Source organism: Flavobacterium sp. (genome assembly GCF_032153895.1).
Lineage (GTDB): Bacteria > Bacteroidota > Bacteroidia > Flavobacteriales > Flavobacteriaceae > Flavobacterium.
The window spans coordinates 1-42,180 of sequence record NZ_JALDYN010000018.1 but is presented as its reverse complement, the minus strand read 5'-3'; the positions used below and the strand labels follow the sequence as shown (position 1 = coordinate 42,180).

At 36.9% G+C, this 42,180-nt stretch carries 43 protein-coding genes and 1 tRNA gene; 19 read left to right on the top strand and 25 right to left on the bottom strand.

Annotated elements, in window-relative coordinates; translation table 11 throughout:
• On the top strand, positions 1-279 hold a 279-nt coding region (locus tag RUH60_RS07830), incomplete at its 5' end, for a hypothetical protein (RefSeq protein ID WP_313807100.1).
• A 279-nt stretch (positions 280-558) separates the two neighbouring features.
• Positions 559-1,095 carry a hypothetical protein gene (locus tag RUH60_RS07825; RefSeq protein WP_313807098.1) on the top strand — a complete coding sequence of 179 codons (537 nt, stop codon included), beginning with the start codon at positions 559-561 and terminating at the stop codon, positions 1,093-1,095.
• A gap of 28 nt (positions 1,096-1,123) precedes the next feature.
• Here RUH60_RS07825 and RUH60_RS07820 read toward each other — a convergent pair whose 3' ends face one another.
• Both RUH60_RS07820 and clpB read right to left on the bottom strand, forming a co-directional pair.
• Positions 1,124-2,368: an MFS transporter gene (locus RUH60_RS07820; protein ID WP_313807096.1), complete on the bottom strand. Its 1,245-nt coding sequence runs from the start codon at positions 2,366-2,368 to the stop codon at positions 1,124-1,126.
• A 248-nt stretch (positions 2,369-2,616) separates the two neighbouring features.
• Positions 2,617-5,217, bottom strand: a complete 2,601-nt coding sequence (gene clpB / locus RUH60_RS07815; protein WP_313807094.1) for an ATP-dependent chaperone ClpB — start codon at positions 5,215-5,217, stop codon at positions 2,617-2,619.
• 151 nt (positions 5,218-5,368) lie between these two features.
• On the opposite strand from clpB, the gene ytxJ reads away from it, so the two are divergent.
• The gene (gene ytxJ / locus RUH60_RS07810; RefSeq protein WP_313807092.1) at positions 5,369-5,755 is read left to right on the top strand and encodes a bacillithiol system redox-active protein YtxJ; all 387 of its coding nucleotides are present in this window, start codon (positions 5,369-5,371) and stop codon (positions 5,753-5,755) included.
• A 33-nt stretch (positions 5,756-5,788) separates the two neighbouring features.
• Here ytxJ and RUH60_RS07805 read toward each other — a convergent pair whose 3' ends face one another.
• The 4 genes from RUH60_RS07805 to fahA all read right to left on the bottom strand — a co-directional run bounded on the left by RUH60_RS07805 (position 5,789) and on the right by fahA (position 10,863).
• Entirely contained in the window at positions 5,789-7,264 is a 1,476-nt protein-coding gene (locus RUH60_RS07805) for an N-acetylmuramoyl-L-alanine amidase (RefSeq protein WP_313807090.1), read from the bottom strand.
• Between the two features lie 3 nt (positions 7,265-7,267).
• Positions 7,268-8,110: a hypothetical protein gene (locus RUH60_RS07800; protein WP_313807088.1), complete on the bottom strand. Its 843-nt coding sequence runs from the start codon at positions 8,108-8,110 to the stop codon at positions 7,268-7,270.
• A gap of 103 nt (positions 8,111-8,213) precedes the next feature.
• Complete coding sequence (locus RUH60_RS07795; protein WP_313807086.1) at positions 8,214-9,398, bottom strand: hypothetical protein; 1,185 nt, start codon at positions 9,396-9,398, stop codon at positions 8,214-8,216.
• Between the two features lie 181 nt (positions 9,399-9,579).
• Positions 9,580-10,863 (bottom strand): fumarylacetoacetase, encoded by a 1,284-nt coding sequence (gene fahA, locus RUH60_RS07790; RefSeq protein WP_313807084.1) that lies wholly within the window; start codon positions 10,861-10,863, stop codon positions 9,580-9,582.
• A 112-nt stretch (positions 10,864-10,975) separates the two neighbouring features.
• On the opposite strand from fahA, the gene glyA reads away from it, so the two are divergent.
• Together glyA and RUH60_RS07780 are read left to right on the top strand one after the other, a co-directional pair.
• Positions 10,976-12,250 carry a serine hydroxymethyltransferase gene (glyA, locus tag RUH60_RS07785; RefSeq protein ID WP_313807082.1) on the top strand — a complete coding sequence of 425 codons (1,275 nt, stop codon included), beginning with the start codon at positions 10,976-10,978 and terminating at the stop codon, positions 12,248-12,250.
• Positions 12,251-12,399: 149 nt separating this feature from the next.
• Positions 12,400-13,080 (top strand): hypothetical protein, encoded by a 681-nt coding sequence (locus tag RUH60_RS07780; RefSeq protein WP_313807080.1) that lies wholly within the window; start codon positions 12,400-12,402, stop codon positions 13,078-13,080.
• Here RUH60_RS07780 and RUH60_RS07775 read toward each other — a convergent pair whose 3' ends face one another.
• The 5 genes from RUH60_RS07775 to RUH60_RS07755 form a co-directional block, all read right to left on the bottom strand.
• Complete coding sequence (locus tag RUH60_RS07775; RefSeq protein WP_313807078.1) at positions 13,081-13,521, bottom strand: GNAT family N-acetyltransferase; 441 nt, start codon at positions 13,519-13,521, stop codon at positions 13,081-13,083.
• A gap of 1 nt (position 13,522) precedes the next feature.
• Positions 13,523-14,098, bottom strand: coding sequence for a pentapeptide repeat-containing protein (locus RUH60_RS07770; RefSeq protein ID WP_313807076.1), 576 nt, complete (start codon positions 14,096-14,098; stop codon positions 13,523-13,525).
• A 21-nt stretch (positions 14,099-14,119) separates the two neighbouring features.
• The gene (locus tag RUH60_RS07765) at positions 14,120-14,503 is read right to left on the bottom strand and encodes a response regulator (protein WP_313807074.1); all 384 of its coding nucleotides are present in this window, start codon (positions 14,501-14,503) and stop codon (positions 14,120-14,122) included.
• A complete protein-coding gene (locus RUH60_RS07760; protein WP_313807072.1) occupies positions 14,500-16,707 on the bottom strand; it encodes a PAS domain S-box protein in 2,208 nt (735 codons plus the stop codon). The genes RUH60_RS07765 and RUH60_RS07760 overlap by 4 nt, the downstream gene beginning before the upstream one ends.
• Positions 16,708-16,972: 265 nt before the next feature.
• A tRNA-Arg gene (locus tag RUH60_RS07755) sits at positions 16,973-17,046 on the bottom strand.
• A 74-nt stretch (positions 17,047-17,120) separates the two neighbouring features.
• Here RUH60_RS07755 and RUH60_RS07750 point away from each other — a divergent pair.
• Positions 17,121-17,633, top strand: a complete 513-nt coding sequence (locus RUH60_RS07750) for an adenine phosphoribosyltransferase (RefSeq protein ID WP_313807070.1) — start codon at positions 17,121-17,123, stop codon at positions 17,631-17,633.
• Here the strand turns inward: RUH60_RS07750 and RUH60_RS07745 are convergent.
• The 4 genes from RUH60_RS07745 to RUH60_RS07730 all read right to left on the bottom strand — a co-directional run bounded on the left by RUH60_RS07745 (position 17,630) and on the right by RUH60_RS07730 (position 21,634).
• On the bottom strand, positions 17,630-17,770 hold the full coding sequence (locus RUH60_RS07745; RefSeq protein ID WP_313807068.1) for an SsrA-binding protein: 141 nt from the start codon (positions 17,768-17,770) through the stop codon (positions 17,630-17,632). The two genes, RUH60_RS07750 and RUH60_RS07745, sit on opposite strands and share 4 nt — an antisense overlap.
• A gap of 59 nt (positions 17,771-17,829) precedes the next feature.
• The gene (locus tag RUH60_RS07740) at positions 17,830-19,719 is read right to left on the bottom strand and encodes a M56 family metallopeptidase (RefSeq protein ID WP_313807066.1); all 1,890 of its coding nucleotides are present in this window, start codon (positions 19,717-19,719) and stop codon (positions 17,830-17,832) included.
• Positions 19,720-19,724: 5 nt separating this feature from the next.
• Positions 19,725-20,084: a BlaI/MecI/CopY family transcriptional regulator gene (locus tag RUH60_RS07735; protein ID WP_313807064.1), complete on the bottom strand. Its 360-nt coding sequence runs from the start codon at positions 20,082-20,084 to the stop codon at positions 19,725-19,727.
• A gap of 335 nt (positions 20,085-20,419) precedes the next feature.
• Complete coding sequence (locus RUH60_RS07730) at positions 20,420-21,634, bottom strand: MFS transporter (protein ID WP_313807062.1); 1,215 nt, start codon at positions 21,632-21,634, stop codon at positions 20,420-20,422.
• 133 nt (positions 21,635-21,767) lie between these two features.
• Between RUH60_RS07730 and RUH60_RS07725 the strand changes: the two genes are divergently transcribed.
• From RUH60_RS07725 to RUH60_RS07715, 3 genes are read left to right on the top strand one after another with little or no spacing between them, the layout of a single operon-like run.
• Positions 21,768-22,358, top strand: coding sequence for a DUF1684 domain-containing protein (locus tag RUH60_RS07725; RefSeq protein ID WP_313807060.1), 591 nt, complete (start codon positions 21,768-21,770; stop codon positions 22,356-22,358).
• A gap of 12 nt (positions 22,359-22,370) precedes the next feature.
• The gene (locus RUH60_RS07720; protein ID WP_313807058.1) at positions 22,371-23,006 is read left to right on the top strand and encodes a TatD family hydrolase; all 636 of its coding nucleotides are present in this window, start codon (positions 22,371-22,373) and stop codon (positions 23,004-23,006) included.
• Between the two features lie 48 nt (positions 23,007-23,054).
• Positions 23,055-23,774, top strand: coding sequence for a tRNA threonylcarbamoyladenosine dehydratase (locus RUH60_RS07715; protein ID WP_313807056.1), 720 nt, complete (start codon positions 23,055-23,057; stop codon positions 23,772-23,774).
• A gap of 53 nt (positions 23,775-23,827) precedes the next feature.
• Here the strand turns inward: RUH60_RS07715 and RUH60_RS07710 are convergent, their stop codons facing one another.
• Positions 23,828-24,913 (bottom strand): SRPBCC family protein, encoded by a 1,086-nt coding sequence (locus RUH60_RS07710; RefSeq protein WP_313807054.1) that lies wholly within the window; start codon positions 24,911-24,913, stop codon positions 23,828-23,830.
• Between the two features lie 300 nt (positions 24,914-25,213).
• Here RUH60_RS07710 and RUH60_RS07705 point away from each other — a divergent pair, with 300 nt between their 5' ends.
• Positions 25,214-25,597: a nucleoside triphosphate pyrophosphohydrolase family protein gene (locus RUH60_RS07705; RefSeq protein ID WP_313807052.1), complete on the top strand. Its 384-nt coding sequence runs from the start codon at positions 25,214-25,216 to the stop codon at positions 25,595-25,597.
• Positions 25,598-25,626: 29 nt separating this feature from the next.
• On the opposite strand, the gene RUH60_RS07700 is transcribed toward RUH60_RS07705, so the two are convergent.
• Complete coding sequence (locus tag RUH60_RS07700) at positions 25,627-26,694, bottom strand: branched-chain amino acid aminotransferase (RefSeq protein ID WP_313807051.1); 1,068 nt, start codon at positions 26,692-26,694, stop codon at positions 25,627-25,629.
• Between the two features lie 302 nt (positions 26,695-26,996).
• Here RUH60_RS07700 and RUH60_RS07695 point away from each other — a divergent pair, with 302 nt between their 5' ends.
• The 5 genes from RUH60_RS07695 to RUH60_RS07675 all read left to right on the top strand — a co-directional run bounded on the left by RUH60_RS07695 (position 26,997) and on the right by RUH60_RS07675 (position 29,340).
• Entirely contained in the window at positions 26,997-27,503 is a 507-nt protein-coding gene (locus RUH60_RS07695) for a DUF4920 domain-containing protein (protein ID WP_313807049.1), read from the top strand.
• Positions 27,503-27,955, top strand: coding sequence for a hypothetical protein (locus tag RUH60_RS07690; RefSeq protein WP_313807047.1), 453 nt, complete (start codon positions 27,503-27,505; stop codon positions 27,953-27,955). Before RUH60_RS07695 ends, RUH60_RS07690 begins: the two co-directional genes overlap by 1 nt.
• Before the next feature lie 2 nt (positions 27,956-27,957).
• Positions 27,958-28,632, top strand: coding sequence for a tRNA (5-methylaminomethyl-2-thiouridine)(34)-methyltransferase MnmD (gene mnmD / locus RUH60_RS07685; RefSeq protein WP_313807045.1), 675 nt, complete (start codon positions 27,958-27,960; stop codon positions 28,630-28,632).
• 119 nt (positions 28,633-28,751) lie between these two features.
• Entirely contained in the window at positions 28,752-28,949 is a 198-nt protein-coding gene (locus RUH60_RS07680; protein WP_313807043.1) for a hypothetical protein, read from the top strand.
• Positions 28,950-29,139: 190 nt separating this feature from the next.
• The gene (locus tag RUH60_RS07675) at positions 29,140-29,340 is read left to right on the top strand and encodes a hypothetical protein (protein ID WP_313807041.1); all 201 of its coding nucleotides are present in this window, start codon (positions 29,140-29,142) and stop codon (positions 29,338-29,340) included.
• A gap of 55 nt (positions 29,341-29,395) precedes the next feature.
• On the opposite strand, the gene RUH60_RS07670 is transcribed toward RUH60_RS07675, so the two are convergent.
• Complete coding sequence (locus tag RUH60_RS07670; protein WP_313807039.1) at positions 29,396-30,337, bottom strand: LysR family transcriptional regulator; 942 nt, start codon at positions 30,335-30,337, stop codon at positions 29,396-29,398.
• Positions 30,338-30,445: 108 nt separating this feature from the next.
• Between RUH60_RS07670 and RUH60_RS07665 the strand changes: the two genes are divergently transcribed.
• From RUH60_RS07665 to RUH60_RS07650, 4 genes are all read left to right on the top strand, one after another.
• Positions 30,446-30,925 carry a DNA starvation/stationary phase protection protein gene (locus RUH60_RS07665; protein ID WP_313807037.1) on the top strand — a complete coding sequence of 160 codons (480 nt, stop codon included), beginning with the start codon at positions 30,446-30,448 and terminating at the stop codon, positions 30,923-30,925.
• An 88-nt stretch (positions 30,926-31,013) separates the two neighbouring features.
• On the top strand, positions 31,014-31,298 hold the full coding sequence (locus RUH60_RS07660) for a hypothetical protein (protein WP_313807035.1): 285 nt from the start codon (positions 31,014-31,016) through the stop codon (positions 31,296-31,298).
• 74 nt (positions 31,299-31,372) lie between these two features.
• Positions 31,373-33,037 carry a SulP family inorganic anion transporter gene (locus tag RUH60_RS07655; protein ID WP_313807034.1) on the top strand — a complete coding sequence of 555 codons (1,665 nt, stop codon included), beginning with the start codon at positions 31,373-31,375 and terminating at the stop codon, positions 33,035-33,037.
• Between the two features lie 34 nt (positions 33,038-33,071).
• Positions 33,072-33,749 carry a carbonic anhydrase family protein gene (locus RUH60_RS07650; protein WP_313807032.1) on the top strand — a complete coding sequence of 226 codons (678 nt, stop codon included), beginning with the start codon at positions 33,072-33,074 and terminating at the stop codon, positions 33,747-33,749.
• A 50-nt stretch (positions 33,750-33,799) separates the two neighbouring features.
• Here the strand turns inward: RUH60_RS07650 and RUH60_RS07645 are convergent, their stop codons facing one another.
• The 7 genes from RUH60_RS07645 to RUH60_RS07615 all read right to left on the bottom strand — a co-directional run.
• Complete coding sequence (locus tag RUH60_RS07645) at positions 33,800-35,005, bottom strand: LETM1-related biofilm-associated protein (RefSeq protein ID WP_313807030.1); 1,206 nt, start codon at positions 35,003-35,005, stop codon at positions 33,800-33,802.
• A 71-nt stretch (positions 35,006-35,076) separates the two neighbouring features.
• The gene (locus tag RUH60_RS07640) at positions 35,077-35,646 is read right to left on the bottom strand and encodes a YdeI/OmpD-associated family protein (RefSeq protein WP_313807028.1); all 570 of its coding nucleotides are present in this window, start codon (positions 35,644-35,646) and stop codon (positions 35,077-35,079) included.
• 6 nt (positions 35,647-35,652) lie between these two features.
• Positions 35,653-36,177, bottom strand: a complete 525-nt coding sequence (locus tag RUH60_RS07635; RefSeq protein WP_313807026.1) for a superoxide dismutase family protein — start codon at positions 36,175-36,177, stop codon at positions 35,653-35,655.
• A gap of 126 nt (positions 36,178-36,303) precedes the next feature.
• Positions 36,304-38,100, bottom strand: a complete 1,797-nt coding sequence (locus RUH60_RS07630) for an acyl-CoA dehydrogenase family protein (protein WP_313807024.1) — start codon at positions 38,098-38,100, stop codon at positions 36,304-36,306.
• A gap of 32 nt (positions 38,101-38,132) precedes the next feature.
• Entirely contained in the window at positions 38,133-39,314 is a 1,182-nt protein-coding gene (locus RUH60_RS07625; protein ID WP_313807022.1) for an acetyl-CoA C-acyltransferase, read from the bottom strand.
• Between the two features lie 3 nt (positions 39,315-39,317).
• Positions 39,318-41,708, bottom strand: coding sequence for a 3-hydroxyacyl-CoA dehydrogenase/enoyl-CoA hydratase family protein (locus RUH60_RS07620; protein WP_313807020.1), 2,391 nt, complete (start codon positions 41,706-41,708; stop codon positions 39,318-39,320).
• Between the two features lie 42 nt (positions 41,709-41,750).
• Positions 41,751-42,180: MarR family transcriptional regulator (locus RUH60_RS07615; RefSeq protein WP_313807018.1), on the bottom strand; the 430-nt coding region annotated here is incomplete at its 5' end.

The following is a 42,180-nucleotide window of genomic DNA, read 5'->3' as shown; positions in this document are numbered from 1 at the left end:
ACTACTTATGAAGTAATTGATAAAGAGCTTATTAGCTCTTTGATTTTTCCTGAAAGCGATGTTTTGGAAGATGACAGAGATGCCATACTACAGCGTCAAAACGACCTAAACCGTGCGTTAGCCTTAGGAAATTTAGAACATTTAAAGATTAAAATATTTTTTGAAGACAGCACTTCCAAAAAAATGGTGGATACAACAATTTGGGGTGTAACCGACGAAAGAATAATTCTGAAGCAAGGTGTCGTCATCCCGATTAAAAGAATATACAAAACAATTTAAGCTGTCAACTGACAGCTTTTTTTATGTTTTTTCCGCATAAAATCTTCATTAAGAAATTATAACATTTTATGTAGATAATTTTAACAAAGAGCTGTTTCTAAAAAAAGTAACTTTAACCTAATGAAACCCATCTACCTACATTTCTTAATAGTTTGTTTCTAAGTTCTTTCTAATGTTTTGGATTTTTGGTAAAACAAATGAATAAAAAGGGGAAGTAATCATAAGCCTTATATGTTTTCCAAATATAGCTCATTTATCAATAATCAAAAATCGAACATTATGAAAACAATTGCAACATTAGTAGTAGCATTAGGGCTTTCGTTTACTATATCAGCCCAGGAAAATGAGAAACAAACTTTAGAAGACGAAGCAATCGACCCAAGGAGTTTACCGGAAATTGTAATTAAAAAAGCAGGTGATGACTTTTCAGTGTATTTGCCAGAATATGAAAGCAAAGATGAAAAAATAAGAGCTTTGCAAGATGCTTTTATTGCTTATGATTTAGGTAAGGATTACGAAGGATACGAAAGTTATTTAGTAACCATGAAAATTGAGGATGGTTCGTTGGTAGCCACATACAATGAAAATGGAAAGTTACTTCGTGTTGTTGAAAAATACGACAATGTAAAATTGCCAATGGCTGTAATTTATGGGGTCTATAAAGAATTTCCTGGGTGGAAAATTGTTAAAGACAAATATCTCTATGCGCAGGCGGATGGAGATGTCTTGAAAAAAGAATACAATTTAAAACTTGAAAAAAACAAAGAAACCAAACGAATAGTGGTTAATTCTAAAGGAAAAATACTCAAAGGATAAAAGAAAAGCTGCCAATTGGCAGCTTTTTTTATTCTGTAAAATCTAAATCCCGATTATGAGTTTCAGCGACTGTTACAGTAGAATAGATTCCTAGTCCAAAAGCAACGAATCCAACGACAGCGGCTGCAAAAATAACTCCGTTATTAATTTTTAAGTTATCAAATGATAAAAGCATCACCGGAACTAAACCGCGTACCATGTTGGGAATTGTAGTTGTGGCAGTACTTCTGATATTGGTTCCGAATTGTTCGGCGCCCACTGTTACAAACATTGCCCAATAGCCAGTTCCCAAACCAAGCCAAGCGCAATAGAAATAATACATATTCTCAGACATCTTTCCAGAGAAAAGTAATAATCCAACTCCAATGATGGTAAAAAGCATCATGTACAAAATCGCTTTTTTTCGGGAATGAAGCCAATGAGAAATAAATCCGCTAGCAAAATCTCCTGCTGAAATTCCAACGTATGCCCACATAATTGCTTTACCGGGAGTAATGTTTGAAATTCCCATAACCGGAGCAAACTGATTGGCCATCATCGCTAAAATCCCGATGCAATACCAAGTTGGTAAACCAATGGCGATACATTTTATATATTTTACGAAGCGTTCCCAATTCGTAAAGAAAGAAAAGAAATTTCCTTTTTGTATGTTTTCTTCGTGTTTGATATCATTATAAATTCCAGATTCGACTACGCTAACTCTAAGAAATAAAAGCAGTAAACCTAAACCACCACCAATAAAATAGGCAATCGTCCAATCTCCAGCTAATTCCACCGTAAGTTGTGCAACGACAGCTCCAAGTAAACCGAAACCAGCAACAATGGAAGTTCCGATGGCGCGTAACTGTTTAGGAAGAGATTCGGAAACTAAAGTGATTCCTGCTCCTAATTCTCCTGCTAAACCGATTCCTGCAATGAAGCGCAAAATGGCATAAACCATTGTTTTGTCTTCAAAAGGCATTTGCGGAAGAAATCCACAGGCAATATTGGCTAACGAATACACCAAAATGGAACCGAAAAGTACTGAAAGTCGTCCTTTTTTGTCGCCTAAAATTCCCCAAAGAATTCCGCCTAATAATAATCCGGTCATTTGATAATTTAGGATAATAGTTCCAGCGGTATCGACATCGAGATTCAAATCTTTTAAACTAGGAACCCGAACAATTCCGAAAAGTAGTAAATCGTAAATATCTACAAAGTAGCCTAATGCGGCTACAATAACAGGGAAGGAGAACAGGTGTTTCAGTTTCTGGTTTAGGGTGAATTCTTCCATTTGGTTTTTGGTTTGGTGTTCAAAAATAGAAAAAAGATTGATTTAGATAAATATCTTATGAAATAAGAATTTAGTTCACGACCATGACTGTCTAGCCCTGATGGAAGCGACACCTTGTAAAGCGTACAGCAGGAAAACGGATTCTAAAAATGCACTGTCCAATCGCTGCAAAAAAATACCCGACTGATTCCTAAAAACCAGTCGGGTATAACCAAAAACCAAATAAAAAATATGAAAAAACTAAAAATTTATTCCTGATGTGATTGGTTTCTGAAAACCAATTGTCCGTCGAAACTGTCCAACAAAATGATGCTGTCCGTTGTTACTTTTCCGGCAAGGATTTCTTTGGAAAGTTCGTTTAAAACTTCCTTCTGAATTACTCGTTTTACCGGTCTAGCTCCGAAAGTTGGGTCATAACCTTTTTCGGATAAGTATGCGATTGCTTCTGGTGTGGCATCCATCGTAATGTGTTGTTGCGCCAGCATTTTAATAACGCTCTTCAACTGTAAACCAACAATTTCTTTGATGTTATCGCTGCTTAATGGCGTAAACATTACAATTTCATCGATGCGGTTGATGAATTCCGGACGAACGGTTTGTTTCAGTAACCCTAAAACTTCCACTTTGGCAGCTTCGGTAGCCGCTTCGATTCCGCCTTTTAGGTTTTCAAACTTTTCTTGTATAATGTGGCTTCCCATGTTGGAAGTCATGATGATAATCGTGTTTTTGAAATCGGCAACGCGACCTTTGTTGTCGGTTAAACGGCCTTCGTCTAAAACTTGTAACAGAATGTTGAACGTGTCCGGATGTGCTTTTTCGATTTCATCCAATAATACTACTGAATATGGTTTTCTTCGAACGGCTTCTGTAAGCTGACCACCTTCGTCATAACCAACGTAGCCCGGAGGTGCACCCACTAAACGGCTTACGCTGTGACGCTCCTGATATTCGCTCATGTCGATTCTTGTCATTGCATTTTCATCGTCGAATAGATATTCTGCCAAAGCTTTTGCCAATTCTGTTTTACCCACACCTGTTGTTCCCAAAAACAGGAAGGAACCGATTGGTTTTTTCGGATCTTGTAATCCGGCGCGGCTTCTGCGAACGGCGTCACTTATGGCTTGAATGGCTTCTTCCTGACCGACTACTCTGCGGTGTAATTCGTCTTCAAGTTTCAGTAACTTTTCGCGTTCGCTTTGCAGCATTTTGGTTACCGGAATTCCAGTCCATTTGGCTACAACTTCAGCGATGTCGTCGTGAGTTACTTCTTCCTTGATTAACGATTTATCCGATTGATTTTCCTGTAACTGTTTTTGTAAAGCGTCCAGTTTTTCCTGAGCATCTTTAATTTTTCCGTAACGGATTTCGGCTACTTTACCGTAATCACCATCGCGTTCGGCACGTTCGGCTTCAGCTTTGAAATCTTCAATTTGTTGCTTTACTGATTGAATATTGTCCACCAAATCTTTCTCCGATTTCCAACGGGTGTAGACTTCGTTGCGTTCTTCTTTTAAGTTGGCTAAATCTAATCCTAACGATTTCAGTTTTAGTTCATCGTTTTCGCGTTTAATGGCTTCGATTTCGATTTCCAACTGCATGATTTTACGATCCAAAACGTCTAATTCTTCCGGTTTTGAATTAATCTCCATGCGTAATTTGGAAGCGGCTTCGTCCATTAAATCGATGGCTTTATCGGGTAAAAAACGATTGGTAATGTAACGTTGTGATAATTCTACCGCAGCGATAATTGCATCGTCTTTGATTCGTACTTTATGGTGTGTTTCGTATTTCTCTTTAATTCCTCGTAAGATTGAAATAGCACTTTCAGTATCAGGCTCATCAATATTTACTTTCTGAAAACGACGTTCCAAAGCTTTGTCTTTTTCAAAATATTTTTGATACTCGTCCAAAGTTGTTGCTCCGATAGCTCTTAATTCTCCGCGTGCTAAAGCAGGTTTTAGAATGTTTGCAGCATCCATAGCGCCTTCGCCACCGCCAGCTCCAACTAAAGTGTGGATTTCGTCAATGAAAAGGACGATGTCGCCTTCCGCAGAAGTTACTTCTTTTACTACCGATTTCAAACGCTCTTCGAATTCGCCTTTGTATTTCGCACCGGCAATTAAGGCTCCCATATCTAAAGAAAAAACTACTTTGTCTTTTAGGTTTTCGGGAACGTCTCCAGCTACGATTCTGTGTGCCAATCCTTCTGCGATAGCGGTTTTACCAACTCCGGGTTCGCCAATTAGCATCGGATTGTTTTTGGTACGACGCGATAAAATCTGTAATACACGACGGATTTCCTCATCACGACCGATTACCGGATCAAGTTTACCGTCATTGGCTAACTGATTTAAGTTTTTCGCGTATTTGTTCAGCGCATTGTATGTTTCTTCGGCAGATGCAGATGTTACTCGTTCTCCTTTACGGATTTCGGTAATTGCAGCTTCTAAACCTTTTTCGGTTACGCCTTGATCTTTTAAGATTTGGGCAACTTTACTTTTCGATTTGAAAATGGCTAAAATTAAATGTTCGATGGAAACGTATTCATCGTTCATTTTTTTAGCGATGATGTTGGCTTCGTTTAAGGCAGTTCCGGCTTCACGGGAAAGCATGATGTCTCCACCAGAAACTTTCGGAAAACTCTGAATAGTACTGTCTAAAATCTGTTTGAACAGGTTTAGGTTTACATTTAGTTTTTTTAGGATGAAAGGCGCAACGTTTTCGTCCACTTCCAAAATTCCTTTGAAGATGTGTTCGTTTTCCAGCTGTTGCTGACCGTTGGCTTGTGCAATTTGCTGTGCAATTTGCAAAGCCTCTTGCGATTTAATTGTTAAGTTATTTAAGTTCATATTGTTTATTATTGTGATAGCTAGTTGTTTTGTTTAACTTTGCAATGGAATAGACAATTTGTGTTCCAAAGTAAAAATCAGGACAAAATGACTGATTTTGGTTGTTTTTGGAGTTTGTATTAAGACAAAATGTCTGAAATTAAGACAAAATATGGGATTTTTTAATAAGATATTTGGAGTAAATAAATCAGAAGATACAACACCTGAATCTTTCTGGATGTATTTGGAAGAAACGCCGTTGGATGAAATTGTGAAAATTTCTTTCGAAAAACCAGTTGCAATTTTTAAGCATAGTACAAGATGTTCAGTTAGTAGAATGGCTTGGAATCAATTTTCAAATCAGTTCGATATTGAATTTGAGAAAATGGGATTGTATTTCCTGGACTTATTAGCTTATCGTTCCATTTCTAATGAGGTTGCTGAACGTTTTGGAGTTGTTCATCAATCACCACAGCTTATTGTCATAAAAGAAGGTAAAGCTATTTTTGATACTTCCCACAGCGATATTGATGCTGAAGATTTAAAACAGTTTATATAAAAAAAGCCGGGGTTCAATCTCCGGCTTTTTAATTTATTGTTTCACTATTTTTTGAGTGAACTCTCTGTTGTCCAGCTGAACAAGTAGGATGTAGGTTCCATTTGCCAGTTTACACAGGTTTAATTCGGTAGTTTGATTGTCTTCTTTGATTTGTGAGTTTTCTGAATGAACGAGTTTTCCAGTAACATCAAAAACGGAGAAAGAGGCTTTTGTCGTTTGTATTCCGTTTAAACTAATCGTAAGTAATCCTGATGTTGGATTCGGATAGGTTTTTATTTCAGTAACTTCAACCAAACCTGTATTTTCAGAGCCAGTACTCATTTTTGCAGCACAATTGATTGCAGTAACCGATCTTGTCCCATTGGAATTATTTGTAGTTCCAGCTGTATTCTTAGCAATCATGTAATAAGTATAAGTTGTCCCGGCAGTAATCAGATAGGTGTTCAGAAATGAAGTACCAGTAACATCTTGTGCATATAAATTACCGTTTCTGTAAATGTCGTACGAGGTTGCATTAGCAGAAGCTGTCCAAGTTAAATTAATAGCACTCGTTGTTCCGCTACAAGTTGCAGTTGCGGTTACTGTAAACGATCCAGGAACACAAGTTACACCAGTTGCAGTTTTTGTGCCGTTGGAATTGTTTGTACTTCCGGTTGCGTTTTTAGCCTTTACATAATAAGAATAATTTGTTCCGGGCGTAATCAGGTAAGTGTTGATGAATTGTGTCCCGGTAATATCGCTCGCATACAAAGACCCGTTTCTGTAAATGTCATATGAAGTTGCGTTAGCAGAAGCAGTCCAATTTAAACGGATTTGACTGGTTGTTCCATTACATTCCGGAGTTAATGTTAAAGTGAATGAACCCGGTAACGGAGCAGCACATGTGGCGCCCAAATTTGATTTTAAAGAATTGAAATAGGATAGTGCAAAGGTATCTCTCCACGTTGTGCTAGTCAATTTCGTAGCATCTGCAGAATCAACAAAACCAAGTTCGTTTAAACATCCGGTAGCGGAAGAATATCTTAGAACGCCCAAATGATAGCCTAAATACGTATTGTCTTCAACACATCTACGGTTGTTTAAGGCACCATTGGTTGCCATATCGTTTTGGATTTTTTGAGCAAAAGCAATATCTGGAGCCGTGTTGGTATCAGTATGAGTACAATAAAAAGTCTCCGTTCCGGTTCCGCCGCCTGCATTACAGTGAACGCTTAATAAACGATCTGCATTCCAGTTGTTAGCCATGGTTGCACGTTGCGTTACCGATGTCCAACTGTTTAAATTAGTGGTTCTGGTCATGTAAACGGTCCAGGCGGTACATGAGTTTTGAATTAGATTTCGGGTACGTAAGCCCACTTCAAGTGCTGTTTCAATTTCTGTAGCGGTTCTGCCGTCTGGGTTGTCGCTTGTAGTGGCTCCATAACCATGTCCGGGATCAATAACAACTATCTGAGCCTGAATTGCAACGGTGCCTAAAAGTGCGATAAGAAAAGTAAATAGCTTTTTCATGACTTAGAATTTTAAAGTTGATGTATAGATTTTTCCAGTTCTTTCTTCCGAGAAAATAATTTGATTGTTTCCGTAAAGCGATGGGAACATTTCAATCTGATTTTCGGTGGAAGTTAATTTACGAGTGTTTGAATTCTCAACATCAAACAATAAGATTTCAGAATTGCTGATGTTATGACCATCACGGCTTTCATCTAAGAAACCAATCAGGAATCGATCGTCAGAAGACCATGCAGTGGCAATTCCTTGTCCGATTAATTTTCCTTTTTCGGAACCATTGACATCATAAACCCAGATTTCAGCTCCTTTGTGTACCGCAACTTTTGTTCCGTCATTGGAAAGTATAGCGTTGTAGTATTGCCCTTCATCACCTGTAACCAACCAGGTTTTTAAAGTTTTTACATTGGTAGCTTCAATTCGTAAAGTCGAAGGATTTGTGTGAACTACAACATCATTTTTTCCGTTGTAGGATGGAAGGAAATTGTGGTTGATGTCTAAAGATGTTATTTTCTTTGAGCTGATGGAATAACCCTTAACTTTTGCATCAGAGAAGTATTCTTTTTCTTTTTTCTCTTTGTAGTAGAAAGTATTGCTGTCCGGATTCCAGGAATAACCATAACCAATGCCTTCGTTTGGAGAAATTGGAGTGATTTCCTGTGTTTGAATGTTCAACAGAAAAACACCATGATTGTGTTCTTGAGTTAGAATAGCATACTTTCCATCCGGAGAAGCTAAAGGATTTGTAAATTCCTCCTTAAGCGAAATTTCCTTAACTCTTGAAACTTCTTGTGCCTGCAACTGTAATCCCAGCAGCAAAACAGCACCGAGTACTAATTTTGTTTTCATAATTAAAATTGTTTTTGGATAGTAGTAAATGTATTACAAATTAATTTTAAAAACAAAAAAACACCTTGATTATAAGGTGTTTAATTTTTATTGATGAGAAATATTATCTTCTAAACTTATTCCGTGTGATAATGGCTTTTAGTTTCGCTTTCAAATCTTCGCCGGTGTCGTAAACCATTTGTTCGTTGCTTGGAAACGGAACAGCTCTTCGTTCAAAATACGGTAAATAACTGTCATCACAAGCGCGTTTGTCTCCGTTGTAATTAGCGTAAATGTGTTCGAAATTGAATTCACTTGCTAATGGGAAAGTTTCTATCAACTGATTGGTTCTAAAATCAATATAATCCACTTTAGCCGTAACCTGACAAGCTTTGAACTGACTGAACTCGTAAATATTAACTTTAATCGTTTTGAAATTATCTACTTTAATCGGATTTCCTAAGCTGTCTTTTACTACATTTCCGTTAGAATCCAGTAAGGTTTTCGTTCCGTCTTTAATTTGCTTTTCTTTGATGAACTCTTTTTCCTTAACCTGTTCCGGAGAAATATTAATCTGACGGAAATTCACAATCATTCCATAATCATAATTGATTCCTTTTTGTTTGTTGCTGTGATACACCGTCCATTTGTCATTCAAACCGAAAGTACTGAAATCTAACAAATCATTTTGCAAACGCGCCGGAATAACCATATTCGTTTCGTTTTTCGTGTAAACGTTAACGAAATCGGTTCCTTTAAACATCGCTTCGTCCATCAATTGCTTAACATCTTTATAACCAGGATTGATGTTTTCCAAATAAGCAAAATCATCATATGCACGACGATAGCTCATTTTATCATTGGTTTTCAATAACAATTTTGAATTGTCGTACAAATATTTCGACAACGCGTTTTTACTGTTTACAATCTGATCAGAATAATTCTCAAAAGGGAAAATAGCATTTCTGCCTTCTTTTATCAAACGCAACGGCAACAACGGACGAATTTTCTCCTGACGCGCATTCAACTGCAAATACGTGTTGTAAATTTTCTCCAAATTTGCAGGGTTGGCATCTTTAGCCAACATCTCAACAGTTCGTAAATCACGTTCTTTGGCTTTGGCAAACGCTTCTTCCATCAAATAGATATAATCCTGTTTACCTTTAGAAGTTTTGTTGGTACGCAAAGCTTCGGCTGCACGATGAATTGCACCGTCATAATCTCCGTCGCTTAACATGCTTTGGGTTTGTTTCACTCCGCAGGAATAAATGAAAAGCACCAATAAAAAGAGAGAAGTAATTTTCTTCATAAATTGTAAGTTTTAGCAAAAATATAATTTTTCAGGAGCTTTTCCCGCTATCCACTATATCTTTTTGTCTTACGAAAAGTAATACAAAAAGGATGCCGTTTCTATCGAGGCTAGGGAAATAGTTTTAAAAGGATAAAAAAAACTCCGAAGGATAATTTTCGGAGTTTAGTATGTGTTTTTATTATTTCGTCGGAATAGGAGGAAGCAATTTGCTGGAAACTTCTCCAAAACCAATTCGTACTTCATCATTGGTACAGTAACCTTTCATGGTAACCGTATCGCCATCGTTGATGAATTTGCGCTCGGAACCATCTTTCATCTGGATAGGATTTTTTCCGCCCCAAGTAAGTTCCAACATCGAACCGAAAGAATCTTCAGTAGGACCGGAAATCGTTCCGGAACCCATCATATCACCAGAGTTGATTCTACAACCGTTGATTGTATGGTGCGCCAATTGTTGGCTCATCGTCCAGTACATGTATTTTAAGTTCGATTTACTCACCAAAGTTTCCTGATTATTTTCAGGTGTGATTGATACTTCTAAATTAATATCAAAAGCGTGGTCACCAGTTTGCTGTAAATACGGAAGCGGCGTCGGTTCCTGTTTAGGCGATGCACAACGGAAAGGTTCTAAAGCGTCCATTGTTACAATCCAAGGAGAAATAGACGAAGCAAAGTTTTTCGCTAAGAATGGTCCAAGCGGCACATATTCCCATTTCTGGATGTCACGTGCAGACCAGTCATTCAACAATACCATTCCGAAGATATAATCCTCAGCTTCTCCAACTGGAATGTTTTCACCCATAAGGTTAGCATCAGTCGTAATGAAAGCGGTTTCCAATTCGAAATCAACTAAACGGGAAGGACCGAAAACCGGAGCAGTTGCATCAGCAGGCATCGTTTGTCCCATCGGACGATGTACCGGAATTCCTGAAGGAACAATTGTAGAACTTCTTCCATGATAACCAACCGGAATGTGTAACCAGTTCGGCAACAAAGCATTCTCCGGATCACGGAACATTTTCCCAACATTGGTAGCGTGCTCTTTACTTGAGTAAAAATCCGTATAATCACCAATTTGTACTGGAAGCTGCATTTCTACATCGGCTATATTGAAGATAACTACTTCTTTGTGAGAAGCATTATCTCTTAATTCAGAGTTGTTGGCATCGAAAATATCAGCTAGACGGTTACGAACCAATCTCCAGGTTTTTTTACCGTCGGAAATGAAATCGTTTAACGTGTCCTGCATGAACATGTCATCGGTTAGTTCAATTCCTTCAAAATAACCTAATTGCTGTAAAGCACCCATGTCGATAGCATAATCACCGATTCTTGTTCCGATGGTTACGACATCTTCTTTAGTAATAAAAACTCCGAAAGGAATATTTTGAATCGGGAAATCACAGTTTTCAGGAACTGACAACCATGATGTTCTATTAGGATCGTTTGCTGTTATAGGCATGATGTTGTGTTTTTTATGAATGTTGAATTTTCAATCATCAAATATACTTTCAATTGGGATTTTACCAAACTCTTTTCGTATTTTTGAGCTCGATTTAACAAATTTATTGAAAATGCAACGCGACGAACAAATTTTCGACTTAATTCTTGAAGAACAAGACAGACAAATCCACGGATTAGAACTTATTGCATCCGAAAACTTTGTAAGCGACCAGGTAATGGAAGCTGCAGGTTCGGTATTAACCAACAAATATGCAGAAGGCTATCCAGGTAAAAGATATTACGGAGGCTGTGAAGTAGTAGATGTTATTGAGCAAATCGCTATCGACAGAGCTAAAGAACTTTTTGGTGCTGAATATGTAAACGTACAGCCACATTCCGGATCACAAGCGAATACTGCAGTTTTTGCAGCGTGTTTGAAGCCAGGAGATAAAATTTTAGGTTTCGATTTATCGCACGGTGGTCACTTAACGCACGGTTCTCCGGTAAATTTTTCTGGTAAATTGTACAATCCGGTTTTCTACGGAGTAGAGCAGGAGACAGGTCGTTTGAACTACGATAAAATTCAGGAAGTTGCTACTAAGGAACAACCTAAATTGATTATCGCTGGAGCATCGGCGTATTCTCGTGATATGGATTTCAAACGTTTCCGTGAAATCGCAGATTCAGTAGGAGCAATCTTAATGGCAGATATTTCTCACCCGGCAGGTTTAATCGCAAAAGGATTAATGAACGATCCGATGCCGCATTGTCATATCGTAACCACTACAACGCACAAAACATTGCGTGGTCCTCGTGGTGGTATGATTATGATGGGGAAAGATTTCGAAAATCCTTGGGGATTAACAACTCCAAAAGGTGAAATTCGCATGATGTCACATGTGTTGGATATGTCGGTTTTTCCTGGAAATCAGGGTGGTCCGTTAGAACATATTATTGCTGCTAAAGCGCTAGCTTTTGGTGAAGCTTTAACAGATGAGTTTTTTACCTATGCAATGCAGGTTCAAAAGAATGCTAAAGCCATGGCTGAAGCTTTCGTAAAGAGAGGTTACAACATCATCTCTGGCGGAACAGACAACCACATGATGTTAATCGATTTAAGAAACAAAGGAATTTCCGGTAAAGAAGCTGAAAACGCATTAGTAAAAGCGGAAATCACTGTAAATAAAAATATGGTTCCTTTTGATGATAAATCACCGTTTGTAACTTCAGGTATTCGTGTTGGAACGCCTGCAATTACTACACGCGGTTTGGTTGAGTCTGATATGGAAACTATTGTAGATATGATCGACAGAGTTATCATGAACCACACTAACGAAGAAATGTTAGAAGAAATTGCCGATGAGGTAAACGATATGATGGGAGAAAGAGCGATGTTTGTTTTCTAAACATCATTTAACTATATAAAGAAGTCTCTCAGTTTGAGGGACTTTTTTGTTTTTAAGATATTTTAACCCTTTTTAACTATTTGCATGCAAAATTTATGAATTGGAATAGTTTTTGATTTATTACTTTTGAAAAATTAACAGCCAAAGACGTGAAGTATCTTTTTACATTATTTATTGCATTATTCGTTGTAGCGGTTGGATATGCTCAACCCGATAACGGAACGACTACGGTTGTAATTCCGCGTTTGAAAGATCCGGAAGTAAAAGCAAATAATGAAGCTGCAAAAACCGCTGAACCACGTTTCAAAGCCATGGAATTTGCCACTTCTGTAATGGATGATGATAAAAAATACACGTTTCCTAAAGAAGGTAATTCCACTTTTCAGATAGGAGAATCCAAAGATATGACTCCGGAAAAGTTTGCTAATCCGAGAGAGATTCCGGGTAATGCTTTGCCAAAAGGACAAGGCGATGAAAATACCAAAGTTTTCAGAAGAAATCAATCCTTTGGAGAATTCCGTACAAAATCAAATACAGTTCGTATTATTTGTCGCGACCATATGGCGGAAGATGGCGATTTAGTTAAAGTGATGGTTAACAGCATGGTTGTGAATGCCAGAGTATATCTAACTAATGGTTATAAAACAATCACTTTAGGACTAACTCCTGGATTTAATAAGATAGAGTTTGAAGCTTTAAACCAAGGAACTTCCGGCCCGAATACAGCGGAATTTCAGATCTATGACGAGAAAGCAAATAAGATTACCGGAAATCAGTGGGATTTAGCCACAGGATTCAAAGGTTCGGTGATGATTATTAAAGAAGAATAATTATTTTACTTTTAAAGTCATCTGATACAAATCGAATCCTTCAGCCCAAAAATCCTTTTCAGTTTTTACCAATACAAATCCTGACTTTTCATAAAACGGATACGCAAATTGTGATGTTCGAACAGCAACCGTTTCAATATTTGGATTGTTTCTGAGTAGTTCTAATCGGTGTTGAAGCAGTTTTTTACCAATGCCTTTTCCCTGATATTGCGGATGAATTAAATCCCACGAAATTCGGGCGGTTTTATCGTCGTAAAAATAATTGATACCACCGCTTCCAATAAGTTTGCCAGCTTCTATTGCTACAAAATAGTCTTCGGTTTCATGGTTGAGGTACTCAATAAAATCATCCACTTCGGACGGCGCGAAATAATCCGGAACGTTTAGTTTTAAAACGGCTACTAAAGTATCGAAATCGTCTTCTTGATAGGCTCGAATCATCTTACTCTTTAATCACTAAATTATATTTCGCTAATAATCCTTTAATACCATCCGATGAAAAGATTGCTTTCTTGAGTTTTGTTTTTTCAGGGTCGATGGTGTAATCAAAACTTGTGTAAAAATCAGCTTTTTCACAGTTAGCATCAGTAAAAACAGCTAAACGTAAATTGCAATTGTCAAAAAGTGCTTCGGATAAATCGGTTTGCATAAAATCAACGCTTACCATACTGCAATTGGTAAAACTGATTTTCTTCAATTTCAAGGCATAGAATTGCGCATAATCCAATAAACACGTATTGAAGTGAAACTCATGAATTACCTGATCGGTCATCGCAAAATTCACCGAAGTAAAGTTACAATGGTTAAAAAGTGCATTCCGAAAGCCAACATGACCAATCTTAGCATCCTTAAAATTGCATTCGTAAAAAGTACAGTCGATAAATAGTGTACCGGTGAAATTGGCCTGAGCAAAATCGCAGTTTATAAACGTACAGTTTTCAAACTCTTTTTGACAGATTTCGTATTGGGAAAAAATATTGTTTTTGTATTCTTTGTCGTAAATAAAATCAGAAATCATAAGGTAATAGACTTTTTAACGTTAGTCTTCGTTGGCAATTTTTTCAATAATCGAAAGGCTAATCGGCTTACTGATAAACCCTTTAATGCAATCGTAAGCTTCTGCTTTTTCTTTGTCTTCGCGAGCGATGGAAGAACTCACGATGTAAATATTGCTATTGTTTTGCAATTCTTTTCGTAAACGCGTTATTTCATCCAAGAAATCCCAACCATCCATTAAAGGCATTTCAATGTCCAGAAGAATAACTTCAGGCAAAATAAGGTTTTCTTTGATGTAATTGATGGCTTCCAATCCGTTACTGAATGAGTTTACTATTGGAAAAAAAGCACTCTTCTCGATAACTTTTTTGGTTACGAGCTGATAGATTGGGTCGTCATCTATTATGCAAATTGACTGCTTGCTCATCGTTTGAAAAATACTTTAAAAGTAGTTCCGATATTCAATTCACTTTCCACTTCAATTTTTCCCTGCATCGTGTCAATCTGATTTTTGGTGATGAATAGTCCTATTCCTTTCGATTCCGGATTATCAGTAAACGTTTTGTACATACCGAACAATTTGTTTTTGTTTTTGTTCAGATCAATTCCTATACCATTATCTTTTACAGATAGCACAAGGTAGTTATTTTCTTCGTAACAAGTCAGTTCAATTACAGGATTTCTTTCCGGATGCGCATATCGTAAAGCGTTGGAAATTAAGTTAAGAAGAATACTTTCCAGATAAGCAGCATTATATTTTATACGAACGGAATTGTCAATAGAATTGATGATTTTAGCCTCTTTTTTGACAATTTGATTACTTAAAATAGCTTCCGTTTTAACAATGTTTTCTCTTAAATTAAGCCATTCAGTCGAATGATTGATTTCAGTCTGAATGGAAACCACTTCGTTGAGGTTGTCCATGGTTTCATTAAGTGTTTCAGATACTTTTTTCAGTAAACCAATAAGTTCTTTCTTTTCGGCTTCATCGTCACTTTCCTCAATAAGATTAGTCAATGAATCGATATTACTGGTGTGTGAACGTAAGTTATGCGACACAATATGAGAGAAATCCATAAGGCGCTTGTTTTGCTCGGTAACCAATTGCAACGAATTGTTGAGGTCGATTTCAAACTGTTTGGTTTTAGAAATGTCAATCAGAATTCCTCGGAATTTAAAGGAGTCATCGTCTTCAATAAAAACACTTACGATGTCCCGCATCCACAATATGTTACCTTCTCGGTTAATCATTCGATATTCCCAGATATGTGGCCTTTTCTGTTCGGCACATTCTTTAGAAAATTGCATGACCCATTCTCGGTCATCCGGATGGATGTGGTCGTACCAGAAATTATCATCATTTATCCATTCTTCTGCAGAATAACCAAGAATATCTTCACATTTCTTGCTGACGAAAGTAACTCCCGGCTTATCCGGATAACCTTCCCAAACAATTCCATCTACAGAGTTTATTAAGGACTCGATTTTTTGGCGCGATTGTAAAAGTTCTTTTTCGGCTTGTTTTCGTTTGGTAATATCTTCAACAATTGTCATGTGGCTTGTTGGTTTTTCACCTTTTGACCAAAGCGGAGAAACCGTAATGTTAACCCAAATGATGCTGCCGTTTTTATGAAAATATCTTTTTTCCAGAGAAAAACCTTCAATTTCTCCATTGCGCAAACGTTCCATTTGCTTTAAATCAGATTCTAAATCGTCTAGATGGGTAATCATCATGTAATCCATAATTTTGATTTCATGATGTGAATAGCCAATTTGTGCACAAAATTTTTCGTTAGCCTCAATAAATGTACCGTTTACTGAATCTGTATGAGTAATTCCTAATCCGGCGTGTTCAAAAAGCGATTTGAAAAGCAATTCGTTCTTGATGATTCTTTCTGTTTGAATTTTTACAAGGTTTTCCAGTTCGTACGGACGTCTTAAAATCATATTGACAAAGAAACCGCTCAAAATGGATACGATAAACGTTAAAAAGAAAACCGGAAAAAACTGCATTAATAGCGCATTGCCGTTCTTTTCAACGATGTACAGTTTCCAATCACCTTCAGGAATTGAAATGCTTTTGTATGCTTTGGATTTGAAATTTATATCCTCGTTTAAGAAAAACTTCTCAACTTTAGTGTCCGGATTAATTTTTGAAAGTTCGAAAAAGAAACGATTATCTTTTGTGGTACTGATTCCGGCAGCCTGCATGAAGGTTGAAAATCGTATCACAACAGCAGAAAATCCCCAGAATTTTTCTTTTTTATAAACAGGTAAACGTCCCACAATTCCTAATCCGCCTTGTTGCAATTCAACCGGTCCTACATAATACATTTTTCGTATTTGAATTGCCTTTAAAGCAGCGTCTTTATGCAAAGGACTCGTTAGAATGTTGTAATTCATGGCGGCCTCATTACCTTTTAAGGGATATGTGTATTTGATAACGCCACCAGGAACCAATTGCACTGCGTCAATGGAATTATTGTAGCTTAAAAGTTGTTTTCCGACTTCGTTAAAGTTCTTCGGATTTCCATTATCATCAATAGTAAGTGCTAATCCGGTTGTTGTAGCGTAACTGTTTTTTAACGTTTGTTCGATGTTTCCGTGTACAATGGAAAGCAGGTTTTCCATTTCAGCCTGTTGACTTTTTTTTACAACCTGATATCTAAAAAACAATGCTAAGTTTAAAATGAAGAAAAATACAATGAAGATAAGTATCCCTGAAGTTTTAGGGCGCGACACAAACCAACTGCTCAGCGATGTTATCTTTTCGTCAATGCGCATTGTAAAAGGAATCCGTTCCGATTAATTGTAAATATAAACAAATTTCCGGACTAAACAGTGAGGAAGCTGTACTGATTTAAAATAAAAAAAGCTCTGCATTGCAGAGCTTTTGTGACCTCGACAGGATTCAAACCTGTAACCTTCTGAGCCGTAATCAGATGCGCTATTCAGTTGCGCCACGAGGCCATTGTTTTAACGGGTGCAAATATAGGAAGAATTGCGTAACTTGCAAATCAAATTCAAATAAAAATTGCAAAAAAATGTCGTTGTACCAGTATATACGTGATATTCAGGATTTTCCGAAACCAGGAATTGTTTTTAAAGATATTACACCACTTTTAGCGAATCCCGAAGCAACAAGCGAATGTTTATCGTTGTTAATCAGTAGCCTGAATGGTAGAAAAATTGATAAAGTAGTAGGAGTGGAGAGCCGTGGTTTTTTCTTTGCGACACTATTAGCTCGTGAATTGAATGCAGGTTTTGTGCCGGTTAGAAAACCCAACAAATTGCCTTTTGAAACTATTGAAGCTACTTACGAACTGGAATACGGAACCGATTCCCTTCAGATTCACACTGATGCCATTCAAAAAGGAGATAAAGTTTTAATTCACGACGATGTTTTAGCAACAGGTGGCACCGCAAATGCTGTTTGTGAATTGGTCGAACGATTAGGCGGAGAAATTGTTCAATGCAATTTTTTGATGGAGCTCACTTTTCTTAACGGAAGAGAAAAATTAACTGGAAAAGAAATATATGCTGCTTTAACGTATTAACCCAAAGCGCGAGTAGTAACGTAATACCGATAAGCAATAATTGCTTTCTGCCACTTTTTAGCTTTCGCTAAATCAAGACGTTGTTTGGTAAAGCTTGGTAAAATCAGTTTGTTTATTTTGGCTAATACTTTGAACATAAGTGAAATATTTGCGCAAATGTATAAAAAAAGACCGCTAAATTTAGCGGTCTTTTTCGTTATGCTTTTTTATTTTTGAGTTCGGCTCTTGCTTTGTCCATTTCGGCTTTAGCTTTCATCATTTCTTCTTTAGCCTTTAGCATTTCTTCTCTAGCTTTCATCATTTCTTCTCTAGCTTTTTCCATTTCTGGTTGTGCTTCTCGCATGCGGATTTTAGCTCTTTCCATTTCCGGGCGCATTTCATCCATTTGTTTTCTGGCTTTTTCCATATGGATTTTAGCTTCTTTCATAGCATTTCCACGAATGATTTCAACATCTTTCGATGAAATTACAACATCACCATCATCGTTTCTGAAAACAAAATTTTTAGCACCCTTTTCTCCTTTGTCACCTTTAGGACCTTTAGAATCGTATACAAATACACTTCCGATTCCGTTAATATCTTCTAATTTTCCAAGTTGATCTTCGGTTGCTTTTTCGCCGTTAATCCAAACTTCTTTTTTATCACCATCGCGTTTAATTACTACGCTTTTCTGGATCATTTTTGGCGCTTTAGGCGCTTTCGGTGCTTCTCCAATTTCAGGTACTTCGGGAACTTCAGGAGCTTCAAAATCAAAGTTGAAATCGAAATCAAAATCTTCGTCGGTCCAGGCTAAATCGCCTTCTTCGTCAGTGGTGATAATTCTTATTTCTTTGCCATCTTCATTTAAGTTTTCAATTTTTCTAACTTTTGCCAATTGTTGTCTAAGTGTTTTTCCTTTTGGTTTTCCGAAGCCAACATCGCTAGTCCCGTTGTCGTTCATTTCTTTGAAAAAATGAATCGGTTGAATCGGTTCATCACTTTGAATGTGAGTTGTTCCTTTTCTGCCGTCTTTGTCTTTAAAATCAACTTTAATGGCAGTGATTTCCCCTTTACTGTTTCGCTTGATTTTAGACGTTTTTAAAGTAACATTGAAATTGTTTTTCAACATTTCGGCATCTTTTTTAATTTCAGCGTCGGAAGTGTTCTTGTCGATAACAACAGTTACTAAGTTGATGTTTGATTTTAATTTTAATTTTTCAGTTTTAGGTACTGATTTTTCCTGAGCAATAATTTTGGTTTGAAACTGGAAGATAAATAGTGCCAATAGCGGTAAAACCACAAAGTACTTCCAGGAATTCTTTTTGTTGGATTGATTTGAATTTAACATAACAATTCGTTTTTTGATTAATGATTGATAAAATGGATTGGTGATTGCAATGCACTGCGACTGCATTGTTACTTTTAATAAGGTTTTCTGATAACTTTTAATGTCTTCAATATTTTTAGTTGCTTCAGAATCGGCAATGAATTCTAAGTTTTGAGCGATAGCTTTTTTATACAGCCAAACAATTGGGTTAAACCAAAATGTGATGCAAAAAATCTGCGCTAACATCATGTCCCACGAGTGTTTCTGGGCACTGTGAACCTGTTCGTGTTGTAAAATGTTTTCTAATTCTTCTTCTTTAAAAACTGATGAATTGTACACGATATAATTAAAGAACGAAAACGGTGATTGTACTTTATCGGTATCAATCATGTAGAAATCATTCTTTTTGAACGCCTTCGGATTTTTCAGTAACTGTTTAATCGCAAAACAATCCATCAAAAACTTAATTAGAAAAACGCTAATTCCAATTCCGTACACAATTGCCAATATCATAAACCAGTTGATTTCAAAAGCAGGTTCTTCCACCGGAACATAAGAAGTAAGCGGAACATCCGAATATTCATAAACCGGCGTCGGATCCACCAAAATCACTTTGGTATACGTGATAAACGGCAAAACCATCGAAGTAATCAATCCGGTCAGTAAAAACCATCGGTTCGAATTGAAAAAGGTTTCTTTTCGAAGAAATAGTAAGTAGGCAAGGTAGAAAACACCCATCAAGGCACTTACTTTAAGCAGATAAATTCCAAAAGCTTCCATAGGCTTTATTTTTTCTGTTCGATCATTTCTAAAATTTCGCGTAATTCTTTGGCGCTGATTTTCTCTTCTTTGGCAAAAAAGGAAACCATACTTTTATAGGAACTATTAAAATAATTTTCAATAGCGGTGTTCATAAACCCTTTTCGGTAATCTTCTTTGGAAACGATAGGGTAGTACTGATGCGTGTTCCCGAAGGCGTTGTGCGATACATAGCCTTTCTCTTCCAAATTACGGATAATCGTCGAAAGTGTATTGTAATGCGGCTGATCTTCAGTGATTTCGGCCAAAACTTCTTTTACGAATGCCTTTTGCAGCTTCCATAAAATGTGCATTACTTCTTCTTCTTTGTTGGTTAACTTTTGCATGATTCTTTTTTTTAATTGGGCGTTACCACAAGGGTCGGGCTATTCGCTGTATCTTTTTCTTCCGGGCATTTCGAGAGCCTCAATGTCCGAAAGAAAAAGGATGCCGCTACTATCCCTAACGCATATTAGCTGCGAAGATTTATACCTGACAGCCACTGGCTGTCCTCCTCTTAATATCAAATCTAACGCAACCCGAGTGTTCACTCAAGCACAAAACAAACGTACAACTATATTTTTAGTTACACAACTATTTTTTTAGTTGAGCAACGAAATTTATAGTTTTATTAACAGTTTGAAGTAATAGAAAACAAGATAAAAGGTTGATTTTTATAATATTAATTGTTTTCTTCCGCTAAAATCTTTTGAAGGTACAAACACAGTAAGAAAGCAAAGAAGCCTAAAACGCCCATGAAAAACCAATTCGCTTGATAACCTTTCAAATCAACAATCTCAAATCCGATGTTGGAACTTAAAATGTGGGCTAAGCTGTAGCTCATGGTGAAAATAGCCATATAACGTCCTTCATGACCTTTAGGTGCCCGACTCATCGCAAACGAATTCGAAAATGGAAAAGCAAACATTTCTCCGAAACTCATGAAAATCATCATCACAATTAAGATTCCGGCCCAAAAATCAACCAGTAAAAGGAACATGCTTATGGTCATGGCCAGCAATCCGTAGGTTACCATTTTAACTTTATCAATTTGTTTGCGCTCCACATAGCTTACAATAGCCATTTCTGAAAAGAATATGATTAATCCGTTCAGCATCAATAGCAAACCACTTTGAAATTCGGTTAAATTAAATTGCTCTTTATGATATAACGGAAGCGTTGTAAACAACTGGAAAAATAAAATTCCGGTTACCGTACAAATGAATAAGAAGATCCAGAAAGGCGCATCTGTAAATACGGATTTGTTCGGTTGCGAGTCTATGATTTCCTGATGAACTGGTTCTCTTTTTTTCTCCTTCACCAACAGCCAAAAAATACTGATAGCGACAATACATGTTATCCCATCAACCCAGAATAATCCCGAGTAACCACCTGTCATAATGATAATACCAGCAAGCGCCGGACCAGCAGCGAACCCTAAATTAATAGCAAGTCGTACTAAAGTTAAGGCTCGGGTTCTGTTTTCTGGTTTGGCGTAAACTCCTAACGACACGAACATCGCCGGACGAAACATATCAGCAATCACCATAATTAAAAACATACCGATGCAAAGACCAATAAAGTTGGTAATGTATTGCAATAGAATAAATGAAATTCCGCTGGTAAACAAGCTGAAAATCATGATTTTATAAAAACCTATTTTATCGGATAGTTTCCCGCCAAGCCAAGAGCCAATCATCGAACCAAGTCCGAAACAAATCAAAACCCACTTCACCTGATCGTACGAAAAATGCAAATCTTCTTTCAGATATTTGGAGAGGAATGGTAATACCATTGTTCCGGTTCTGTTGATGAAAGTAACCAACGTCAGAATCCAGATTTCACGTGAAAAACCCTTGAAGTTATTGATATATCGTTGAAAGGCGTTTAAAAGCATCGGGAGGAAATTAAAGTGCAAAGTTACAAACTTGCGCTGTGTTTAAAGGTAATGATTTACGGGCTTCCGTGTTAAATTGTTGTGAATTTTTTTACACTGAAAATTGATTATTTTTGCAGAAATCATTCAACGTATGAAAAAAGTAATTTTAGCAATTTTATTTCCATTTGTGGTTTTTGGACAATGTGATGAATCGGTATCAAAAGCATTTCAAAATCAGTTAGATAAAGAATATGCTGATGCAAAAGAAAGCCCTTTAAAACCTGAGGATTTGAAAATTTTTCATGGACTGCATTTCTATGAAATCAACAAAGATTTCTGCGTTGAAGCGAAATTGGTCAAAACGCCAAAAGCCAAACCGTTTGCTATGAAAACATCCGGAAACAGAACGCCGTTGTATGTGAAATATGGCGAACTTCATTTTACATTAAGAGGAAAAGAATGTAAGTTGAATGTGTTCCGAAATATAGAATTGTCAAAACAGGAAAAATATAAAAATCATTTGTTTCTTCCATTTACCGATTTAACCAGCGGAGTGGAAAGTTACGGCGGCGGTCGCTATATCGACTTAGAAGCAACCGATAAAGACACAATGATACTTGATTTCAATCAGGCGTATAATCCGTATTGTGCTTATAATGAAGGATATTCCTGTCCGATTCCACCAAAGGAGAATGATTTGCTTGTGGAAGTTCGTGCCGGTGTGAAGAAGTTTCATGATTAGGTTTTGAAAAAGATGAAATTCAACATTCACACCCATAAAAGCACGAATCAAGAAAAAGTTCTGGAAATTGTCAATCAATATCCGTATGAATTTGATGCTGATGTGCGACATTTTTCCATCGGAATTCATCCGTGGTATATAGATTTAGAGAATATTGAAGAGCATTTACAGATTATTGAAGAAAAGCTTCAACTTCAAAACTGTCTGGCTTTAGGCGAATGTGGATTGGACAAACGAATAGAAACACCGCTAGAAAACCAAACCGAAGTTTTCGAAAAACAGTTACACTTAGCTGTAAAATACCAAAAACCTGTAATTTTGCACTGCGTTTCAGCCTATCAGGAAGTAATTGAAATCAAAAAACGATTGAAAATAAACGTTCCGATGGTGATTCACGGTTTTTCCAAAAACTGGCAAGTAGCAAAATCACTTTTGGATAATGGTTTTTATTTGTCGTTTGGGAAATATTTGTTGCGAAATCCGGAGCTATCAGAAGTGTTTCAGCAAGTTCCGAACAATCGTTTTTTTCTGGAAACCGATACAATTGAAGAAAGCATCAACGATGTTTATATAAAAGCTGCATCAATAAAAGGAAATGATGTAGAGCAGATTATCGAAGATAATTTTAAGTTAGTTTTTAACCTGTAATGAAGACCGGTTTTTCGACCGGAATCACATTACACAACACGTTTTACAATGGCAGAATGGACAGAAAGAGCCGAATTATTATTTAAAGAAGAAGGATTAGAGAAATTAAAGAATTCCAATGTTTTGGTTGTTGGAATGGGCGGAGTAGGTTCGTTTGCCGCAGAATTTATCGCTCGTGCAGGCGTAGGGAAAATGACAATAGTGGATGGCGATACTGTTGATATCACTAACATCAACAGACAATTACCAGCATTACATTCCACAGTCGGTCAACCGAAAGTTACAATTGTTGGAGACCGTTTGATGGATATTAACCCGGAATTGCAATTGACAAGAGTTCAGGAGTTTTTATCACCGGAAAGAGCATTCGAATTAGTAACCGATGAATTTGATTACGTTTTAGATTGTATCGACAGTATCACCCCAAAATTGAATCTGATTATTGCAGCGAAACGCAAAAGAGTGAAAATTATCAGCAATATGGGAGCAGGAGGAAAGATGCTTCCCGGTAAAGTGGTGGTTCGTGATATTTCAAAAACCGATGTTTGTCCGTTGGCGAAAGTAATTCGTAAACGTCTGAAAAAAGAAGGAATTTCAAGCGGCGTGAAAGCTGTTTATTCGGTAGAAAAACCAGATCAGAGCAGTTTAAAAATGACTGACGGAACCAACTTCAAAAAATCATTTTTCGGAACAAACAGTTGGATGCCAGCCTTGTTCGGATTACATGCAGCTCAAACTGTAGTGCAGTATTTGCTTGAGAAGAAATAAAAATAATTAGAAGAATATAAAGAAAAAGTCCCGCTTAAAACGGGACTTTTTTATTATTGAACATTGGTTGTATCACTTGTTACAGCATTAGGGAGTAACGGTTTTACAATCGGTTTTGCTTTTTCAACAATTGGGATGTAGATTTCGGTAACCCATTCTGACGGACGCGGCGTCTGCTTCAATCCTACTTTATACACTTCCAGATATTTACCTGTCGGATTTTCAACCCAATGTTTCTTGGTAATTTCTTCGTACGCTTTATCCCAAGCTTTTTTACTGTGTGAGTAATCGCCTTTTAAAGTGGTTTTCAACGCAAGATATGAACCAAATTTTCCACCTGAAATATCACTGCCTTCAGAAGTGAAAATTTCCTGTTCTACTGGTAAACATACTGAAAAAGAAGTAATTCCTGTAGCTTCATTATACGTATTATAGATAGCGAATGGAGCTCCCGTCACTTTAATATTATTGTCTTCAGCAAATTTGGTAATGTTTCGCATCAAAACGCCCATATTATGCGATAAAGAAGTGATTTTGCAAGTCAGAGATTGTTTAATGTAATTCTCACCCGGTTTTCGAACCAAACCATGTACTTCAACTTTATAATTGTTGATCTCTTTTACCAGTTTAGTATCGATATTGTTCAAACCTTCTTCAAACATTGGAGCCATCATTTTTTCGGCACCACCACTGAACATGGCGAATGCTTTCATCATGAAATCCATTTCACCCTTCATTCTCCAGGTCACTTTGGTTCCGCCGTTTACTTTTTCAAAGCCCCAAATTACATCGGAAGGCGTGCTGTCTTCAAAAGAAATTTTCTGAAAAATACTGTCGTTGGTAATGGTTTTAACGGTATTCATTTTTCCGTCACCATCTTTTCCCGTCCAGGAATAGGAAGCGCCTTCACCTTTGGTTTTAGAGCTGTAAGTGTATTGCATGGAAGGATCTTCTTTGGCCCAAGGTCCCCAGTTTTCCCAATTTCGATATTCATCAACATATTCGAAAAGGGTTCTTTGGTCGACCGCAATCACTTTACTTCGTTGAATATCAAACTTATTACTTTGAGTACCGATATATACCGAAACGGCAATAGCCGCTAGAAGAATCAAAAGAAAAATATACTTTACAATACGCATTTTGGCTTGAAATAATAGTTGTTTTCCAAATTTACAATATTATTCTTTCAAATAAAGTTTTATTAGAAATAAAATTCCTATAAACATAAAAAAGAAGAATAAAACCCATAAACTTCCTTTGTAATGAATTCTGTGTAATGATAAATCTTTTCGGTAAACATAGATCATCACACTAACAAAAACAATTACGAAGAAAAGTGCAAAATAGAGCTGGCCTGTTGAAAACATGGTTTGAAAATTTCTGTAAAATTAACTTTTTGAATTGTCTTTTTAATTAATTTCCTCACAAAATTTAGAGCTATGCAAAAACAGATTAATTGCGTAAAAGAATTTCACGAAGCCTTTGGTTTAGGCGTGAATTTTTCGCCAAAAGGAGATTTGGGAGAGCAGAAAAACATGCTGCGTTTCAACCTGATGAAAGAAGAAAACGAGGAATATTTAGAAGCAGTTCAGAATAACGATGTGGTTGAGATAGCCGATGCTTTAGGCGATATGCTGTACATTTTATGCGGAACGATTCTAGAACATGGTTTACAACATAAAATTGAAGAAGTTTTCGACGAAATTCAGCGTAGTAATATGAGTAAATTAGGTGAAGACGGAAAACCGATTTATCGTGAAGACGGCAAGGTTATGAAAGGACCGAATTACTTCAAACCGAATTTTGAAGCGATTTTAAAATAAAAAAATCCCGATTCAATCGGGATTTTTAATTAGATTTTAACTGTCCAGCCAAAAGTATCTTCAGCCAGTTTATATTGAATATTCGTCAGGTTCTCTTTGATTTGCGACGCGAAAGTATTTTCTAATTTTGGTAACTCATAATAAGTGTCCTGATACGAAAATCCTGCAATCGGGTTTACTACTGCGGCTGTTCCGGCTCCGAAAATTTCTTTTAAAGTACCGTTTTTAGCAGCTTCAACGATTTCAGAAACTAATACCGGACGAACTTCCACATTAATTCCAATAGTTGGTGCTAACTCGACAATACTTTTACGGGTTACACCATCAAGGATGCGCTCACTGGTTGGTGCAGTATATAAAGTATCGTTAATTCTGAAGAAAACATTCATGGTTCCGGCTTCTTCCAGCTTCGTATGCGTTGCATCATCAGTCCAGATTACCTGTTGGAATCCTTTTTCGTTGGCTAATTTAGTCGGATAGAATTGTCCCGAATAATTTCCGGCAGCTTTTGCAGCACCAATACCACCATTCGCAGCACGGCTGTAATAATCGGCAATAATAACTTTTACTTCACCTGAATAATAAGCTTTTGCAGGCGAAAGAATTATGCAGAAACGATATTGGCTTGAAGGAGAAGCTACTACACCATGACCCGTAGCAATCATAAACGGACGAATATATAAGGTGTTTCCTTTTCCTTTCTTAACCCATTCTTTCTCGATTTCAAGTAATCGGTTCAAACCACCTAAAAACACATCTTCCGGAACTTCAGGCATTGCCATACGAACTGCCGATTTATTAAAACGGTCAAAGTTCTCATCCGGACGGAATAACCAAATAGCGTCGTAAGTATCTTTGTAGGCTTTCATGCCTTCAAAAATAGCTTGTCCGTAATGAAAAACACGAGACGAAGGATCCATAGTGAAAGGTTCGTAAGGCTGAATTACAGGCTGTTCCCAAACACCATTATTGTAATCACAAACCAACATGTGGTCGGTAAAAATGGTTCCGAAAGTCAGGTTTTCAAAATCAACCGAATTGATTTTACTCGTGCTTGCTGTAACTATTTTAATGTTACTTGTCGTGGTTAAGTTCATTTAATTGTTTAAAATTATTGTTTAAACATTAACGTGTTGATTATCAGATTTTAATATCGAATTAAAATAGGACGATGAACCGGTTGTGTCTGTGCAAATCTAATAAAAAAACCGTCCTTGTAAATAGGGCTTTGAAAAAATATCAGATTCTTGTCTTACAGATTAAATTTCTTTCCACATTCTTAATAAAACCCTGATTTTGATTCGATTTTATCAGCATTATTAAAAAAAATATAAAGTAGAATTCACATTCAGATTTAATTTGTTTCTTTGGAAAAATATTTAAATCAAATTTTATAGATATGAAAGCAATTAAATTTTTGGCTTTAGCGGTAATTGTTTTAACAGGTTTTACTGTAAGTGCACAAACTACTAAAACTAAGAAAACGGCTGTAAATATGAACGATTATGCTGTTTTCGGTGAGAAATTTACACCTACAAAAGTATTGTCTGAAAAAGAAATGCTTAAAAAATACAAGACTTTGAAAAAAGGAGATACAATCGTGGTTAAATACAAATCAGTAATTAAAGATGTTTGTAAAAAGAAAGGTTGTTGGATGAATATGGATTTGTCAAATGATACCAATTCTTTCGTACGTTTTAAAGATTACGGATTCTTTGTGCCTTTAAATGCAGATGGTAGCGAAGCGATTGTAAATGGAAAAGCGTTCATCGATGTAGTGACTGTTGAAGAATTACGCCACTATGCAAAAGATGCTAAAAAATCTCAGGAAGAAATCAATAAAATTACCAAGCCGAAAGTAACTTATGCTTTTCAGGCAACTGGAGTTTTAATTAAGAAGTCATAATGAAGCAATTCGTTTTCCTATTAGTAACTGTGCTGCTGTTTTCCTGTGACAAAAAGAAAGAGCAGGAAGAACAAGTAGAAGTTCAGGCTGAAGCTCCAAAAAAAGAAGAGAAGCAGTTTGAAATGTACGAAATGTCAGAAATGGCGGCTTTGATGGAGCAAATGTATGTGGATAATCAACGTTTGAAAGAGCGTATTAAATCTGGAGATACAATTGGTCAGTTTCCTTCGCATTTCATGAAAATCCACAGTGCAGTAATGACCGATAAGCAGGAAAATGATGCTTTTTTTAAAGAGCAGGCTGCAAAATTCATCAAGGCGCAGGAAATGATTTATAAAGATCCAAAAAATGCGAAAGAGCATTTCAATACTGGAGTTGATGCTTGTATTAAATGTCACGAAGTGAAATGCAGCGGACCAATTCCGAGGATTAAAAAATTATATATTCAATAGTATTGAAAAGAACAATTATACAAACGGCTGATGGTTCATCGTCGCTTCTTGTTGAAGATTGGGGAGAAACCTACCATTCTAGACACGGGGCCATTCAGGAAGCTCAGCATGTATTCATACAAAACGGACTGTCACTTTTTGAAGGGCAGTCCGTTTCGGTTTTGGAAATAGGATTCGGAACCGGATTGAACGCTTTTATCACACTTTTAGAAGCCGAAAAAAACAAACAGCAAATTGATTATGTTGGCGTTGAAGCTTACCCGATTTTAAAAGAAGAAGCCGATAAACTGAATTATGTTTCTCAACTTGATGCAAATCAGTTTGTTGGAGAATTCGAGAAGTTGCATTCTTCAGAATGGTCAATAAAGACAGTAGTTTCGGAACATTTCAGTTTAACAAAAAGACAACAATACTTTAACGAAATAACGGACAAAAATCAATTTGATTTGATTTACTTTGATGCATTCGGATTTCAGTACCAACCAGAGCTCTGGACTGTGGCTATATTCGAAAAAATGTTTCACGCTTTAAAACCGGAAGGGGTTTTGGTTACTTATGCCTGCAGAGGTCCGATTAAAAGAGCCATGCAGGAAGTTGGATTTACAACTCAGAAATTGAAAGGTCCGCCAGGAAAACGTGAAATGCTTAGAGCTTTTAAAGGTAATTTGTTAAAATAATTCGTTTATTAAATTTTTATCTTAAATTTTAAAAATTAATATTAATTGAAGATTATTTTTTTGTAAATTTATCATACGTTCTGAGTTAAAATATTATTTAATGCAAAACTTAATAAACTATGCCAAGAGTAATGTATGCTTACACTAAGTCTATTTTAGAGCGTGTAAGTTTCGATCCCAAATTGTTCTGCAAAGAATTGGAAAAAGCCGTTAAGATTCTTCTACCATATGAATTGGAACAACTAACAGAGTGGCTTTTAAGCTTTACCAAAGAAAAACCAGAATTAAGACAGTGTTTAATTTATATCAATCATTAAAAGAGCCATTTGGCTCTTTTTTTATTGTTTTTTTGTAAAGTAAATCGTTATTTTTTAACAGTTTTTGTTATTTATCTGATAAAAATGCTTTTTATCGATAAAAAATGTTTTAAATCTTTGGTTTATTCTAATCGATTAATTACATTTACTTAACGTTCTTATAATGAGTTAACTAAAATTTGGATTGACTATGCCTCGAATGATTTATGATTACACCAAATCGGTGCTTGAAAGAGTAAGTTTTGACCCGTTATTGTTCATGAAAGAATTAAAAAAAGCTGTAAAAACTTTATTGCCTTACGAATTAGAACAACTTACCAAATGGTTGTTTTTTTTCACAGAAGAAAAGCCACAGCTAAAACCCTGTTTATCTGTCTTGAGTGAAACTTAACCAAAACATGTATTAACTAACTAACCAAAAAATAAAAGGAGCCAATTGGCTCCTTTTATTTTTTCTGTAAAGGGCTTATTATTTGCACGTTGTGAAAAGCAATGGCTCCTTTAACCACACCGGAAATTGTATTGCGTAGCGCATCAATTATATGAAGTTTCAGTTCTTTTTTAGGGAAAATTAAACTGACTTCTCTTGCGGGTCTTGGTTCCTTAAAATGCCTTAGCTTTGCTTTATTCTTATCGCTTAAATCAAGTGTGTGTAGGTAAGGAAGGAGTGTAAAACCTAATCCTTCATCAGCTAGTTTGATTAAAGTTTCAAAACTGCCACTTTCAATCTGGAAATTACTGGCTTTTCCTTGATTGGTGTTTTTGCATAAATTTAAAATTCCGTCTCTAAAACAATGTCCGTCTTGTAAAAGCAATACATTATCTAAATCTAAATCATCAATTTCGATTTCGGTTTTACCATAATTACTGTGTGTTTCTGGGAAATAGCCAACAAATGGTTCGTAGTATAAAACGATTTCTTTGATGCTGTCTTCTTCGAGCGGAGTTGCTGCAATGGCGGCATCGAGTTGACCGTTTTTAAGTCTTTTTATAATTTCTTCCGTAGTTAATTCTTCAATGATTAAATTAATTTTTGGATATTTTTTGGTGAAATTGGTCAGGAACATCGGCAACAATGTCGGCATAACCGTTGGAATTATTCCAATTTTAAAATCTCCTCCGAAAAAACCTTTCTGTTGATCAACAATATCTTTGATTCTATCGGATTCATTGACAATACTTCGGGCCTGTGCTACAATTTTCTCTCCAATTTCAGTAAGTTGAATCGGCTTTTTACTTCGGTCAAAAATCAGAATATCCAGTTCTTCTTCCAGTTTCTGAATCTGCATGCTTAGAGTTGGTTGTGTGACAAAGCATTTTTCTGCAGCAAGTGTAAAGTTTTTATGCTCTGCGACCGCTAAAACATAATATAGTTGTGTAATGGTCATTGTATAGAAAATTTTGATAAAAATATAAAATCAATCAATTATAATTATACTTATGACTCACAAATAATAAATAAATTTGTTTAAAATCATTAATTAAAGAATAAAGTTATGAAAATGAATAGTTTAGGGTTGCCGGTTAAAGAAACGCAGATTATGGTAGCCGAATTAAATATCTTATTAGCCAACTTTCAGGTTTACTATCAGAATTTGAGAGGATTACATTGGAATATTCGCGGAAAACGTTTCTTCGATTTGCACTTAAAATTTGAAGAACTATACAACGACAGTCAGCTTAAAATCGATTTAATTGCCGAACGGGTTTTAACATTGGGCGGAACTCCGTTGCATACTTTTGAAGATTATATTAAGAACAAAAAGATTGCTATCGGGAAAAATATTTCAAATGATGAAGATGCGATTCAATTGATAACCAGTTCCTTAAAAGAACTTTTGGTAATTGAACGCGTTATTCTAAAACAAGCCGGTGAAATTGACGACGAAGGAACCAACAGCATGATGAGTGATTTCATCTCCGAACAGGAAAAAACCATTTGGATGATGAAAGCGTGGTTGGAAGAAGAAATCTAATCCGAATAATGCATTATCAACAAGGCTGAGAGTATTAAAATATTCATAATTTGCTTTCAGCCTATTCATTTTTTTATAAATTCGCAACATGAAATTTTTAGTAAACATAGTTTTGTTTTTATTTCTTTCCTTTTTGGCAACGCCTACGGTAATTGGCGTGATTGAGGAAAAAATAGACACGTCTATGGTTTACGCATTTTCAGAAGAAGAAATTCATAAGGAGGTAAAAGAAATTCCTATGAGCATCGGAGATATACTTCAAATTCCGGTAGTTTCTTCGATTACAAAATCTACAGCAATTAATTCTGAAAATAAGCTGAAGCACGACAGCGCTTCGGAAGAAATTTTCTCGCCGCCTCCCGAATTCGTATAATACATTTTTCAACTAAATGATGTTGGTTTCTGTCTGGAAATCAATGAGTTCTATGTATTATATTTTATCGGATTATGACAAAAAAAACAAATATTTTTGGCAACCTTAAATCGGATTTTGCTTCTGGTTTAGTGGTTTTCTTAGTGGCATTGCCGTTGTGTTTAGGTATTGCCATGGCTTCTGGAGCACCTTTATTTTCAGGAATTATTGCAGGGATTATAGGAGGTATTGTTGTAGGTTACTTGAGTTCTTCCCACGTGAGTGTTTCCGGACCAGCTGCGGGTTTAACAGCGATTGTATTAACTGCAATTACTGATTTCGGAGCGTTTAACATCTTTTTGGCCGCTGTATTTTTGGCGGGAATTTTCCAGCTACTTTTAGGTTTTTTAAAAGCAGGAAGTATTTCCAATTATTTTCCAACCAATGTAATTGAAGGAATGTTGGCCGGTATCGGTGTAATTATTATTCTGAAGCAATTACCACACGCTGTTGGTTACGATGCTGATTTCGAAGGTGATATGGCTTTCGAGCAAGCTGATGGTGGAAACACCTTTTCTGCTTTATTTGGTGCATTAGATTACATTCAGTTAGGCGCTGTGATTGTTACTTTAATTTCTTTGGCAATTCTTATCGCTTGGGACAAAGTTCCTTTCTTAAAGAAAATGAAATTGGTTCCAGGAGCTTTAGTTGCTGTAATCGTTGGCGTTGTAATTAATGAAGCTTTTGTAGCTGGCGGAAGTAATTTAGCGATTGCAAAAGAACACTTGGTTTCGTTACCAGTTCCAACATCAGTAGATGATTTTAAAAACATTTTGATGTTCCCTGATTTTTCAGCAATTACCAATTCTAAAGTTTGGATTGTTGCTTTAACTATTGCTATTGTGGCTTCTATTGAGAGTTTACTTTGTATTGAGGCATCAGACCGTTTGGATCCGCAAAAGCGTTTTACTGACACGAACAATGAGTTAAAAGCACAAGGTATCGGTAACTTAGTAAGTTCATTATTAGGTGGTTTGCCAATGACTTCGGTTGTTGTGCGTACATCGGCTAATATTAACGCCGGAGCAAAATCGAAAATGTCTACCATTGTTCACGGGGTTTTATTGTTAATCTGTGTGTTGGCAATTCCGGTTATTCTGAATAAAATTCCATTGGCTACTTTAGCTGCCGTTTTATTGATGGTAGGTTATAAATTAGCAAAACCGGCGACCATTATGCATTTCTGGCACAAAGGAAAATACCAGTTTGTTCCTTTTATTGCAACACTTTTAGCGGTAGTTTTCCTTGATTTATTGAAAGGAGTTGCCTTAGGTATGATTATCAGTATTATTTTTGTACTTCGTGGAAATTTAAAGCGTGCTTACTATTTCCGTAAAGAAGAATACGAAGAAGGTGATATCATCCACATCGATTTAGCTCAGGAAGTTTCTTTCTTGAATAAAGCTGCTATCAAATTGACATTGAGTAATTTACCAGATGATTCCAGAGTAATTATCAACGCGTCGGATACTGTTTATATCGCTCACGATGTAATCGACTTGATAAAAGAATTCAAGCATATTAATGCAGTTGAAAAGAATATCGATGTTACTTTAATCGGATTCAAAGATGCCTACGAATTGGATAACAACCAATACGAACAAAACCACGTATTTATGGAGCACGACGCTTTAATTAAATATCGAAACAACGCTATTTCGTCACATAAGGAAGCAATTGAAGAATTAACGACGAACTAAAATGTTATTAAAAACTTTTAAAAAAATATACAAAATGAGAACCTTAAATAAAGAATTACAATCTCAAATAACACCAAGAAAAGCTTTAGATTTATTAAAAGAAGGAAATAACCGCTTCGAGAACAACCTGAAATTACACCGTAATTTACTTGAGCAGGTAAACGATACACGCGACGGACAATGGCCTTTTGCAACCGTTTTAAGTTGTATCGACAGCCGAACTTCTGCGGAGTTAATTTTCGATCAGGGATTGGGTGATATTTTCTCAATCCGTATTGCTGGAAACGTTGTGAATACTGATATTTTAGGAAGTATGGAATTCGCTTGTAAAGTGGCAGGTTCTAAACTGATTGTAGTATTAGGACATACAAAATGTGGAGCTGTAAAAGGCGCTTGCGATCATGTAGAAATGGGTAACTTAACGGAATTGCTGTCTAAATTACAACCGGCAGTTTACGAAGAGCAGACGACTAAAGAAAACAGAAGTTCTAAAAATGGAGAATTCGTAGAAAATGTAGCAGAAATCAATGTGAGACGTACGGTAAAATCTATCATCCAAAGAAGTTATATTTTAGAGCAGATGATTGAAAACGGCGAAATCGGAATTGTTGGCGCTATGTACAACATCGAAACCGGAGCTGTAGAATTTTACCCGGAAACAGAATTCATCAAGGATGAGAAAAATCCGGAATTGAGTTTGAAAGAATTATAAGAATTAACTATTTCCAAAAACATAAAAATCCGTCGTAAAGGCGGATTTTTTTATTCGTTATCTAAATCTAAATTTTCATTAAAAGCCGATGGTAAAAGTTGCGGTATGAATTTTATCAGAATCGGTAACAATAATCCGCCACCAGGTAAAAGGAATATGGTTAAAGACGGAATGGTTTTACAGATGTCTAAAATCTGCTTTTTCATGCGTTTTTTCTCCTTGTCGGTTAAATCTCTTTTGGCAGAATAGGCGATAAGTTTCATGAGTTCGCCACTTTCGGTGATTTCTTTAGCCAAGCGACTTTTGTTTCGGCTCAATAAAACCTGAACATTTTGCGTCGTTTGATCGTAAAAATGCTTCACCGGATTCGAATATTTGAAATACGGAATCTCATTTTTGTATTTCAGTATAAAACTATCAATCGACTCAATACTTTGAACAGCATAGGTTCTGTCAATTTCCAGTAAATCAGATAGTTTGTATAGGAAGTCACTTTCTTTTTGTTCTAAAATACCATCGCTCCACATTGCCATTCCGGCCATATCGAGAAGGTAATTTTTCTCTAAATTCGATGCAAAATATTCTAATTCAAGCATCTCAATGTTTTCAATATTGATTTTAGAGAATTTCGTATAACGAACGGATGATTCAAAAAGTTTAATCAGTAAATCATCGTAATTGGATTTTGTGTTTTTGGTTTTCAGCGCCAAAGAAACAATGCTGATGATCGTTTCCTCCAATTTCTTCAGATAACTTTCCGGAATTTCCTTGTGTAAAAGATATTGACGAAAGGCCAAAACATCCATAAACAGGAGCGCGTTAGTCAGAATGTGCGAGAAATTTTTACTGATGATGTTATCGTTGGTCTGAACACGTTCGTCAATCATTTCTTCCAAGCGATGACTGGCTGAGGCTTCCGGTAACATTTTCTTCAAAAGATTGAAGCTTTCCGGGTTCATCTGTTTGTAAAATCCGTTAGCTTTCTCAATAAAATCCTTTGGATTTCCATCGTGTGTAATCAATCCGAAAACACCGTATAACGTATGAAGAAGCGCAACTTTTGTAAATTCCTGAGGTTTCCAGCCTTTGGTATTGATTGGTTTTTCTACGTCAAAATCAACTGTATGCCCGTAAATGAAACCGGTATTGCGAACATTGAGATAAAATTCCTTCGAATAAATCACGACAGGTAAGGGCAGAGGTTGTTGTTCTGCAAAAAATTTGTCAATCCATCCGTTTGTAGAAGGGTTAATCATCTAGGAATTTTATACTGCAAAGCTAGAGTATTTTTGCAAATCTGTATGCGAAAGGCGTTAAGTTTTCGTAATTATTGGCGCGACTTCAAATTGGCTTCGCATAGTTTAATAATTTCCTCAATGCGATTGTTTCGGGTTTCTTCGCGCTTCGCCTGATTTAACCAATACAAATAACTTTTTCGGTAACTGAAACTGAAGTTATTATAATTTTCGAACGCCTTTTTGTTTTTGTTGAATGCGGATTGTAAATCATCCGGAATTACTAAGTCTTCCACATGATCGAGCGAATTCCAGGAACCGTTTTGTTTAGCGATTTCAATTTTAGCCAAACCGCTTTCGTGCATTAAATTATCGGCGATTAGTTTTTCGATATAGTTCTTATTGATTTTACTCCAAACACTTTTGTCTTTTCGTGGACCGAAAGTTTGTTTACGACGCTCTTCATCAATCTTCCTAACTGTTGAATCTATCCAGCCGTAACAAAGCGCCACCTGAACCGCTTCTTCCCAACGCATACTTTCTTTACCGCTTTCAACTTTAAAAAAAATCAAATCTACTGCGGAAGATGTTGCATGATTTTCATGGAGCCAATTGCGCCATTCTTCGGGATTTTTGAAATAATGAAGTGCTTTTTCTTTCATCAATAATTATCGGATAATCGCCGTACAAGCCACGCGACCACCAGCATTTCCAGTTGGTTGCGTCGTAAAATCATCTGAACCTTGGTGAACAATGATAGCTTTTCCTAAAACATCTTTGGTTTCATCGCCGCAGCCAATACACCATTCGTTTGTGGTTAAAGTGATTTTTCCATTTCCGTTGGCATCAGCTGTAAAATTACCGATGTCGCCTTTATGGTATTCGGCTTGTCCCCATTTACCATGTTTTTTAAAGGTCGGATTCCAATGTCCACCGGCTGAAGTAGCATCGGCTGCCGAACAATCTGATTTTTCGTGAATATGAATCGCGTGAACACCTGGCGTTAAACCTGCTATTACCGCTGTAAAGGTAACATAACCTCCTTTTTCTGAAAAAACGGCAGTTCCGGAAGTGTTGGTGCCACTTTTCGGCTCTAAGGTAATTGTAAGTTCATTGGGTTTTGTTTCGGTTTTGGTTTTGCACCCAAAAAGTAACGCCATGATACTCAATGACAATAAAACTGATTTTTTCATAATTTCCTTTTTTTCAAATTTAAAGAAAATTGATACAAACCCACTGTTAAAAAGTATTAAAAAACCGCTCTGTATTACTACAAAAGCGGTCTTTAAACAAACTAAACCAAAATTTATTGCAATCGGTTAAAAGCAATAAGCGTTCTCTGCAACTAATTTAGCAGCGATAGTTTCACGTAACGCAACTACGTTAGGCATATTTGTATATTTTGTGAAACGACGTAATCCCATTAACATCATGCGTTGTTCGTCGCCTTCAGCAAAAGAAACGATTCCTTCTTTTCCTTTCTGAGCGATAGTGTCAACTGCGTGATATAAGTACAATTGCGCCATTGCGATTTGTTCTTTTACATTAGCTTCACCTTTCGATTTGGCTAATTTTTCAGTTCTTAAAATTGTTGATTCTGCCATGTATATTTCGATTAACATATCGGCAGCAGCCATTAACAACTGTTGGTGTGCTTCTAAATCCGGACCGTATTTCTGAACGGCTGAACCAGCTACCATTAAGAAAGCTTTTTTCAGTTTCCCGATTAACTCTTTTTCTTCAGCGAATAATTCAGAGTAATCAGGAGTATCGAAAGACGGAATTCCCATTAATTCTTCGGCAACTTTCATGGCTGGACCTAATAAATCCACATGGCCTTTCATTGCCTTTTTAATCAACATTCCTACGGAAAGCATACGGTTGATTTCGTTCGTACCTTCGTAAATACGAGCGATACGAGCATCTCTCCAAGCGGATTCCATTGGTGTATCTTCAGAGAATCCCATACCACCAAAGATTTGGATTCCTTCATCTGTACAATTTTGGATGTCTTCAGAAACCGCTACTTTTAAGATAGAACATTCGATAGCGAATTCTTCAACACCTTTTAATTCAGCCTCTTGGTGTGAATTTCCTTCCTCTGTACGAGCGTTGATTCTTTCTTCGATGCTTCCACCTGCACGGTACGAAGCACTTTCTCCTGCATAACAAGAAGCTGCCATTTCAGCTAATTTTGCACGAATAGCTCCGAAGTTTGCAATTGGTGTATTGAACTGCATTCTTTCGTTGGCATAATTTACTGAAGCCGAAATGGTTCTTCTTTGTGCATCTAAACAAGCTGCCGCTAATTTGATACGACCAACGTTTAAGGCATTCATCGCGATTTTGAAGCCTTCACCACGACCAGCCAACATATTTTCTACTGGAACTACAGTGTCGCTGAAGAAAACCTGACGAGTAGAAGAGGCGCGGATTCCTAATTTGTGTTCTTCCTCACCTAAAGTGATTCCGTTTGGATTGGCAGCATCATATTCTACAATGAAACCCGTGATGTTTTTATCGTCTTCGATTCTTGCGAAAACAATCATTAAGTGACAGAAACCTGCGTTGGAAATCCACATTTTCTGACCGTTGATTTTGTATGTTTTACCGTCAGCTGAGAGTTCTGCTTTGGTTTTTCCTGAATTTGCATCAGAACCTGCTCCTGGCTCTGTCAAACAGTAAGAACCGAACCATTCTCCTGAAGCTAATTTCGGAACATATTTTTTCTTCTGTTCTTCAGTTCCATACAAAGTAATTGGCATAGTACCGATTCCTGTATGTGCGCCAAAAGCTGTTGAGAAGGAGCCTGTTGCGCCAGAAATGTAGTCACAAGTTAACATCGTGTTTACGAAGCCCATACCTAATCCGCCGTATTCTTCCGGAACGGCTACGCCTAAGAAACCAAGTTCTCCGGCTTTTTTCATGCACTCTTCGGTGTACGCGTAATCTTTCTTCTCAAATTTATCTTTGTGAGCCCATAATTCTTTGTCTACGAATTCTTTAACAGAATCACGCATCATAAGTTGCTCTTCGTTGAAATCTTCGGGTGTGAAAATGTTTTCGGATTTCGTTTCCTTCACCAAAAACTGTCCACCTCTTGTAATATCTTCCATAACTTAAAATATTTTGTTCTTTGATTGACTAATTATAATAATTCATAAATTCCGGCAGTTCCTTGTCCGGTTCCAACACACATGGTAACCATTCCGTATTTGTTGCCGCGACGTTTCATTTCATCGAATAACTGAACGGAAAGTTTTGCTCCGGTACAACCTAGCGGGTGTCCTAATGCAATAGCGCCACCATTTACGTTGATGATCTCCGGATTCAAATCTAATTCACGGATAACTGCTAACGATTGTGCCGCAAAAGCTTCATTTAACTCAAATAACTCGATATCTTTGATTTGTAAACCTGCTTGTTTTACAGCTTTTGGAATAGCTTTTACCGGTCCGATTCCCATGATTCTTGGCTCAACACCTGAAGAAGCGAAGTTTACTAAACGTGCAATTGGTTCCAAGTTTAATTCTTTTACCATTTCTTCCGACATTACCAAAACGAATGCAGCTCCATCACTCATTTGTGAAGAGTTACCCGCTGTAACCGAACCATCCGCTGCGAAAACAGGACGTAGCTTGTTTAAGGAAGCGATGTTGGTATCGGCTCTTGGTCCTTCATCTTTAGTAACGGTATAGGATTTCGTTTCTTTTTTACCATTTTCGTTGATGAACGTCTGCTCAATAGTAATCGGAACGATTTGTTTTTCGAATTTGTTTTCTGCCTGTGCTTTCAAAGCTTTCATATGCGAATTGTACGCAAATTCATCCTGATCTTCACGGGAAACGTTGAATTGTTTAGCAACCGCTTCCGCAGTTAAACCCATTCCCCAGTAATAATCTTCGTGACCTGCTGCGGCTACTTTATAATCCGGAGTGGGTTTGTAACCACCCATCGGAATATAACTCATACTTTCTGCACCACCGGCAATGATACAATGCGCCATTCCCGATTGAATTTTAGCAGTCGCCATTCCGATAGTTTCTAACCCTGAAGCACAGTAACGGTTAACGGTAACACCCGGAACATCGTCAACTTTCAATCCCATTAAAGAGATTAAACGACCAACGTTTAGACCTTGTTCGGCTTCCGGCATGGCGTTTCCAACCATTACGTCGTCAATTCTTGTTTTGTCGAAATCAGGCAGTTCCTTCATCATGTATTCGATGGTTTCGGCTGCTAATTCGTCAGGTCTTTTAAAACGGAACACACCTTTTGGCGCTTTACCAACTGCGGTTCTGTAGGCTTTAACTATATATGCTGTTTTCATTGTTTAGTTTCTTAGTGGTTTTCCTTTGGTTAACATGAATTGGATTCTTTCCAAAGTTTTTCTTTCGGTACAAAGCGATAGGAAGGCTTCTCTTTCTAAATCCAATAAGTATTGTTCAGTTACTAAAGTTGGTTCAGATAAATCACCTCCGGCCATTACATAGGCTAGTTTGTTAGCAATTTTCTGATCGTGTTCCGAGATGTATTGTCCGGCAACCATCTGATCGGTTCCAACCAAGAACATACCTAGAGCTTGTTTTCCTAAAACCTTAATATCATTACGCTTAACAGGTTGTGTGTAACCAGCTTCCGCCATTAAAATTGCATGTTTTTTAGCTTCTGCAATTTGTCTGTCTTTGTTAACTACCACAATATCTTTTCCTTTTTGAAGAACACCGATATCGAAACCTTCGTAAGCCGATGTTGCTACTTTCGCCATACCAACGGTTAGGAAATATTCTTGAAGAACGTTCAATTCCACATCATTTTTACGGAAAGTGTCCGATGCTCGTAAAGCCATTTCTTTAGAACCACCACCACCAGGGATAACTCCAACACCGAATTCTACTAAACCGATGTAGGTTTCAGCAGCGGCAACAGCTTTGTCTGCGTGCATGGTTAATTCACATCCACCACCTAAAGTCATTCCGTGAGGTGCTGCAATTACTGGAATTCCGGAGTAACGTACTTTCATCATTGTGTCTTGGAACATTTTGATAGCCAAGTTCAATTCGTCGTATTCCTGTTCAACCGCCATCATGAAAATCATGGCTAGATTGGCTCCAACTGAGAAGTTTGGTGCCTGGTTTCCGATTACTAATCCACGGAAATCTTTTTCAGCTAAATCAATAGCTTTGTTGATTCCTTGGATTACACCGCCACCGATAGAATTCATTTTCGATTGGAATTCTAAGTTTAAGATTCCGTCGCCTAAATCCTGAACGATAGCTTCGCTGTTGCTCCACACTTTTTTAGTTTCTCGGATGTTGTTCAAAATGATGAACGCATCTTGTCCCGGAACTTTAACTTGCGATTTAGAAGCGATATCATAATAATGTGTAGCACCTTCTTTTACAGAATAGAATGATTTGTTACCAGAAGCAATCATTTCAGTAACCCAAGCAGCAGGAGCAAGGCCTTCCGCTTTCATTAACTCGATTCCTTTTTCAACACCGATAGCATCCCAAATTTCGAAAGGACCATTTTCCCAACCGAAACCGGCTTTCATGGCATCGTCAATTTTGTAGAAATCGTCAGTAATTTCAGGAACTCGGTTAGAAACATAAGCGAACATTGCAGAGAAATTCTTTCTGTAGAATTCTCCGGCTTTATCAGTTCCTTTTACCAATACTTTGAAACGGTCGATTGGTTTGTCAATCGTTTTGGTCATTTCTAAAGTAGCGAATGAGGCTTTTTTAGCAGCTCTGTATTCTAAAGTATCTAAATCTAACGATAAGATGTCTTTGTCAACTTTTTTGTAGAAACCTTGTCCGGTTTTGCTTCCTAACCAGTTGTTAGTCATCATGGTATTGATGAAGTCAGGAAGTTTGAACAGTTCGTGAGCTTCGTCGTTCGGACAGTTTTCGTACAAACCATTAGCTACGTGAACTAAAGTATCTAATCCAACTACATCCACAGTTCTGAAAGTAGCCGATTTTGGTCTTCCGATAACTGGTCCGGTTAATTTATCAACTTCTTCAATGGTTAATCCCATGTCTTTTACCAAGTGGAATAAACTCATGATTCCGAAGATTCCGATTCTGTTTCCGATGAATGCCGGTGTATCTTTAGCAACTACCGAAGTTTTTCCTAAGAATTTCTCACCGTATTCATTCAAGAAATCCAATACTTCTTTTGAAGTTTGAGGACCAGGAATGATTTCGAATAATTTTAAGTAACGAGCCGGGTTAAAGAAGTGGGTTCCGCAGAAATGTTTCTGGAAATCTTCACTTCGGCCTTCGCTCATAAAATGAATTGGAATACCGGAAGTATTTGAAGTAATCAATGTTCCCGGTTTTCTGTATTTTTCAATCTGTTCGAAAACAGTTTTTTTAATGTCTAAACGTTCAACAACAACTTCAATAATCCAGTCGCAGTCTTTGATTTTTTCTAAATCGTCGGTGGTGTTTCCCGTTGTAATTCGGCTGGCGAATTTCTGATCGTAAATAGGAGAGGGCTTCGATTTTAAAGCATTCGCCAAATGGTCGTTAACCAGTCTGTTGCGAACAGCTTTGTTTTCTAACGTTAATCCTTTTTTCTGTTCAGCTTCGGTTAACTCGCGCGGTACAATGTCCAGAAGCAAAACTTCCACACCAATATTCGCAAAATGGCAGGCAATTCCTGAACCCATAATTCCCGAACCGATAACTGCTACTTTTTTAATTAGTCGTTTCATTTGTTTGTTGTAATAGTATAATCTACTTTATAGTTTGTCTTTTTATTTCTCCAGTTTTTCGTCGCCGAAAATGTTTTTGTCTACAATCAATTCATTGATGATTTCTGAAACTTCCATGAAATGATTTAGTTGCTCTTCTGAAACGTGTTTGCGAATCGTTTCATTAAATTTTAAAACGGTTGATTTGGATAATTCTCTTTTTTCTTTCCCTAATTTGGTCAAGTGAATTAAAACACCGCGTCCGTCAACTGGATTTTTCTTTCTAACGATTAATCCTTTTTCTTCCATTGACTTGAGTGTTCGGGTTAGGCTTGTGGCTTCCATTCCCATTCTCGCGCTAATGGCTGTTGAAGGAGTTCCGTTTTCTCTGTCAATACTCAGCAAAGCAAATCCGGTCGCCATAGTTGCACCGTATTTAGTAGCTTCTTCATTGTACATTCTTGCTACAGCTTGCCAAGTGGCTCTTAAAACA

Bases quoted from the DNA above. Each gene is read 5' to 3' on its own strand.
- RUH60_RS07665 (WP_313807037.1), top strand. From the start codon at position 30,446: ATGAAAATGAATAGTTTAGGGTTGCCGGTTAAAGAAACGCAGATTATG.
- RUH60_RS07670 (WP_313807039.1), bottom strand. From the start codon at position 30,337: ATGACCATTACACAACTATATTATGTTTTAGCGGTCGCAGAGCATAAA.
- RUH60_RS07820 (WP_313807096.1), bottom strand. From the start codon at position 2,368: ATGGAAGAATTCACCCTAAACCAGAAACTGAAACACCTGTTCTCCTTC.
- RUH60_RS07750 (WP_313807070.1), top strand. From the start codon at position 17,121: ATGTCGTTGTACCAGTATATACGTGATATTCAGGATTTTCCGAAACCA.
- RUH60_RS07770 (WP_313807076.1), bottom strand. From the start codon at position 14,098: ATGATTTCTGATTTTATTTACGACAAAGAATACAAAAACAATATTTTT.
- RUH60_RS07740 (WP_313807066.1), bottom strand. From the start codon at position 19,719: ATGGAAGCTTTTGGAATTTATCTGCTTAAAGTAAGTGCCTTGATGGGT.
- RUH60_RS07650 (WP_313807032.1), top strand. From the start codon at position 33,072: ATGAGAACCTTAAATAAAGAATTACAATCTCAAATAACACCAAGAAAA.
- RUH60_RS07805 (WP_313807090.1), bottom strand. From the start codon at position 7,264: ATGAAAAAGCTATTTACTTTTCTTATCGCACTTTTAGGCACCGTTGCA.
- RUH60_RS07825 (WP_313807098.1), top strand. From the start codon at position 559: ATGAAAACAATTGCAACATTAGTAGTAGCATTAGGGCTTTCGTTTACT.
- RUH60_RS07800 (WP_313807088.1), bottom strand. From the start codon at position 8,110: ATGAAAACAAAATTAGTACTCGGTGCTGTTTTGCTGCTGGGATTACAG.
- RUH60_RS07645 (WP_313807030.1), bottom strand. From the start codon at position 35,005: ATGATTAACCCTTCTACAAACGGATGGATTGACAAATTTTTTGCAGAA.
- RUH60_RS07695 (WP_313807049.1), top strand. From the start codon at position 26,997: ATGAAAGCAATTAAATTTTTGGCTTTAGCGGTAATTGTTTTAACAGGT.
- RUH60_RS07620 (WP_313807020.1), bottom strand. From the start codon at position 41,708: ATGAAACGACTAATTAAAAAAGTAGCAGTTATCGGTTCGGGAATTATG.
- RUH60_RS07680 (WP_313807043.1), top strand. From the start codon at position 28,752: ATGCCAAGAGTAATGTATGCTTACACTAAGTCTATTTTAGAGCGTGTA.
- RUH60_RS07795 (WP_313807086.1), bottom strand. From the start codon at position 9,398: ATGAAGAAAATTACTTCTCTCTTTTTATTGGTGCTTTTCATTTATTCC.
- fahA (WP_313807084.1), bottom strand. From the start codon at position 10,863: ATGCCTATAACAGCAAACGATCCTAATAGAACATCATGGTTGTCAGTT.
- RUH60_RS07730 (WP_313807062.1), bottom strand. From the start codon at position 21,634: ATGCTTTTAAACGCCTTTCAACGATATATCAATAACTTCAAGGGTTTT.
- RUH60_RS07655 (WP_313807034.1), top strand. From the start codon at position 31,373: ATGACAAAAAAAACAAATATTTTTGGCAACCTTAAATCGGATTTTGCT.
- ytxJ (WP_313807092.1), top strand. From the start codon at position 5,369: ATGGGATTTTTTAATAAGATATTTGGAGTAAATAAATCAGAAGATACA.
- RUH60_RS07635 (WP_313807026.1), bottom strand. From the start codon at position 36,177: ATGAAAAAATCAGTTTTATTGTCATTGAGTATCATGGCGTTACTTTTT.
- RUH60_RS07765 (WP_313807074.1), bottom strand. From the start codon at position 14,503: ATGAGCAAGCAGTCAATTTGCATAATAGATGACGACCCAATCTATCAG.
- glyA (WP_313807082.1), top strand. From the start codon at position 10,976: ATGCAACGCGACGAACAAATTTTCGACTTAATTCTTGAAGAACAAGAC.
- RUH60_RS07700 (WP_313807051.1), bottom strand. From the start codon at position 26,694: ATGAACTTAACCACGACAAGTAACATTAAAATAGTTACAGCAAGCACG.
- RUH60_RS07775 (WP_313807078.1), bottom strand. From the start codon at position 13,521: ATGATTCGAGCCTATCAAGAAGACGATTTCGATACTTTAGTAGCCGTT.
- RUH60_RS07720 (WP_313807058.1), top strand. From the start codon at position 22,371: ATGAAATTCAACATTCACACCCATAAAAGCACGAATCAAGAAAAAGTT.
- RUH60_RS07710 (WP_313807054.1), bottom strand. From the start codon at position 24,913: ATGCGTATTGTAAAGTATATTTTTCTTTTGATTCTTCTAGCGGCTATT.
- RUH60_RS07745 (WP_313807068.1), bottom strand. From the start codon at position 17,770: ATGTTCAAAGTATTAGCCAAAATAAACAAACTGATTTTACCAAGCTTT.
- RUH60_RS07760 (WP_313807072.1), bottom strand. From the start codon at position 16,707: ATGGAAAACCTGCTTTCCATTGTACACGGAAACATCGAACAAACGTTA.
- RUH60_RS07705 (WP_313807052.1), top strand. From the start codon at position 25,214: ATGCAAAAACAGATTAATTGCGTAAAAGAATTTCACGAAGCCTTTGGT.
- RUH60_RS07640 (WP_313807028.1), bottom strand. From the start codon at position 35,646: ATGAAAGAAAAAGCACTTCATTATTTCAAAAATCCCGAAGAATGGCGC.
- RUH60_RS07625 (WP_313807022.1), bottom strand. From the start codon at position 39,314: ATGAAAACAGCATATATAGTTAAAGCCTACAGAACCGCAGTTGGTAAA.
- RUH60_RS07725 (WP_313807060.1), top strand. From the start codon at position 21,768: ATGAAAAAAGTAATTTTAGCAATTTTATTTCCATTTGTGGTTTTTGGA.
- RUH60_RS07690 (WP_313807047.1), top strand. From the start codon at position 27,503: ATGAAGCAATTCGTTTTCCTATTAGTAACTGTGCTGCTGTTTTCCTGT.
- RUH60_RS07715 (WP_313807056.1), top strand. From the start codon at position 23,055: ATGGCAGAATGGACAGAAAGAGCCGAATTATTATTTAAAGAAGAAGGA.
- clpB (WP_313807094.1), bottom strand. From the start codon at position 5,217: ATGAACTTAAATAACTTAACAATTAAATCGCAAGAGGCTTTGCAAATT.
- RUH60_RS07630 (WP_313807024.1), bottom strand. From the start codon at position 38,100: ATGGAAGATATTACAAGAGGTGGACAGTTTTTGGTGAAGGAAACGAAA.
- RUH60_RS07675 (WP_313807041.1), top strand. From the start codon at position 29,140: ATGCCTCGAATGATTTATGATTACACCAAATCGGTGCTTGAAAGAGTA.
- RUH60_RS07735 (WP_313807064.1), bottom strand. From the start codon at position 20,084: ATGCAAAAGTTAACCAACAAAGAAGAAGAAGTAATGCACATTTTATGG.
- RUH60_RS07660 (WP_313807035.1), top strand. From the start codon at position 31,014: ATGAAATTTTTAGTAAACATAGTTTTGTTTTTATTTCTTTCCTTTTTG.